This window comes from Alistipes sp. An116 (genome assembly GCF_002161005.1).
GTDB classification, from domain to species: Bacteria; Bacteroidota; Bacteroidia; order Bacteroidales; family Rikenellaceae; genus Alistipes; species Alistipes megaguti.
In genome coordinates this window covers 1-42,158 of record NZ_NFLR01000022.1, presented here as the reverse complement: position 1 = coordinate 42,158, position 42,158 = coordinate 1, and the positions used below count along the sequence as shown (strand labels likewise).

The 42,158-nt window shown below is 58.9% G+C and carries 30 protein-coding genes and 2 pseudogenes; 14 read left to right on the top strand and 18 right to left on the bottom strand.

Annotated elements, in window-relative coordinates:
• The 6 genes from B5E60_RS11815 to B5E60_RS11795 all read right to left on the bottom strand — a co-directional run.
• The coding region (locus tag B5E60_RS11815; protein ID WP_143260750.1) for a ParB/RepB/Spo0J family partition protein at positions 1–731 on the bottom strand (731 nt) is incomplete at its 3' end.
• Positions 732–1,165: 434 nt separating this feature from the next.
• Positions 1,166–1,765 carry a hypothetical protein gene (locus B5E60_RS13815; protein ID WP_143260749.1) on the bottom strand — a complete coding sequence of 200 codons (600 nt, stop codon included), beginning with the start codon at positions 1,763–1,765 and terminating at the stop codon, positions 1,166–1,168.
• Positions 1,766–1,780: 15 nt separating this feature from the next.
• Positions 1,781–4,282, bottom strand: coding sequence for an HD domain-containing protein (locus B5E60_RS11810; protein WP_143260748.1), 2,502 nt, complete (start codon positions 4,280–4,282; stop codon positions 1,781–1,783).
• A gap of 496 nt (positions 4,283–4,778) precedes the next feature.
• Entirely contained in the window at positions 4,779–5,000 is a 222-nt protein-coding gene (locus tag B5E60_RS11805; RefSeq protein ID WP_087311868.1) for a hypothetical protein, read from the bottom strand.
• Positions 5,001–5,224: 224 nt separating this feature from the next.
• A complete protein-coding gene (locus B5E60_RS11800; protein ID WP_087311866.1) occupies positions 5,225–5,587 on the bottom strand; it encodes a hypothetical protein in 363 nt (120 codons plus the stop codon).
• An 11-nt stretch (positions 5,588–5,598) separates the two neighbouring features.
• Positions 5,599–5,895, bottom strand: coding sequence for a helix-turn-helix domain-containing protein (locus tag B5E60_RS11795; RefSeq protein WP_239403329.1), 297 nt, complete (start codon positions 5,893–5,895; stop codon positions 5,599–5,601).
• Between the two features lie 179 nt (positions 5,896–6,074).
• On the opposite strand from B5E60_RS11795, the gene B5E60_RS11790 reads away from it, so the two are divergent.
• Together B5E60_RS11790 and B5E60_RS14360 are read left to right on the top strand one after the other, a co-directional pair.
• Positions 6,075–7,007 carry a Fic family protein gene (locus B5E60_RS11790; protein WP_342394926.1) on the top strand — a complete coding sequence of 311 codons (933 nt, stop codon included), beginning with the start codon at positions 6,075–6,077 and terminating at the stop codon, positions 7,005–7,007.
• A 365-nt stretch (positions 7,008–7,372) separates the two neighbouring features.
• Positions 7,373–7,495: a hypothetical protein gene (locus B5E60_RS14360; RefSeq protein ID WP_262481286.1), complete on the top strand. Its 123-nt coding sequence runs from the start codon at positions 7,373–7,375 to the stop codon at positions 7,493–7,495.
• A 147-nt stretch (positions 7,496–7,642) separates the two neighbouring features.
• Here B5E60_RS14360 and B5E60_RS11785 read toward each other — a convergent pair whose 3' ends face one another.
• The 9 genes and pseudogenes from B5E60_RS11785 to B5E60_RS11745 all read right to left on the bottom strand — a co-directional run bounded on the left by B5E60_RS11785 (position 7,643) and on the right by B5E60_RS11745 (position 22,798).
• Positions 7,643–8,953 carry a Na+/H+ antiporter NhaC family protein gene (locus B5E60_RS11785; RefSeq protein WP_087311862.1) on the bottom strand — a complete coding sequence of 437 codons (1,311 nt, stop codon included), beginning with the start codon at positions 8,951–8,953 and terminating at the stop codon, positions 7,643–7,645.
• A gap of 415 nt (positions 8,954–9,368) precedes the next feature.
• On the bottom strand, positions 9,369–11,321 hold the full coding sequence (locus B5E60_RS11780) for a BACON domain-containing protein (RefSeq protein WP_087311860.1): 1,953 nt from the start codon (positions 11,319–11,321) through the stop codon (positions 9,369–9,371).
• A gap of 111 nt (positions 11,322–11,432) precedes the next feature.
• A complete protein-coding gene (locus tag B5E60_RS11775; protein ID WP_087311858.1) occupies positions 11,433–13,397 on the bottom strand; it encodes a BT_3987 domain-containing protein in 1,965 nt (654 codons plus the stop codon).
• A gap of 83 nt (positions 13,398–13,480) precedes the next feature.
• Positions 13,481–14,773, bottom strand: a complete 1,293-nt coding sequence (locus B5E60_RS11770) for a DUF1735 and LamG domain-containing protein (protein ID WP_087311876.1) — start codon at positions 14,771–14,773, stop codon at positions 13,481–13,483.
• A gap of 8 nt (positions 14,774–14,781) precedes the next feature.
• Complete coding sequence (locus B5E60_RS11765; protein ID WP_162611635.1) at positions 14,782–15,786, bottom strand: glycoside hydrolase family 18; 1,005 nt, start codon at positions 15,784–15,786, stop codon at positions 14,782–14,784.
• 39 nt (positions 15,787–15,825) lie between these two features.
• On the bottom strand, positions 15,826–17,469 hold the full coding sequence (locus B5E60_RS11760) for a SusD/RagB family nutrient-binding outer membrane lipoprotein (protein WP_087311854.1): 1,644 nt from the start codon (positions 17,467–17,469) through the stop codon (positions 15,826–15,828).
• A gap of 13 nt (positions 17,470–17,482) precedes the next feature.
• Positions 17,483–20,858 (bottom strand): annotated as a pseudogene (locus B5E60_RS11755) (SusC/RagA family TonB-linked outer membrane protein).
• Positions 20,859–20,978: 120 nt separating this feature from the next.
• Positions 20,979–21,953, bottom strand: coding sequence for a FecR domain-containing protein (locus B5E60_RS11750; RefSeq protein WP_087311850.1), 975 nt, complete (start codon positions 21,951–21,953; stop codon positions 20,979–20,981).
• Between the two features lie 248 nt (positions 21,954–22,201).
• Positions 22,202–22,798, bottom strand: coding sequence for an RNA polymerase sigma-70 factor (locus tag B5E60_RS11745; RefSeq protein WP_232009179.1), 597 nt, complete (start codon positions 22,796–22,798; stop codon positions 22,202–22,204).
• Positions 22,799–23,060: 262 nt separating this feature from the next.
• Here B5E60_RS11745 and B5E60_RS11740 point away from each other — a divergent pair, with 262 nt between their 5' ends.
• The 6 genes from B5E60_RS11740 (at position 23,061) to B5E60_RS11715 (ending at position 29,511) form a co-directional block, all read left to right on the top strand.
• Positions 23,061–23,648: an FUSC family protein gene (locus tag B5E60_RS11740; RefSeq protein ID WP_162608281.1), complete on the top strand. Its 588-nt coding sequence runs from the start codon at positions 23,061–23,063 to the stop codon at positions 23,646–23,648.
• A gap of 428 nt (positions 23,649–24,076) precedes the next feature.
• A complete protein-coding gene (gene cysK, locus B5E60_RS11735; RefSeq protein ID WP_087311846.1) occupies positions 24,077–25,036 on the top strand; it encodes a cysteine synthase A in 960 nt (319 codons plus the stop codon).
• The gene (locus tag B5E60_RS11730) at positions 25,033–26,049 is read left to right on the top strand and encodes a serine O-acetyltransferase (protein WP_143260747.1); all 1,017 of its coding nucleotides are present in this window, start codon (positions 25,033–25,035) and stop codon (positions 26,047–26,049) included. Before cysK ends, B5E60_RS11730 begins: the two co-directional genes overlap by 4 nt.
• A 278-nt stretch (positions 26,050–26,327) precedes the next feature.
• A complete protein-coding gene (locus tag B5E60_RS11725) occupies positions 26,328–27,530 on the top strand; it encodes an MFS transporter (RefSeq protein ID WP_087311844.1) in 1,203 nt (400 codons plus the stop codon).
• A 506-nt stretch (positions 27,531–28,036) separates the two neighbouring features.
• Entirely contained in the window at positions 28,037–28,801 is a 765-nt protein-coding gene (locus B5E60_RS11720) for a hypothetical protein (RefSeq protein WP_087311842.1), read from the top strand.
• A gap of 197 nt (positions 28,802–28,998) precedes the next feature.
• Positions 28,999–29,511, top strand: a complete 513-nt coding sequence (locus B5E60_RS11715) for a PaaI family thioesterase (RefSeq protein ID WP_087311840.1) — start codon at positions 28,999–29,001, stop codon at positions 29,509–29,511.
• A gap of 302 nt (positions 29,512–29,813) precedes the next feature.
• On the opposite strand, the gene B5E60_RS11710 is transcribed toward B5E60_RS11715, so the two are convergent.
• Together B5E60_RS11710 and B5E60_RS11705 are read right to left on the bottom strand one after the other, a co-directional pair.
• Positions 29,814–31,316: a potassium/proton antiporter gene (locus B5E60_RS11710; protein ID WP_087311838.1), complete on the bottom strand. Its 1,503-nt coding sequence runs from the start codon at positions 31,314–31,316 to the stop codon at positions 29,814–29,816.
• Positions 31,317–31,497: 181 nt separating this feature from the next.
• Positions 31,498–32,307, bottom strand: coding sequence for an energy transducer TonB family protein (locus tag B5E60_RS11705; protein ID WP_087311836.1), 810 nt, complete (start codon positions 32,305–32,307; stop codon positions 31,498–31,500).
• Positions 32,308–32,417: 110 nt separating this feature from the next.
• Here B5E60_RS11705 and B5E60_RS11700 point away from each other — a divergent pair, with 110 nt between their 5' ends.
• From B5E60_RS11700 to B5E60_RS11675, 6 genes are all read left to right on the top strand, one after another.
• Entirely contained in the window at positions 32,418–33,809 is a 1,392-nt protein-coding gene (locus B5E60_RS11700) for a bifunctional UDP-3-O-[3-hydroxymyristoyl] N-acetylglucosamine deacetylase/3-hydroxyacyl-ACP dehydratase (protein ID WP_087311834.1), read from the top strand.
• A 10-nt stretch (positions 33,810–33,819) separates the two neighbouring features.
• Positions 33,820–34,611, top strand: coding sequence for an acyl-ACP--UDP-N-acetylglucosamine O-acyltransferase (gene lpxA, locus B5E60_RS11695; protein ID WP_087311832.1), 792 nt, complete (start codon positions 33,820–33,822; stop codon positions 34,609–34,611).
• Positions 34,612–34,745: 134 nt separating this feature from the next.
• The gene (rimP, locus tag B5E60_RS11690) at positions 34,746–35,213 is read left to right on the top strand and encodes a ribosome assembly cofactor RimP (protein WP_087311830.1); all 468 of its coding nucleotides are present in this window, start codon (positions 34,746–34,748) and stop codon (positions 35,211–35,213) included.
• Positions 35,214–35,617: 404 nt separating this feature from the next.
• A complete protein-coding gene (nusA, locus tag B5E60_RS11685) occupies positions 35,618–36,847 on the top strand; it encodes a transcription termination factor NusA (RefSeq protein WP_087311828.1) in 1,230 nt (409 codons plus the stop codon).
• 31 nt (positions 36,848–36,878) lie between these two features.
• Complete coding sequence (gene infB, locus B5E60_RS11680; RefSeq protein ID WP_087311826.1) at positions 36,879–39,866, top strand: translation initiation factor IF-2; 2,988 nt, start codon at positions 36,879–36,881, stop codon at positions 39,864–39,866.
• 99 nt (positions 39,867–39,965) lie between these two features.
• Complete coding sequence (locus B5E60_RS11675; protein ID WP_087311824.1) at positions 39,966–41,285, top strand: acetyl-CoA hydrolase/transferase family protein; 1,320 nt, start codon at positions 39,966–39,968, stop codon at positions 41,283–41,285.
• Between the two features lie 292 nt (positions 41,286–41,577).
• Here the strand turns inward: B5E60_RS11675 and B5E60_RS13965 are convergent.
• Positions 41,578–42,158, bottom strand: a pseudogene (locus B5E60_RS13965) (M23 family peptidase); the annotation flags it as partial.

Below are 42,158 nucleotides of genomic sequence, written 5' to 3'. Positions count from 1 at the left end.
CGCCGGGCAATCTCCCGGATCCGGGCATTCTTCCACGACAGGCGGCAGCCGTCCGAGAAATGCTCCTCGTAGACCTCCTGCTGGACCGCCGCATCGTATTTCGCAATCTCGGTGGCGACACCAACCGAAATCTCCTCCCGGTCGAGCTGCTCGGCAAGGGCTTCGATCAGATCACAGAGTTTCAATCGGGAGCGGATGTAGGCCTCGGATTTCCCGAACTTCCCGACCAGGCTTTCGATCGTATGACGTCCCGATTCCAGTGCCCGTTTGTAGGCCGCAGCCTCCTCGCGAGGTGTAACGTCCTCACGCTGGAGGTTCTCCGTAATGGCGGCATCCTCGGCTTCGGCATCCGTCAACTCCCGAACAAGGGCCGGAATGAATTGCAGTCCCGCCATCGCTGCGGCCCAATAGCGCCGTTCGCCATAGACAATCTCAAAACCGCCCTCTTTGGGCCGGACGCAAATCGGTTGCAGAACCCCGACCTGGCGGATGCTGTCGGCAAGTTCCTGCAAGATCTCCGAGCGGAAATCCTTGCGGGGATTGTAGGTGCTGCTGACAATCTTGTTCAAATCCAGCAACTGAATGGCCGGAGCGGGTTGCTGTTCCGCAGTCCCGGAATTGGAGGCAGCCTGCGACGATTCCTGCACGTCGGGATTCGGATTCGAAGGGGCGGCTTTCGATGCTTTGGCCCGGCCTTTCTTCGTTTTCGGTTCTTGCTTGGAAGTCTGCATAACATCAAACAGTTTTTACCGTGTGTCTCACGTTTCTGGGACCATGCAATCCCAGCAGACTGCATAGCCAATGAAATAATTATGTTATGAGGACTTATTCCCGACGCGGTCGGTTGCCTCGGGAAGAGACGCAGTCATGCGGCGACGTCGGAGCGGCGAAAAATACCGCAGCCCCGGCAAGGATGATTTTTCGTCCGAGGACGGCGGGCCGCTCGCGGCCTTCCGCATGACTATTTTCCCCGACGGCAACCGGGAAGAAAGAATCATTGATAGAAATTTGACAAATATGATGGAATCAAACAAGATGCGATATGACAGCAGTAATGGATGATTATAAGTATTTCGGACTAATAAAAGAGGGGAGACTAATTAGCCCCCCCCTATTCTATAAAAATTAGTTATTGCTTGACCAGATTTCAACAAACTAAAGCTCTTCAACTACGGAATGCTTTATCTCCTTCTTTTTCCTTTTTCTGAGAGACAAAATCGTATATCAATGATACATAATCGTCTACTATTTGCTCATCCGTTACTTTTTCATTTATATTATACTCTTTAATAATTTGCATCATAAATGGAGTAAGATAGGTATGTATATTTTGACGAATATCTTTTTTCGCATCCTCTTCTGACTTACCTTTTAATTTGTCAACCAAATCTTTGGACTCTTTCCTATTAGAGAAAGGAGAATATATGCAGGTTTGACTATAACGAGGGTATTGCTCAAATCCTGAAATAAAATTACGCTTCACAATTATATTGGGATATTTTTGCCAACCATAGATTGTACTACGAGAACATCCAAATGATTGATTTGCCTCCAGAGCTAATACATATTCATCTATCGCGTCAATACTTGTTTTGTCAATGCTTGTTTTCTCTGGGTTCTTTCTCTTCTCCAATTTATAAATTTGACATTCCTTATCGTATTTAATAACACTAGAACAAATATACGTAGATACTAATGATTCATAGAGATACGAATCCCCCCATAAAACTATGTGGCCATCAAGTTTCTCAGAGCATTTCTTCATGATCTCATTTTTTGTCTACTCCTGAATAATATTTGCCCCATCTGTTTTAAACCCCGTTACCCACAATAAAGAATCAGCTGTTAATAAACAATCTGCTGTGATGGCGAATCCATTATACGAAGCCATAACAGCAGGAAGTTTATACTCGGACAACTTACTAACACATTGATTAACACATAATTCGTAAGCAAACCGCGATAATACATAATTAAAATATTGAGTCAATAAATTCTTCTTATCTTTAGCTAGCTCTTCAATAAAAACAGGTTCTATGAGTTTTAAGAATTCCGGTAGTAAATCAGATAATAAAGTTTTTGTAATCCATTTTCTACCACTATAAGTAAGATTATCTCGCGATAAATCTACCACTTTATCCGTAGACTGACTACATAGATTCCATTCAAAACCCAAATATGCGGTTTTATAAAAATTAAATTTTGCATTTGAAACTAATACATCTCGTAATAGTAATCTCTGTGATAACTCATACGTTTTTAATCTGTCATTAAACCAGAATTCAAACTTAGAACCATACATTCTTTCATAGATGGTAAAGACAAGAATATTATCCTGATAATTAAAAGAGTACCTATAGTCATCCTTATCATCATAATACTTATCCTTCTCTTCATTTACTTTGTAATTCTCAAAACCCCGATCCATATTGGGCGTACTATATTTAAAGTACGAACTTTCCACGGAGCTAAATGTGTCTCTTACAAATTTATCTATTTTAGCCAGATACAAGCTATCACCATCACCCTTGAAGACATCCGTTGTTTCTAGAATATCAAAACTAAATGATGAGCCAAACAATTCTGCAAATTTCTCTTTCGGAATGTCAACCTTAATTGTAGTACCTCGCTTCCTTCCTATATTTTCTTTTACAATTGAACTATATTGACCGTCTGCCGCAGATCTAAAGATTATCCTTTTTGAGGTTTCTCCTACATAATAATAATAGGTTTCAACCTCAAACGTAGGTGCCACAAAAAATATTGATTGCATGCCAATTCCAAAAACGGCGGTTGGCTTTAAGAAATATCGCATATCACGATATGTGGTCTGATAATTCAGATCATTATTATGACTGTCTCCAACAAAATTTGTCATCCTTAACAAAGAGGCTTCCGATATGCCGGTTCCATAATCAATACACTCAAACCGAAGCACTTTCTTTTGCTCATCCTTCCACTTGATCTGCAATTCTACTGGATATCGTTTATATATAAAAGCATCTATATCATTAGGAAACTTAATTGAGTCAACATCCAAATCATAAGATCCAGACTGAATATCATTCCACAACTGCATCTTACTTGCATCAAATGCATTTTGAACGATTTCTCGAATGAAAACAAAACCTGGTTCTTTATATATCCCTCCACCTTTAAGAATACTAAAGATTTTTTCTTGAGACATAGAGAACCTTAAATTCAGTAGATCCGGATTACATTGTATTCCATTATACAGTATTTTTATACTACCTTTACTGATTATTGGAGGCAGGCCTCCTAAATCGCCAGGTGCAATATTGGTCCATTCTCTACTCTGGTTGCTTACTTCCTCTTCCAGCCAATCGAACCAATTTCTTGAAATACGATAGACCTCTTCATTTGGGCAGTCTAACTCCGCTTCAATAGCATTAGGCGATATCAACATATGCTTCACAGAGAGGTGCTTCTGCTCATGCGCTTTTGATTGTTCGGGAATGGCCTTCAGCATGACCTTTGAGTAGGCATTAAAACGATTATTGTCAAAATCCAATAAATCACCAAGCCTAATCATATAGGCGATAAAACGAGGATGAATATAATCGCCTCTATAGCCATTAGCCTCATAATATAATCTCGTCATGACTTCCCCAAAACTCTCGCCATGCAAGAATGCTATATTAGACAGCAGATCCACAAACCTTTTAGGCAATTGTTCTGCATGGAAATTATTCGCTAACTGCTTAAAGGTCCCATTGGTTAATAGATAATCCGCACTTTGCTTTGCATGCTTCGATCTAAAGATCTCAGCTGTTATAATAATTACCGCATTTTTTACCTCCAGAGCCCACTTAAAGTTTTTCAAATCCTGTTCAGTCTCTTTATGATGTATCCGGATAAGCAAACTAGCGGCTCTTGCAATTACAGGATCTGCATTACCCGCAAACTTTTCCAATACTGCTTTAAAGTTCTCCTTCTCCCACTCTGTCTCAACAATATTATACATCAGGATCATACCTATATCGTGAGTTAATCCTGCCATCAAAATAAGAAAAGTATCAGAGGCACTTAATCTTTTAATACGATCCTCACCCAAAAAACATTGAATGTTATCAATTATAGTCATAGAATGACTAATATCATGGACGCTATAGTGCGGAAAAGACATTGATATCAGGTTTAACCCGTTGGTAAGATTTCTTTTATTTAAATCCCATATCGAGTATAACACCTCATAATCTTGATCTTGAGAGGCTAAACATTTAAGATGGTATTCTAATGTATATTTTTTATTATCTTCCATTTTCTAATATCTAATTTAATGATTGAAATTTAGACTACTCAATACCTCTTATCAGAATATAAGCTCTATTAGACCACCAGCCAATTTAGAGTTTTATCTGACCGTATCCAACAAATGTAATAAATTCGGCCCTAAGAATCAAGATATCTGTTTAAATCCTACTCAAACAAATAACAAAAGATGGGTTGCTGTATTTAATTTATCGCCACTTTCCATAGACATAGATATTCCGCTCAAGATAGAGCGTGCGCAGGTCATAAGAGATGACCCACAGACATAACGAGCGGTCGCCTCGAAGACTGAATGTCAAATCACGGAAAGCTGCTTTCGGGAAGCGGACGTCCTGCGTGTAGAATCGCCCCTTGTAACCCGTAGGCGTCGCTTCACACAAGTAGACGCTAAAAGTACGAAACAACCAGCGGAGAATCCTCCGCCGGTTCTCGGGGTACAGGCTCTCGACATAAAAGCGATGGTAGCAAATCATCTCCTGCTGCTGTCAACGTAAACGATACCTCCGGGCAAAATAGGCGACAACTCCCGGAATGTGCTTTTTGTAGTAGGGCTGATTTTCCCGGCACCACGCGGCAAGTTCCTGCTTCGTGGTAAAGGGACGGCGCCAGCTGCGCCCCGACATAATACGATCCAACTCGGGAGCCAAACGCTCGACAAAATCTCCAACGGTCCAGCCTTCCCAGATGTGCTTCTGAAGGTCAATCATACCAAATCCATTTTGAAGTTTGACATACGGTTTTAGAACCGGCCCATCCAGAAATGGAAGGTGCCGGCCACGGGCCGATACACAGCGGCGGGACCAACCGGAGGTCCTTTTCGGACGATACAACCCCGATGGGTGGAGATCGTGCGAAAAGGGACTTCGAGGTGCAGGCACGACGCTATCTTGGCCCGAGGTCGGCACTTGTGGAATAACCTTCTACCCCACTGTCAAACTCTTTGCTCATCCGGTCCGACCACAATCCGGGGTGTACGCCGCAGCGCATTTTGCAGGTTGCGCTGGTTAATCCGGTAAACGAGCATCAGCAGATCATAGGCGCTGTACAGGAATTGCCGCCGATAGATCTTGGGGCGAATCAGCCGTTTTTGGCGGTAACGGGTCAGCGTTTCAGGGCGAATGTCGAGGACTTCGCAGGCCGCATCGGCCGTCAGGAAGAGCGGCTCGTCGCTTTGACTGCACAGGTATTCAAAAAGCAGCAAGCCCTTGCTCAAAAGAAAGTTCGTCTTGATGAGACGTTCGAGCTGTTCGGAGGGCACAAGCCGATAGATGCGGGGATTTTGTTTGGTTTCCATAGGTAACAGATTTATTGATTCAACGATTCGAGTTTTCCGCGGCGGCGCATCTTGCGGATGAACTCCTGCACCTCGGAGAGTAGGTACATGCGTCGGGTTCCGATGTTGAAGCCGACGAGCAGCCCCTGTTCGCGGAAGCGGCGCACCTGGCGTTCGCTCTGGCGGAGCAACTGGCAGACCTCCGCAAAATCGAGGATCGGATCGCCTTCGAGCTGGCTCCGGTGATCCTTCATGAAGTGTACGATCTCGAGGACCTCTTCGACCGTCCGCAGAATGCGGGACAGGTCATCCGTGTGTTGATTTTCCACCTTTGTCGGGTTTGGTTTCCACGGCAAAAATGGAACAACCCCAGCACTCGTTTATCAGTGTTTGAATCAATTATATGTTTTTCCAGATCCGAAACCCGGACAACACTTGCCTTCGGCAGTCCATCAGAGAGCAGAACAAAATCCCCACAACTTGCCGGTATCGGCAAAAATCATTATATTTGGGTCGGAAATCGGCCGTTTCACTTGCCGATACGACGTTTGGTTATGGAGTCATTTCAGTCGCGGCATTCGCCGCAAAGCACGGCATCGCGGAGCGCACGGCCCGCAACTACTGCGCCTCGGGAAAGATCGAGGGAGCCTTCTTGACGGGCAAGACCTGGAACATTCCGGCGGATGCCGCATTGCCCAGTCGCAAGCCGCGAGCCGGGCATATCATGCCGCTGTTGAAGGTGTTGCGCGAGCAGAAGACGATGCGTCACAAGGGTGGCATCTACCACCGCACGCAGATAGACCTTACCTATAACTCAAACCACATCGAGGGCAGCCGGCTGACCCACGACCAGACCCGCCACATCTTCGAGACCGACACGGTGGGCGTCGAAGGCGAGACGCTGCGCGTGGACGATATCCTCGAAACCACGAACCACTTCCGCTGCATCGACACGATCATCGACCGGGCCACGGAGCCGCTCACCGAAGCCTTCATCAAGGAACTGCACGCACAACTCAAGTCCGGCACGTCGGACAGCCGCAAGGAGTGGTTCGCCGTGGGCGACTATAAACGTCTGCCCAACGAGGTCGGCGGCATGGAGACCACGCCTCCCGAAAAGGTACACCGCGAAATGAAGCAACTCTTGGCGGAGTACAACGCCCGGCGGCACAAAATACTCGACGACATTCTCGACCTGCACCAGCGTTTCGAATGCATCCACCCGTTTCAGGACGGCAACGGCCGTGTCGGACGACTCGTGCTATTCAAAGAGTGTCTGGCGGCCGGCATCGTTCCCTTCATCATCACCGACGACCTCAAGATGTTCTACTATCGTGGTCTGCAACAGTGGCCAGCCATACGCGAATATCTGCGTGACACCTGCCTCACAGCGCAAGACAACTACAAGGCGTTGCTCGACTACTTCCGAATCCCCTACTGAACCGCCAGAACAATCTCCAGGCAAATTACACAATCAGAGGGACACAAACGACTACCCGTTGAACTAAATCTTTGATTTATTTATATTTACACGCAGTATACTACTTACAAAAATCGGCAAAAAAATCCGCAGGTTCGTTTCCAATTCGGTTGCAAAATCAGGAAATTTTTCGTAACTTTGTAACAACCAAGTGAATACAAGGGAAAACAGCGAAAATAGGTTGTGGCCGATTCGGTGTATCTAAAAATTTTTACAATCTTAACACGTTGACATATTGGCAATTACGATATGGGGTCAGCTGTCGTATTGCTCAGGTTCACTTCCATTTCGAGCCGGTCGAACGGGAATTTCTCGAGAAACAGGAGTTGAAAACCATGCTCAACAAGGAGATCACCATCACCCGACTGGCGCAGGCCCGCGGCATCTTCTGTTTCTGCTGCCTGACCGGCTTACCGCCGGGGAGAACGGGGCGTCCCGTCATCGAATAGACTTCGGAAAACCCGGAGAGAGGCGCGCCTCTCTTCCAAAACAGACGGGCTGGAGAAGCGGTTGCTTTCCCGGCCCGTCCATTTTCACTGCGCCGTTCCGGAGCCTGTTTTGCTCCGTTCCCCGGCCTCCGCTTCGGCACCGGCCCGTCAGATGCGCCGCGGATAGTGCCAGAGGATGGCCAGCAGGGTCACCACGCCGAGCACAACCGGATAGTAGAGATAGCGCATGATGGCCAGCGGCGAGAGGCCGGTCAGCCCCGCGGCCATGAGCATCTGCGCCCCGTAGGGCAGCAGCCCCTGCGTGAAGCAGGAGAAGGTGTCCAGCAGACTGGCGCTGCGCCGGCGGCTGACACCGAAACGGTCGGCAATCCGGCGCGCAATGGGACCGACGGTCAGGATGGCGATGGTATTGTTGGCCGTGCAGAGGTTGGCCAGCGAGACCAGCCCCGCGATGGTCCCTTCGGCGCCGCGGCGCCCCGAGATGCGGCGCGTCATGACCGAAATGATCCAGTCGATGCCGCCGTTCAGACGGATCATCTCCAGCAGGCCTCCGGCCAGCAGCGTGATGATGATCAGTTCGCCCATGCCGGTGATTCCACGCCCCATGCCGCCGCACCACTCCATCAACGAGAAGCTGCCCGTCGCCAGCCCGATCACCCCCGACGAAACGATGCCCAGCAACAGAACCTTCATGACGTTCATACCGGCCACGGCCGTCACCAACACCAACAGATAGGGCACGACACGCATCCAGACCACAGGTTCGGGATCGGTCGGGACATGGGCGACGCTTCCCGTGACGAGGTAGATGCCCAAGGTGACAAGGGCCGCCGGGGCGACGATCCGCACGTTGACACGGAACTTGTCGCGCAGGTCGCACTCCTGGGTGCGCGTGGCGGCGATCGTTGTGTCGGAGATGAACGAGAGGTTGTCGCCGAAGAAGGCACCGCCGACGACGATGGCCGTCAGCCAGGCCTCGTTCATGCCGGTCTCACCGGCCAGACCCGCGGCCACGGGGACCAGCGCCACGACCGTTCCGACCGAGGTTCCGATCGAGAACGAGACGAAGCACGAAGCCAGAAACAGCCCCGCGGGAAGGAGACTTCCGGGCAGCAGATGGAGCGTCAGCGCCACGGTGGCATCGACGGCGCCCATGCTGCGGGCCGATTCGGCGAAGGCCCCGGCCAGCACGAAGATCCAGATCATCAGCATGATGTTCGGGTCGGAGGCGCCGCGCGAGAAGTGGCCGATGCGTTCGGCAAAGGGCATGCGGCGCATCACGGCCACGGCGTAGACCGAGGCGGCGATGAAGGCCACCGAGATAGGCATTTTGTAGAAATCGCCGGCCAGCAGCGACACCACAAGGTAACAACCCAGAAAGACCAGCAGCGGGGTCAGGGCAAAGAATCCGCCGCGACGTACGGGCGCCGGATTTATCGGAGAGTTTGTCGTATCCATATTACACGGGCATTGATCGATCGGCCGTACGGCCGATCGGCTGCAAAAATAGGGCAAAAAATCGGGAAGGCCAATTTTCTCCCCGCCCGGCATCGATATCGGCACCGGTACCAGACCACGCCTACTCTACCCTTCCGACCCGCAACCGGCGGTCCGCAGCCGACAGGCCGCAACAGGCAGTCCGCAACAGGCAGTCCGCAACCGGCGGTCCGCAACCGACAGTCCGCAACCGACGGCCCGCAGCCGGCAGTCCGCAACCGGCGGTCCGCAGTCAGCAGTCCGCAGCCGGCAGCCCGCAACCGGCAGTCCGCAACCGGCAGCGGAGCGAAAGCCCTTCCCGACAACAAGACGGCCGGGTCCCGAAAGACCCGGCCGTTCTGCATAGAAACAGGAGAAGACAATACGAATTTCCGTATCAGGGCAGACTCATCTCCACGTAGTTCAGGCCTTTGGTTCCGACCTGGTTGTTGCCCTGCGTGCGGACATCGTGCTCACCCACCATGTTGTTGCCCGAGGGTGAGGAGTCGATCACCGTGTTGCCCGAACCTTCGTTGAGTTTCCAGTAGCCCACCAGACCTTCGGAGTCAACCGGAACCGAATAGAAGTGATTCTCGGAGTTGATCTCCTCCTTCGAGAGGGCGCGATTCCAGATGCGGACCTCGGACATGTATCCAGGGAAGTAACGATCCGCATTGTACGAATATCCGATCCAGAAGGCCCGGCTGTATTCGCTCTCGTAACCGCTATAGGTAACGCCCAGATTCAGCCCGCTGTAGAGCGAGAGGAAGGATTGATAGGCCAGTTCACCGTCGATGTAGAAGTAGACGTTGATGCCGCTCCATACGACGGCGATGTGGTACCAGTGATCCATTTTGTCAAGCGTCAGGGCCGCATCGGTCTTGTTGTCGCTGTAGGTGGCCAGCTGCAGCTGGTTCCAGGCCACGCCGACGTCGCCCATACGCAGCAGGAACTTGCCCTCGATACCCATGATGGTGGAGAGGCTTCCGGACTTGCGCTCCTCCTGGATGTTGACCAATGCCTCCATCGTACCCGCATCCTTGAGGTTGTTCAGCGCCGAGGAGTTCTTCAGCGTCGAGAAATAGGTACGCGACTTGCGCATGTCGGCCACGCACTCGATCAGACCCTTGGGCTTTTGGGTCACCTTGACCGTCACCACCTGCGGTTTGGCATTGTCCGGCGCATTCTTTTCGGTCAGCGTCACCTCGCACTCGCGGGCAGCGCCTTCGGTGAGGGCCGCAACCGAGAAGTGCAGCGCACCCTCCGTATAGCCGTCGAAGGTCAGCCAGCCGTTGCCCGACTCATTGAGTGCGACATCGAACTCGAGGTTCGTCGTCACGGGGATGTCCAGCTTCTGGGCATCGACACTCAGGAAGTAGGCCGGTTTTTCGGTTGCCAGCTGCGGTTTGACCGTCTGGGTAATCTTCAGGGTGGCCTCACCGCTCTTCAGCCCCTTGATCTTGACGGTAGCCTCACGCGGGGCATCGCCGTCGTTCTGGAGCACGGCAAAATAGGCCGTCACCTTGTTTTCCGAGCCATCCTCTGCCGGACGGGCGATCGACCAGGTCAGCCATCCGTCGTCGGCGCCCGTGATTTCGGCCTTCAGGTCGCGGCTGTCAACATTGGTCTTCAGCTCCACGGCTACCCGGTCATCGGCCGTATAGGCCAGCTTCATCTCGCTTTTCGACGTGATCTCGATCAGCTCGGGCTCGACGCCCTGCACCGTAATACGGAAAGCCACCGTCTTGCCACCCATCTTGAAGGTGTAGTCGGCCACCTTCTCCTGTTCGGTCTCGTTGGCCTTGACGTCGAAGATCACCTCGGCGCCATCCTCACCGCTCGTGGCCGAAGGAGTCACGAAGTCCGACTCACCCTCCAGCGTCCAGTTTCCGGAGCTGGTGACCAGCACCGTCACCTTGCCGCCCTCGTGAGAGAGCAGGTTCGAGCCTTCGGGATAGAAGATCTCGAGCTGCTCCTCGCTCTGCGAGGCCATCTTCTTGAGGGTAATCTGCAGGGGGGCGCTCTTCGTACCGCAGGTGAAGGTATAGCTGAAGATCTGATCCACCTCCTTCTCGTTGGCCTTCACGGTGAAGGTCACCACGTCGCCGTCCTTGCCTTCGGTGGCCGAGGGGGTCACATAGTCGTTCGCCTCCCCCTTGAGGGTCCAGGCGCCCGAGCTGGTCACCAGGACGGGGACCTCACCGCCCTTGCTGCCGACGGTGGTTTTCTGGGGATTGATCGAGATGGCATCCTCAACGGGTTGAGGGGTCACCTCCTTGTCGCTGTTGCTGCAGGCTCCGCAGAAGAGGAGTGCCGAAGCTGCGAAAACAAACAATTGGTTCAGTTTCATTTCAGTAGTTTTTGACAAAGTTTGCCTGAATTGGTTTTTGGACCGGTCGGCACCCGTCGCGGGCGGCAATCCGGACCGGGCCGGAAAGCCCCCGGACGGAGACCGTTCCTATCAGTTGATCGGGTGCGGGTTGGGGTCGTAGCTGCCCTCGCCCAGCTTGTTGTAGACGTTCTTGGGATCGAGCACGTTCTGGCCGTAGCAGCCTTGGGCCATGTTGCGGAACTGCTGCAGCGAGTGGGTGCGGTTGTTGCCGACGGTTCCCGTTCCCGAAGGATCGAAGGCGAACCACATGATCCAGCCGTAACCGCGTTCCATGAGCTGTTTTGCACGATCGGCACTCATCGTCTGACTGTAGTTGAGCTGGACGGAGTATCCGGCGCAACCGCTCAGATCCATCCCCTTGACGGGGCTTGCGGCGCCGCCGTAATCGGCGCAGACGTTGTCGACGAACTCACCGGGCTGGTGCTCGACGCCGTCGATGGTCACCGAAGGCAGGCCCGGGCCGATATAGCCCAGATAGTAGAGGTGGATCCAGGTCTCCCAGGGGCAGAGCTCCTTCATGGCCTTTTTCGTCTCATAGAGCAGGCGTGCGGCCTGCTTCGAACTGGGGGCGGTAAACCACTGGGTGGTCGAATAGCCGTAATTCGAATACTCGTCGTCGAAGCCGATACCGTCGAGTTTGTAGTCGTAGCAGATCTGTGCCAGCTCCCTGCCGAACTGTTCGCAACCGTAGTCGCTCAGACCGGCCACACCGGCCTGGTCGTGGTTGCCCAGAATGTCGAGCAGCACCTTGATACCCTTCTTGCGCAGAGGCTGGAGCAGTGTTTCGGAGTTGTCGAGCAGGGCCTGAATGTTGGGGTTGGCCGACATGTAGACCTTCTGCTTCGAGGCATCCCAGTTGATGTTGCCGGCGAAGAGCACCACGGCATCGAAGAAGGGCTGACCGTCCTCGAGCACATACTCCAGGGCATTGAGCGGGTTGCAGTCGTTGACCTCGAAATAGCAGATGTTGCGGATCTTCTTCGAGTTGGCCTTCGAAACGAACAGGTCGACATACGCGGCATCGCTCTTGATGGTCAGGCCTTCGGTCTTGGCCACGGCCTGCAGCGGAATCATGTAGGTGGTCACGTAGGCCAGCTCGTCGCTCGGGCTGACCGTCACCTCGATCGAGGCGGAGGTTTCGCCCTTCTCGATCGTCATGAGGCCGTCGTTGGCCACCGACAGCGCCTCGGCCGGGAAGACCTCATACTCCGTACCGTTGTCGAAGTTGTACTCCTCGACCCGGCGTTCGTCGAAACTGATCATCACCTGAACGTCGTTCGAAACGGCCTTTTCGAGGGTGAAGGTCAGCGTCTTGACCACGGCCTGCGGATTCTCGGCCGGGAATTCGATCTTCAGCTCGTCGGCCGACGAGAGCGAGCCCGTCACGGCCTCGACATCGCCCGAATCGCCGTCACCGGCCTTCTGCGTCACGGCGATCTTCACGCTCTTCTCCCCCTCGGAAGTCGAGACGACGATCTGTCCCACACGGGCGTCGCCCTCGTTATCGAGCGCATTGACCGTCAGCGTATTGCCCTCCCTCGAGGCGGTCATCCAGGCCTCGGGATAGGTGAAGGACCAGTCGGGAGCGTTGGTCGTAACCGTAAGTTTCACGGCCTGATTGCCGGTAGCCTCGAAGGCCAGCGGGTCGGACGGCGCCACACCCAGCACGATCTCACCCTCCTCGACGGCATCCTGCGTCACATTGATGCGTACGGGCTGTGCATTGCCGGCCGAGATGGTGATACGCCCCGGGCGCAGCGACTCGGAGGTATTGGCCTGAGCATTGACCTTGAGGGTGTTACCCTCCTTCACGGTCGTGATCCAGTCGCTCTTCTCGACGCTCCACGACTCGGCGTCGGTTTCGACCGTCAGGACCACGTCCTCGTTGCCGTCAGCCTTGAACGAGATGTCGGACATCGGCTTCACACTAAGCGTGTTCTGCTTGTCGACCTCCTCGGAATCCTTACACGAGACGAATCCCGTCGATGCAATGGCGAACAGAGCCGCCAAAAGCATCCATCCTGTTTTTTTCATCTTTGATTTGGTTGATTAAAGGTTAGTAAACATGATTTTATGAGTTGTCATTGATATTGCGGGCGACCTCATCGGAGACAGGGCTACTCTTCGGGCAGCGCGACGCTCTGCCAGTCGACCTCGCGTTCGGTCTTGAGGTCGAAACCGTTCGAGGTGTAGTCGCGGACGGTTTTTCCCGAGGTGTTGTCGTCGAACTTCCAATAGGCGACCAGCCCTTCGGAGGCGGGGTCGATCTTGTAGAAGTGGTTCGGGGCATTGATCTCGTCGGCCGGGAGGGCGCGGTTCCAGAGACGGACTTCGCTCATGCGGCCGTCGAAGCGGCGCTCGTAGAAGAGGTCGCCGTCGGTCTGCAGCCGGTACGAATGGCCGATCCAGAAGCAGCGGGGCTTGCCGTCGGTTTCATCCGAGTGCGGGATGGCGAAGTTGACCTTGTCGATGAGAGCCGTACGGCCGTCCGCCGCCGAGACCTCGGCACGCTGCGAAACCTTGAGGCGGCCGTCGATGTAGACGGCGACGGTTCCGTGATCGAACGTCACGGCGATGTGGTACCAGCGGAAGGGCTTCAGATCGAACTGGCTGTCGGGCGAGTTGGGGATCCGGTTGCGGGCGGGCGAGGTGTCCTCCTCGGAGATCTTCCGGGCGAAGGCCACCTGCAGCTGGTTGGCGGGGCCGTTGTCGCCCAGACGGATCATGAAGAGATCCTCGACACCCATAATCGTCGAGATCTCGCGATTGAACGAGTTGGCATAGATGAGCGCCTCCATCGTGAAGCTCTCCATATCCTTCACGGCCTGGGTGTCGGCCGTCCATTCGGGCCATGCGCAGTTGTTCTGCATGTCGGCCACGACGTTGATCAGCGCCGCCTTCGAGAAGACGAAATAGAGCGTGCGGGCACTCTCGAGTACGGCCATGCCGTCGGCCGAGGAGATCGTCACCGGCAGCACGTAGCGCTCACGACTGTCGATGGGCAGCCGGTCGAGGTTCTCGAACGAAAAGGCGACGGGGGCACTCTCGACCGCACCGGCCTCGATCGTGGCCGTCACCTCCGAGAAGGTGTAGTAGCCGCCGTCGGCGGGCAGCAGCCGGGCCGAGTCGTCCTCGTAGAACCTCCGGTAACGGTCAACCAGCTCGGGGGCCACGGTGAAGGCCACCCGGATATCCCGCGCCTCAGGCTGCGCCATGGCTACGGTGAGGTTACAGGTTTCGTTTTTGGTGACATCGAGGTTGTCGCGCTTGACGAAGATCTGATCCGCATAGGAGTTTGCGGAGATGAAGACCTTGTTGTCGAAGTGGTATTTGGCCTCCTCGTCGCCCTTGCAGGCGGACAGCGCCAGGGCGGCCATCAGGCATCCTGCGAATGCAAGTCTCTTTTTCATGGTCACAGTCAGTTTTCGGGGTTGGCATTGCCGGCGGCGGGATTCAAAATGGCCATCGCCTCACGGATCCGCTTGTAGGTCGGTTTGTTGAAATAGTCCTCCTGGGCGTTCGAGACGCAGAGTCCGAGTTTGGTGCACTTGACGGTGCTGGACGTCGAGGGGTCCATGACCCACTCGGCGGCCGTCTGCACCGTGGCGCCCACCTGGGCATCCTCGCCGCCGTCGGCCAGCGCCGGCACCGAAGCCTCGAGGATGATGCGGTCACCCGGCACCTCGCCGGTGAGCTGATCGCGCACCTTGCGCGAGATGGAGACCGTAGCCTTGGCATCCTCGGTAAGGATGATCAGGTAGTTGCAGCGCGAGACGAGCGTCTGCCCCTCGATGCGGGCCACATAGGCCGGATAGCCGCGCAGGCAGATCAGCTTGTCGGGGTGCTGTCCGGCCCAGGCGTCGACCGCCAGGATGAAGGGCGTAGCCGGCGAGGCATCGTAACCGCCCAGATAGGAGGCCACGACGCCGTCCAGACCGTATGCCTCGCAGAGGGCCAGCTGACGTTCGGTCTCGGCCTTGCAGTACGAGGCGAAGTGCTCTTCGGTATACTCCTCGCCGGCACCGGCGTCGAGGGCCTCGTCGCGCAGCGTCTCCCAGGCTTCGCGGATGGCGTCGTAGGAGATGACGTTGAGCGTGCGCGTGCCCTTTTCGGCCCGCACCCGGGCCACCTCGCCGACAATCGTCGCATGGAGACCGTCGGCGTGGTTCATGAGCAGGAAGTCCACGCTGTCGGGCATCGACATCGGATGTTGGTTCTGGCGGTTGGGAGCGCCCGGCGTCCCCTCGATGTGCATCATCATCAGGGGGTGTTCCGAGGCCTTGAAGTCACGCAGCGCAGCCAGCGTGGCGGGATCGCTCTGCGACATCTGAGGCAGGAAATCCTTGTTTTCGGGATCCGTCCACTCGCTGCACGAGACCGTCAGGGCCGCGGCAGCCAGGATCGGAAGAAATAGCTGTTTCATGTTACGAAGTTTCATTGGGTTGTTCGACACTTCGGCGGCCTATTTGATCGCCGGGTTGCAGTCCCACCACATGCGGGTGGCCATGTTGTCCGAGCCGCCGAGCAGCTCCACGGCACGGGCGTAGTTTTCGGGGTTGTTGGTCGCCTCGTCGGCCGGATAGGGCATGCGGCGGGCGCCGAGCTCCAGATTGCGGACTCCCTGGGTGTTGTTGCCCACAACGGACTCCACGGCCGGAATCAGATGGGGGAATCCCGTGCGGCGGATGTCGGCCCAGGCCTCGTTGCCCAGGTGGAAGTTGGCGATCCACTTCTGGATGAGGATGCGCTCCTGCATCTCCTCCTTCGAGGCGGCGTCGTTCCAGGCCACGCCCAGCGTCGAGAGCTGCCCGTCATAGGAGGACAATCCGTCGTTGGGGTCGACATAGGGCTGGGGCAGGGTTGTACCGGCCAGGTACTCGTCGACGCCGCCCACACCCCACTGTTCGAACGAGAGGCGCACCCCCTGCTCGTAGAATTCGCGGGCCGTGCCGCCCATCTGCCAGCCGAAGACACCGGCCCCCTCGGCACGCAGGAAGGCCACCTCGGCAGCGTTCATCCACTGCACGGGGGTCGACATGCCGTCGACGAAGTTGACGCCCGAGTAGAGCAGGCCGATGGTGCTCAGGGCCGGAATGACGCCTCCGCGCCGCATGCCGACATACTCCGGAGCATTCTCGCCCGTAAACTGCGCGCGGCTGAAGTACTTCTCGCGCCGGGGATCGTTGTAGCCGTTCATGTAGCAGATGATGTCAGCCGCGGCGTGCGAATCGCCGCCGGTGAGCGAACCGACCGGCGTGTTGTACATGCAGGCCGTGTAGAGCGGATTGCCGTCCTTGCCGAAGGCCAGCGGCGAGAGGGCCGCGTTGTCGTCGTTCGACTGCAGGACGCCGACGGGATGGGCCACGGCCTCCTCGGCAAGCTGCTGCGGGGTGAGCCCCTCCGAGCTGCGGAAATCGGTGTAGACCACACGCATGGCCAGACGCAGCTTCATCGAGTTGGCGAAGCGGCACCATTTGCGGGCCGTACCGTCGAAGACCTGGTCGGTCGTCGAGGTGATGCTGTGGTCGAGGTTTTCGTCGAGCAGGGCGATGGCCTCGTCCAGCTCGTCGAACATCTGCGAGTAGACCTCCGACTGCGAGTCATAGGCCACCTGGATCTTGCCCGTGCTGCCGATCTCGGAGTAGGGAATCGGGCCGTAGGTGTCGGTCACGCGGTTCAGGACGCAGACCTTGACGATCTTCATGATGGCGTGCACCATCGGATCGTCCGAGATGCCCTCGATGTTGGACATGTTGCTGTAGAGCTGCGGGATGACCTTGTCGCTGTAGAGGAAGACGCGGGTCCAGTCGTCCGTAGGGTTGTATTTGGAGATGGTCGACGTCCAGCCGTTGTTGGCGTCGGCGTAGTAGCCGCCCTGCGTGCCGCCCAGCAGGCAGTCGGTGAACTGCGCCGTGTTGACGTCGGTGGAGACCACCGTGCCGAACATGGCCGAGAGTCCCGAAGCGATGGCATAGTCCCTGGCCTCCATCTGCTCCTTGGTGACCTCGTAGGGGTTGCTGTTGATTTCGAGGTAGTTTTTCGTGCAGGCTCCCAGGCAGCACACGGCCGCCAGGGCAAGCGAAGCCTTGATCATATCGTATTTCATCGTGCGACGAGTTTTAGAATTTGAGACGCAGGTTGAATCCGACGCTGCGCAGCGAGGGCATCATGAAGTAGTCGATACCCTGATAGTAGTTGCCCGTAGAGGCGATCGATTCGGGGTCGAACGGCGCCTTGTTGTAGATCATCCACAAGTTGCGGCCCACGAGCGAAAGGGTGATTTCGCAGACGTTGCCCAGCTTCTTCTTCGGGATGGTGTAGCCGATCGAGGCCTCCTGCAGGCGGACGTTCGTGGCCGAATAGGTGTAGAACTGCGGGATGGAGTTACCGCCGGCGATGGCCGAGTACCAGGTGTAGGGGTCGACCACGTCGCCGCCGTTGATCCACACGCCGCCGGCGTCACGCGCCGCGGCCGTCGCCTCCGAAACGCCGTAGAGATCCAGCATGGCCTGCGTGCGCGAGTAGACGATGCCGCCCAGACGCGCCGTCACCATGCAGCCGAACGTGAGGTTCTTCCAGCGGAAGTCGTTGCGCCACGAGAGGTTGGCATCGGGCAGCACCGAGCCGAGCTTGACATACTTGTTGACGTCCTGGATCGTCTCGGTCGAGACGGCGCCCGTCTCGTCGATGTAGATGGCATGGTTCTCGTCGTAGCGCAGGTCGCGGCGCGAGTAGAGGTCGCCCAGCGTACCGCCCTCCTGCAGCAGGAACTGCGCATCGCCCAGACCGCCCATGTTGAGCCGCTCGATCGAGAAGCGCTCGCCCGTGGCGTAGTTGATGACGTTGTTGGCCAGCGAGAGGATGCGGTTGCGGTTGGTCGAGAAGGTGAAGTTCGTCTCCCAGGTGAAGTCACGCCACGTATTCCGGTAGCCGAGCGCCAGTTCGACACCGCGGTTGAGCACGTTTCCCGACTGGATGATGATCGACGAGAAGCCCGTACCGCCCGACAGCTGCGGGTCGAAGGTCTGATTCGAGGTGTGGGAGTTGTAGTAGGTGACGTCGAGGTTGAAGTGGCGCAGGAAGCGCATCGTCAGACCCACCTCGAACGACTTGGTCCGTTCGGGCTTGAGGTGGAAGGCCGGATACTGCGTCTGGGTGTTCCACGACAGACCGCTCTCGTTCCACGAATAGAGCGGGTTGGCGATGTAGCGCTCGAAGGCCACACCCACCGAGGCGTACGATCCGCGGACCTTGACATAGGAGAGGTTCTCGGGCATGTTCGGGATGATCTGCGACAGCACCACCGAAAGGCCCACCGACGGATAGAAGAACGACGAGGCGTTCGAGTGGGGACCGGCCAGCTGCGAGGGCCAGTCGTTGCGGCCCGTGAGCGTGAGGTAGTAGGTGCCCTTGTAACCCACCTCGGCCGAGGCGAAGAGCGACTGCGTCTGCTCGCGCCACCCCTCATCCAGACGCGTCGTCTTGGTCGAATTGCTCAGATTCTGGAGGTTGAAGACGTTGGCCAGCCCCTGCTTCTCGCCCGACGTGCCGTCCGAGATCGGACCGCGGATCTTCATGGCGTCGTTCTTCATGTCGGAGAACGAGGCGCCGATGTTGGCCTGCAGCGACCAGTCGTCGCCGAACGTCTTGTTGATGTTGACCAGCGCATCGCCGTAGACCTGGCGGTCCATCGTCTTCGTCACGCCGTACAGACCGTTCGACGACTGCTCGGTGAGCTGCACGTTCGACGAGGCGTACATCTTCTCGGTGTAGGTGTTGTGCGAGTTGTCGATGCGGATGCGGCCCGAGAGGTTCAGCCAGTCCAACACGTCGTACGACAGCTGGGCGCTGAGCATGTAGCGGTCCTTGCGGTTGCCGCGCAGGTTGCGGTAGTTGGCCCAGTAGGGGTTCTGCATCGTGATGCTGCCGTCGCCCATGGGCCAGTACTGCTTCGAGATCTTGTCCACGGGGTCGTAACGCTCGTACATCTTGATATCCTCCCAGTCGTCGCCGCGCGGGAAGAGGTAGGCGCCCGTCAGCGGGTTGTTATACGTACCCTGGTTGATCATGTTCAGGTCCTTCTGCAGCACGTAGCTGGCGCCGACGTCGAGCTTCATGCGGTCGTTGAGAAACGACGTCGTGTTGCGGAACGTGAAGTTGTAGCGGTCGTAGCTGTTGTTGGGAACAATGCCCTCTGAGTTGACCGCCGCAGCCGACAGATAGGTCTGGTTCTTCTCCGTACCGGTCGAGAGCGAGACGCTCTCGGTGTTGTTGACTCCCGTGCGGAAGTAGTCCGAGCGGGGATCATACCCCATGCGGTTGACCTCGTTGAGGCGTTTGCCCCAGCTGTAGCTGTTGACGTTGATCGGCGTGGTGAGGTTGCCCGTGCCGTAGCGGTTCTGGAACTGCGGCAGCACGAAGGGCGACATCACCTCGACACCGGCCGTGGCGGTGACCGACAGCTGGCCGGCCTGACCGCGTTTGGTCGTCACGACGATGGCGCCGTTGGCCGCATCCGAGCCGTAGAGGGCCGCCGCCGCGGCACCCGTCAGCACCGAGATCGACTCGATGTCCTCGGGGTTGATGTCGGCAATGGGGTCGGTCGTACCCTGCGAGGCGAACTCCGTGCCGCCGTCCTGCGCCTTGGTGAACATCGGCACGCCGTCGATCACGTAGAGCGCATTGGACGACTGCGAGATGGACTTCGTACCGCGCATGACCACCTTCGAGGCGCCGCCCACACCCGACGACGAGGCGTTGATCGTCACACCGGCCACCTTGCCGTTCAGCGAGTTGATGAAGTTGGCATCCTTGTTGGCCACGATCGACTCGGAGTTGACCTGCTGCACGTTATAGGAAAGGGCCTTTTCGGCGCGCTTGATGCCGAGGGCCGTCACCACGACCGACTCCACCTCAACGGCCTCGGGCTTCAGCACGATGTCGAACGTCGAGCGGTTGCCGACGGCCAGCGTCACGGTCTGATAGCCGATAAAACTGACCGACAGCGCGGGTTGTTCGACCGTCGAGGGGATCGTCAGCGTAAACGAGCCGTCGATACCGGTGGTCGTTCCGACGGTCGTGCCGTCGATGAGAACCGTGGCACCGATGACCCCCATACCGTCAGCGTCCTTCACCACACCCGAAACCGTCGAGGGGGGGGGGTACAGCGGCGGGACGCTTCGCCAGAACGATGTTCGGCACGGAGACCCGGTACGTGATGTCCGTATTGCGGAAGAGTTGTGCGAGGGCCTCGTCCAGCGGACGCGCATCAATCCGCAGCGTGACCGTACGCTCCGTATCGATGTCATCGGTATAAAGGAAGAGGAATCCGGTCTGTTTTTCGATTTCGTTCATGACGGTTTTCATCGGGACATTCGTCATGTCGAGCTTCACCGTCACGCTCCGATTCTGGGCCCGGGCGACCGAAAAACCCAAAAATACGGCCAAAACAAGAGTAATCAGGCATTTGACTTGCCTAATACTTGATTTTTTCATAAATTTGTTAAAAGGATAAATAGGTTAGCGATCAAGGTCTGTTTGTCCTTCGATCCGCGGGTGCTGCCACATCCGCGGATTTTTCATGACGTACAGTGGCTTAGAACAAGGGAAAGGGGTTCAATTCATAGGCATTCGGCTTCGTCGGTGAATATAAATGGTATTGGTTTCGTTGTCGTGCGCATAGGTGAAGTCCGAGGTCATCATCTGCAGCAGATCCAGGGCGTGGTCAATGCCATACGAAACGCGGATCTTGCCGTGATAGCGGCGGTCGGTCAGGTTGCCGGGGCCCTCGACGACGATCTGCACGCCGTAGTAGCGTTTGAGTTTGTCGATCACCTCGCCGAAGGTCAGTCCGTTGAGGTTCATCAGACCGTCGACCCAGCGGAAATCGTCCGGATCGGAGATCTTCTCGAGCTGCAGATGGCTGTCGACGAGATTCGCCTCCTCGTTGGGCGAGAGGATCAGGCTCTCGTCGGCATGCTCCCGGTTGCGGATCTTGAGCCGGCCCTCGAGCAGGGCGGCCGAGAAGCTGTGGTTGTCGGCATCGGCCAGAATATTGAACTTCGTGCCGAGCACCTCGGCCTCGCAGGCGAAGGTCTCGACCACGAAGGGCCACGAGGCATCGTGTTCGACCTCGAACATCGCCTCTCCGGAGACTCGGACCTGGCGCCGGCGGGAGGAAAACAGGGTCGGATATTCGAGTGTCGAGCCGGCGTTGAGCCAGACGTGCGAACCGTCGTTGAGGGTCACGGAGATGCTCTGCCCGTTCGGGGCGGTGATGGTCATGAACTCCTGCGAACGCAGATCCATCGCCCGGTGGCTCAGCAACTGCCCGATACCCAGCCCCACCAGCAGTCCGGCGGCGATGCCGGCGCTCCAGCGCAGGGTCCGCCGCCAGCGGGACATCGGACGGCGAAGGGTCGCGGCAGGCTGTTCCGCAGGGCCGAGGAGGATTGCCACGTTCGAGAGGTAATCCAGACGGTCGAGGCGGCGCTGATTTTCGGGCGACGCGTCCAGCCAGTCGAGCACCTCGACGAGCTCCTTTTCCGAGAGCTCGTTGCGCAAATATTTCTGAAGTGTGAGATCGTCCATCTTTTCGGCGTTGTATAAGGATAACAAACAACCGAAGGGGATGAGTAGTAAAAAAAACGATTTTTTTCATTTTCCGGAAAAATCGGCCCTCAGAGCCATTCCGGGGCGGGTTTCGACGGCGAAAAATTTCGGGCCCGGAGATCCGCTTCCCCCCCCTCCGGAGCGAAGAGTCCGGGAGGGACGTTCGGAAAGGGACGATAAAAAAGGAAAGCGGGGACTGTCCGCACCGAAGGGGAGGTCCCGGGCGGTCAGAAGCGGTTCGAAAACAGCCAGAAGATGAGTGTGGCCGGCAAATAGTCCTTCAGCGCCTCGCGCAGAAGATCCAGCGCCCGCCGCATCTCGAAATTGACCCGGCTGACCGTAATGCCCAGCCGGTCGGCGATCTCCTTGTAGGTCAGCCCCTCCTGGCGGCTCAGCAGAAAGACGCGGCGGGTCATCTCGCCCATGCGGGCAATGGCGCCGCCGGACAGCAGGCGGATCTCCTTCGAAAAGATGCGGTCCGGATCGCAGGCCGAGAGCGAGCGCACGTCGGCCATGAGCAGCCGCTGGCGGGTCGAATGGAGATCCTGTTCGGCCAGACGATGACGGAGTTGGGCGTTGAGATGGTTCAGACAGCGGTTCTTGACCGAAGTAAGGATATAGGCCGGAATGTTGATATCGGCGGGCAGACTCTCACGAATCTCCCAAAAGGCCATGAAACTGTCCGAAACGATATCCTCGGCCACGGCGGCATTGCGGACATAACGACACGCTACGGCGACAAAACGGGGTTTGAATTCGGAGAAGAATTGCCCGAATTCGGCAGGAGTAAGCAAGAGTTGCAACCGTCCGTTTTCCATCACCATATGTTTCGTCCGACAAATGAGGTCCCGACTACGTTGTACAGATCCGGCCGCCGAAACCGGGAGGGTCCGAACAGGCCTTCCCATGCGCTTCGACCGGATCTCCAGCAAAGGTAATCTTTTTTTACCAAATGCAACCACTTTTTTACGGCACATACGGGCTGTCATGCCGCTTCATGCAGTTCTCCACTCACAATCAGCAACATATAGACACAACGCGCAGTCCGACGGATTTCCGGCCCGTTTCTTGCAGGGCCATGCGTCGATGACCACCAACCGCCCCACCACCGATACGCCCGCCGCGCGGGAAGCGCTGCTGCGGCGCCTTGCCGGGAGAATCCAGCCCGTCAATGCCGCCGCCACGTGCGTCGGCGTACTGCTGGCCTATCTGGTGGGGACCTACGTCACCGGTCCCTTTCACGCCGCCTCGCACTGGATGGGGGCCATGCTGGCCTGCACGTCGGTGGTGGTCGTGCTGCAGAAGCCCGGACTCAAACAGTCGCTTCCGGTCGGCTGGATGCGCGTGCTGGGGACCTTCATCGGCGCCCTGATCGCCTTCTGCTACCTGAGCATCTGGCACTTCTCCGTCGCCGGAATGCTCCTGACGATCTTCCTGCTCGAGATCGTCAGCATGCTGCTCGGCATCTACGTCAACGGACACATCGCCACCATCACGCTGATCGTCATCCTGCTCATCTCGCAGGAGAACCCCCGCCTGCCACCGGCCATCAACTGCCTGCTGCGTTTTCTGGAGTCGGTCGTCGGCGTGGGGATCGGACTGGGAGTGATGTGGGTCTCGGAGTGGTGGCAGCAACACCGGCAGGCGAAAAACGCCCCGCCGACGGGCGGATAACCCGGTCCGGGCCAGGGAGCGGATAACCGGGCCGGAGCCGGCGACAGAGCCCCCCCAATACGGAACCGCTTCGTCCGCCGCTGCAATCCGGCACGTCCATTTCGCGCGCCGATTTGCATTTTCCGATCCGATTCCCTATATTTGTCCCCGACGGGTCGGCGAACACGCGCGGAATCTGCCGCAGCCCCCCCGTTTGAAAAGAGGTTACGAAATGCCCCGAAGATGATGGCAGCCATGAATCAGATGATGTGTTGTTGTGCAGCGATTGCCAATCGTTGCCGCCGCATCGTGCCTGCTGCCGCGCGGAGGCCGGGACCTCAAAGCGTCTGAAAACCGCATTTCCCAAACAAACATTCAATTCACCCATACGAACGGGGGCAGCAGGAGTTGACTGCAGCCCCCGTTTTCGTATCCAAACCCGAAAAAAGATGGAAACAATCGCAAACTCCGTACTGGAACTCATCGGCCGCACACCGCTGGTCGAACTGCAGCGCCTCGGCCGCCGGACAGACGCCGCGGCCCGCATCGTGGCCAAAGTCGAATCGCGCAACCCCGCAGGGAGCGTCAAGGACCGCGTGGCGCTGGCCATGGTCGAGGAGGCCGAGGCGCGCGGCGAACTGCATCCCGGCGCCACGATCATCGAACCCACGAGCGGAAATACCGGCGTCGGGCTGGCGTTGGTGTGCGCCCTGAAGGGCTACCGGCTCATCCTGACCATGCCCGAGACAATGAGCATCGAACGGCGGCGCCTCGTGGCGGCCTACGGCGCACGCGTGGAGCTGACGCCCGGTGCCGAAGGGATGGCCGGGGCCATTGCCCGGGCCCGGGCGCTACAGGCCGGGATCCCGGGGTCGGTGATCCTCCAGCAGTTCGAGAATCCGGCCAACCCCGAACGCCACTACCGCACGACGGGCGACGAAATCTGGCGCGACACCGACGGACGGGTCGATCTCTTCGTGGCAGGGGTCGGGACCGGCGGCACGGTGAGCGGCACGGGCCGCCGCCTCAAGGAGCTGAATTCGGCGGTGGAGATCGTCGGCGTGGAGCCCGCCGCGTCGCCCGTGCTGTCGGGCGGGCAGCCGGGGCCCCACCGCATTCAGGGCATCGGGGCGGGATTCGTCCCGGCGAACTTCGACCCGACGGTCGTCGACCGCATCCTCCGCGTCGACGATGCACAGGCCATCGCCGCGGCACGGATGCTGGCCCGATGCGAGGGGCTGCTGGCCGGCATTTCGTCGGGGGCCGCCCTCTGGGCCGCGCTGCATCTGGCCCGTCAGGAGGCGCTGCGCGGCAAGACGATCGTCGTCCTGCTACCCGACACCGGCGAACGCTACCTCTCGACCGCCCTCTACGATTTCGACAACTTCAAGGCCGACCTCCAGTTATGAGAATCACCCCCGCTACCCCACAGCCGCAGCGTCCCGCGGGCGCTGCGGCCCCGGCCGGGCTCTCCGACCGGCAGCTGCGGCAACTGGCCGCACGCCTCACGGCGCACGATCCGCACATTCCCGTCCTGGCGGCCGCCGGGATCGACCCCACGGCGCTGGAGCGCATCGTCGAAGGGTTCCGCTCGGTGGTCTTCACCGGGTATTTCGACCGGCGGCCCCCCGAGGTGCAGCTCACCGAGCTGGCCGGGCACCTCACCCGGCAGTGCGCCCGGGCCTTCGCCGTCTTCCACGGCCGCACCCCGGGCAACGACATCCCCGACGCCTCCGCCCCATTCGAATCCACCCCGGGAGAAGGTGCGGATGCGATGCCGCGCGCGAGCGACGCCGCCACGTCCGACACAGCGGCCGAACGGTTCGGCGCGGAGACGGCCCGCCGGCTGCTCGAAATGCTGCCCGAACTGCGCCACCGGCTGGGGACCGACGTGCGGGCGGTCTGCGACGGCGATCCGGCGGCGTCGGGCTGCGAAGAGGTGATTCTCTGCTACCCGGCGCTGGTGGCCATGACCCACTACCGGCTGGCCCATGCGCTGTGGGAGTCCGGGGTTCCGATCCTGCCGCGGATGATCACCGAACGGGCCCACTCGATGACGGGAATCGACATCCACCCCGGAGCCGTGATCGGCGATTCGTTCAGCATCGACCACGGCACGGGCGTCGTCATCGGCGAAACCTGCATCATCGGCAGCCACGTACGACTCTACCAGGGGGTGACGCTCGGCGCCAAGAGTTTCAAGTTCGACGACGAGGGGCACATCCTGCGCGAGGCACGCCACCCGATTCTCGAGGACCGTGTGGTGGTCTACTCCAACTCGTCGATTCTCGGGCGCGTGCGCATCGGCCACGACTCAGTCATCGGCGGCAACGTCTGGCAAACCACCGATCTGGCCCCTCACTCGCGGGTCATCCAGGGACGGGCCACGATCTCGACCTTCGAGAACGGCGGCGGGATCTGACGACGGGCGGCAACGGACAGCGACAGGAGAACGGCAGGAGAACGGCAGCAACGGCAAAATCCGGCCTCCGCGGAAGCCCCGACCGACCCGAAAATGCGTTTTTCTCCCCGGCGGCGGATCAACCTGCGCTCAAAATCACTACCTTTGCGGCCCGGACCGATCCGTCGCCGACGGGTAAGGCCGCGGCATACCGGCATCCGTCCCTTCTTCGCCCGGCATGCCCTTACGCCGCCCCGCTACCCGCAACGATGCACCCGCCCCGCAAAATCTGACAAGCGATGAACGAAAGTGAGAATCGAACGGCACGCCCCGTTCTCTGGAACAGCAACTACGTGAAGGTATGGATCGCCAACTTCATGCTCTTCTTCGCATTCTATCTGCTGGCGCCGCTGCTGCCGCTCTACCTGCGCGACACCTTCTCGGCCGGCAAGGCCATGATCGGCATCGTACTGAGCGGATACACCCTCACGGCCCTATGTGTCAGACCATTCAGCGGCTTCGTGGTTGACACCTTCCCCCGCAAGAAGGTACTTCTGATCTGCTACTTCTGCTTTGCGCTCTTCTTCGCCGGGTACTTCATCACCGGATCGCTCGTCCTGTTCGCCGCCATCCGCACGCTGCACGGCGCACCGTTCGGCGCCACAACCGTCGCCAGCAGCACCATGGCCGTCGACGTGCTCCACCCCGAACGCCGCTCCGAAGGTATCGGCTACTACGGCCTGAGCAACAACATCGCCATGGCCATCGGACCCTCGATGGGCCTCTACATCTACCACACGATCCACAACTTCGAACTGCTCTTCACCCTCTCGCTGGTGATCGCCTTCGCGGGACTCGCCATCGACTCGACGATCCACTGCCGCGAACGACAGCCGATCCGCCGCGAAAGCAAGGTCTCGCTCGACCGTTTCGTCCTGCTCAAGGGGTGGAGCGAAGGGATCTGCATCACCGCCTTCGCCTTCTCGTTCGGCGTCATCTCGACCTATATCGCCATCTACAGCCAGGAGGTGCTGCACATCACCTCGGGATCGGGCACCTTCTTCATGCTGCTGGCCGTGGGACTGATCCTCTCACGGCTGGTCGGAAGCCGCTCGCTGCGCGAGGGGAAGATCGTCCAGAATGCCTCGGCCGGCATGCTGATGTCGATGTGCGGCTATCTGGTCTTCACGGCCGTGCCGAACCTCTACGGCTACTACGCCGCCGCCCTGATGATCGGCCTCGGAAACGGCCACATGTATCCGGCCATGCAGACCATGTTCATCAACCTGGCCCCGCACGAACGCCGCGGTACGGCCAATTCGACGATCCTCACCTCGTGGGACCTCGGCGTCGGGATCGGCATCATCGGCGGCGGCAGCGTCGCCGAACACCTGGGCGGCTACGGGGCGGCCTTCTGGCTGGCCTTTGCCGTCAATGTCGTGGGCGTACTCTTCTTCTTCGCCTACGCCCGCCGCAGCTTCCTGCGCAACCGCCTCCGCTGACCCTCCGCTGACCCTCCGCTGACCCTCCCCCGGACCGGACAGAGACCGGACAGAGACCGGACAGCCCCGCCACAAAAGGTCATTTTGATAAATTATCGCACCTTTTGAACCCTTTCCCCGCTGTTGGTGGTGCCGTCGTTCCCGGTCTTTGCCGGTCTACCGAACGGATTGAACGACGGTTGGCACCTTACCGATGCGGACTCGCTCTGCGGAATCGGTATCACGCAGGTAGACAAAATCCAAGGGGGGGGGAAGGAAAATTTTCCGACACCCCGCACCCCGTCCGGTAATCCGGTCGTAGTTGCCGTCATCGACGGCGGATTCGACTTCTCGCACCCCGATCTGCGCGACCGCGTGTGGACCCACCCCGGCGAGATCCCCGACAACGGGCGTTACCGCCGCCCTGCACATCGTGGCCACACGCCCCTCGATGGCCCGTCGCGAGGCGCCGTGGACAACGGCGCCTGGGTCATCAACATGAGCTTCGGCAAATACCTCTCCGCGAAGTGGCACGCGCCATCCGCTACGCCGCCCGGCGGGACGTGCTGGGCGAACACTTCGAATTTGTCGGTGAGCCCGAATTTGTCTACGGCAAGGGCAAGCTGACGTCCCCCCCCGTCCAGCTGAAGTTCCTCAAGAAGGAGGAGGGCAAGGACAAGATCGTACTGAAGGTCGATCCGTCGGCCGTCCAGTATGTAGCGGGCGATCCGGACGAGTGCACCATCACGATCGTCGGTTCGGACTACTTCAAGATCGAAGGTACGTGGTATGTCGACCAGCAGCCGACCGACAAGGAGGCGATGAAAGGTTACCGGTACTTCAGCGACGATGCCTTCACGGGATTCCCGGCAGCCACTGAGGCCGACACCTTCACCTTCGATACGGAGAAGAACGTGCTGACCACCTCGCTGCAGTCCGATCTGAAGAACTTCTTCGGTGAGACCTGTAACAGGGTCCCTGCGGACAAGGAGTGCTCTGACAGAGACATCTCTGATCGAACGATCGAATACCAACTTCTGCTGATCGATCCGGACAACTGCAACCGCGACTTCTCGGCCACGTCGACCGGCGCCGACAAGAATGCCTACATCGGCATACGCCTGGGCAAGGAGCAGGACACCAATGAAGACATACTGGAGCTCTACCTGTTGGACTACCAGTCGACCTCGTTCCTCGCCTTCCTCACAGCGTATTACAGGTACAACGATACACGCCCCGTGGTCACTACGTCCGGCGTTTACAGGCTCTTCTATCCGAAGAAACAGAAGTAGCCGAAAGCCAGGGACAAAATCCGACGAGGGGCGGTGATCAGCGGATCGCCGTCCCTTTGTTTGTGCCCCGAAAGGTCTTCCGAAAAGGTGTTCCGAAAGGGGACAATCTGCTCCAATCTGGCCACAACAGACCGTCGCAATGTCCCGCGAACCGAATTTATGCGTATCTTTGTCGGAAGAGAAAAATCTGCTGAGACATGAAACGCATCATCAATCCCTGGCGCGGCATGGAGGGGTACCGCTGCTACGGTTGCGACCCTCACAGCCCCGAGGGGCTTCGCATGGAGTTCTACGAAGACGGCGAGGAGATCGTCAGCCTCTGGCACCCGCGCCCCGAATTCCAGGGGTGGGTCGACACGCTGCACGGCGGAATCCAGGCCACGCTGGCCGACGAGATCAGCAGCTGGGTGGTCTTCCGCAAGTTCCAGACCAGCGGCGTAACCACCCGCATGGAGGTGCGCTACCACCGCCCGATCCACACCTCGGATGACCACATTGTGCTGCGGGCCCGCGTCGAGGAGCAGCGCCGCAATCTGGTGCGCATCGCCGTGCGCATCACCGACAGCGAGGGGCGTCTCTGCACCGAGGCCACGTGCGTCTACTTCCTCTTCCCGAAGGAGAAGGCCCGCGAGGAGTTCCACTTCTGCGACTGCGGGGTCGAGGAGGGCGATTTCGACCCCCTGAACGCCCACTCCGAGGCCGGGAAATAGGCGTTACGGCAAGTTCCCGGGCCGGTGCAGCCAGAGGTCCCGGAACCGGGCGAAATACGCTCCGAAACAGCTCAGAACACCTCCGGCCGGCACAAACCGACTTCCGACGACAAGCAAACACGACGGAAAAGGCCGGATCTCCCGATTGACGGGGGATCCGGCCTTTTCATGTGCCGAACGGAGCGGAAGCCACGGGAAGCCGTGGGAAGCCGTGGGGGCGTATGGGGAACCCGGAGAGCCTCGAACATCCCGAAGCCTCGGGAACATCCCGAAACCCTCGGGAGCCCGGCCCCGGAAGGGCGTCAACCGACTTTCATCACGTTGTCGATACCCAGATTCTTGTAGGTGTCGGCCAACTCCTCCTCGCTACGGTCGGAGATCACCAGCAGCTTGTCGCCCACCATCAGTTCGGTATTCCCGCGCGGGACGAAATATTCGCCGTTGCGGCAGACCATCATCACCAGCGTATTCTCGGGCAGCGAGATATCCTTGAGCGTATGGCCCGCTTCGAGCATGCCGGCGTTGACCTCCACTTCGGTCAGCGCCGACTTCATGTCGTCGTGGTGCATCTCGACGTTGAAGGCCGATTCACGCTCATCGAAGGCCAGCCCCAGCAGGTTGGCCATGCCGCTGACGGTCGTGCCCTGGATGACGAGCGAAAGGATCGTCGAGAGGAAGACGACGTTGAAGAGCAACTCGGCATGCTCGATGCCGGCCATCATCGGATAGGTGGCGAAGAGAATCGGCACCGCACCGCGCAGCCCGACCCACGAGATGTACCACCGGGCCCGGGTCGAGAAGTTGCGGAAGGGCAGCAGGCAGGCGAAGACCGACACCGGACGCGCCACCACGATCATGAACAGACCGACGGCGCCGCCCAGCATCAGCACCTCGGGACGCAGCAGTTCGTCGCTGTTGACGAAGAGGCCGAGGGTGAGGAACATGACGATCTGCATGAGCCACGTGAAACCGTCGAAGAAGACCGTAAGCGGCCGTTTCTGGGCGATCTTGTGGTTGCCGACGACCAAACCCGCCAGGTAGACGGCCAGATAGCCGTTGCCCTTGATCAGGTCGGTAAAGGCAAAGGCGAAGAAGATAAAGGCCAGCAGCAGCACCGAATAGAGCGAATGGTTGACCAGATTGATCTTGTTGAGGGTCCAGACCGCCAGCCGTCCGATCAGATAGCCCGACAGGGCGCCCACAACCAGCTGCACAACCAGATAGACAAGCCCCATGCCGAAGCCGACGTTGCCATCCGAGGAGTTGCTCAGCACGCTGATCAGCAGCACCGTCAGCATGTAGGCCATCGGGTCGTTCGAGCCGCTTTCGAGCTCCAACAGCGGGCGCAGGTGCTGTTTGAGGCCCTGTTTCTTGCTTCGCAGGATGGAGAAGACCGAGGCCGAGTCGGTCGACGATATCGTGGAGGCCAACAGCAGCGCCATCGGGAACGACATCTCGAATCCCATCCACGGCGCCACGAGCCAGACAAATCCGGCCAGCACCGCAGCCGTCAACACCACGCCGACCGTCGCCAGCACAATACCCGGTCCGAGAACGGGACGTATCTCCTCGAAGGAGGTGTCCATACCGCCGGTGAAGAGGATGATACAGAGCGCGATCATACCGATGAACTGCGTCATCTCGACCGAGCGGAACGAGATGAAGTGCAGTCCGAACAGCATGCCGACCCCCAGAAAGAGCAGCAGAGCCGGAGCTCCGAAACGATAGGCCACCTTGCCGGCCATCACCGCCACGAAAAGCAGCAGGGCACCTACCAATACGAAATTTTCACTTGTTATTACCATAGATATCTGATTATCATACAATTGTCACAAATTCAAGACCAATTCCGGGCAGCATCGCGGGGCTGCATGCCGGAACCGCTGCGGCCGGCCGGGGACCACTCCGCCTGCCGGCCCGGCCCCCTGTCGCAGTCGGCCCGGCCCCCTGTCGCAGTCGGCCCGGCCCCCTGTCGCAGTCGGCCGCTTACTGCGGGATGAAGATGTAGGTGATCGTCCCGCTCTGGCGGGCCGGTGCCGAGGAGTCGATGTTGAAGAGCGACACGCGGGCCGCCTCAATCGCCGCCTGACGCATGCACTCGTCACCCCCCTCGCGAATGCGGGCCGCCGTGACCTCGCCGGCCCGGTTCACCGTAATCTCGACAATCACCTCACCGCCCTCCTCGCAGCGGTAGGCCGGAATCTCCAGCCAGCGCGACGTCCGCACAGGGTTGGTCAGCGAAAACGAAACCGTCACCCGCCCCTTGACGCGCACGTCGCGATGCTCCGACTCGCCACCCTGTCCGCGGCGCTGGCGGATGGCCCGCTCCTCGGCCAACCCCTCCTCATAGGCTTCGCGGTTGGCCCGCATGCGGGCTTCGGCCCCGGCCGCCGCCTCGTTCAACTCGGCGGCATTCGTCCCGCGGTCGTCGCGCAGCTCCTCGTTGAGGGCATTCTCATTCGACGTGCGGTTGCGGATGCTGCGCCAGTCGACGGGATCCTGATCCTGCTCCTGCCGCTCACGCACCTCACGCTCCAGACGGTCGCGCTCCTGCTCCAGTTCGGCCAGCGTCTGCAGGTCGACATACATGCCCTGCTGGCTGGCCCGGCGTCCGATGACGATCTTCGATGACACGAAGACGATCATCAGCACCAGATAGGCGATCAGCGTCACACACAATCCCACCCGATGATCGTAGACCCACGTTCCGGCATCTTCGCGACGGTTGTCGAACGGGAGCTTCAGACGCGGACGCCGCGGCGCCTTCGGGGGTATCACCTGTGGATTTTCACTCATGGTTGCCGCACGGAATTTCGGACAAAGATAAGGCTTTTTTCCAAAAATTTTATACCTTTGGGCGCACAAATATATACGCTACTCCGCTTATGTCAACCAAACAATAAACTATGTCAACCAAACAACAAACCCTGAAAGCTCCGATTTCGTTCTCGGGGAAGGGTCTTCATACGGGTGTCCGCGTGAATATGACCATCAACCCCGCCGAGGCCAACACCGGCATCGTCTTCCGACGGATCGACATCGAGGGCCAACCCATAATCCCGGCACTGTGCGACCATGTGGTCGACACCTCGCGCGGCACGACCATCGAATTCGGCGGGCACCGCGTCCATACCATCGAACACGTCATGTCGGCCCTCTGGACGCTGGGCGTCGACAACGCCATCATCGACATCGACGCCGAAGAGACCCCGATCCTCGACGGCTCGGCCGCAGCCTACGCCAAGGCCATCACCGAAACCGGCCTGGTCGACCAGCAGGCCGAACGTTCGTTCTACCACGTCACCGAAAAGATGGTCTACACCATCCCCGAAAAGGGCGTGGCCATCATCCTCTATCCCGACGATGAGTTCGCCGTCTCGGTGCACGTCGATTACAACTCGAAGGTCATCGGGAACCAGTACGCCACGTTCGTTCCCGGCGACGACTACGCCGAGAAGATCGCACCCTGCCGCACGTTCGTCTTCCTGCACGAGATCGAACCCCTGATGAAGATGAACCTCATCAAGGGCGGCGATCTGGACAACGCCATCGTCGTGGTCGAGAATCCCGTCCCCGACGAACAGCTCGAACACCTCAAGAAGATCTTCAACAAACCCGACATCGAGATCAAGTCGGGCTATCTGAGCAACCTCGAACTGCGCTGCAGCAACGAACTGGCCCGCCACAAGCTGCTCGACCTGCTGGGCGACTTCGCGCTGCTGGGCGTGCGCATCAAGGGCCGCGTATGGGCCACCCGCCCCGGGCACTTCGCCAACACGGAGTTCATGAAGCAGCTCAAACACACCATCCGCAAGGCCGGCGAAAAGCCCCGCTTCACCTACGACTGCCGCAAACCGGCGCTCTACGACATCAACGACATCCGCCGCATGCTGCCCCATCGTCCGCCGTTCCTGCTCGTCGACCGCATCTTCTACTGCGACAAGACCGACGTGGCCGGCATCAAGAACGTCACGATGAACGAACCCTTCTTCGTCGGACACTTCCCCAACGAACCCGTCATGCCGGGCGTGCTGATCGTCGAGGCCATGGCCCAGTGCAGCGGCATTCTGGTCCTCAACTCGGTGCCCGACCCGGAGAACTACTCGACCTACTTCATGAAGATCGACAGCGTGAAGTTCAAGCACAAGGTCGTGCCGGGCGATACGCTCCAATTCGAAATCCACCTGCTGGAACCCATCCGCCGCGGCGTGGCCGTCGTCGAGGGCAAGGCCTTCGTCGGCGAGAAACTTGCCTGCGAAGCCGTGATGATGGCCCAGGTCGTCAAGAACAAGAAGTAATCGCAATGTTATGATAAGCAATCTGGCCTACATTCACCCCGATGCCAAAATCGGGAACAACGTTACGGTGGAACCCTTCGCCTGCATCGCCGGCGACGTCGTCATCGGCGACGACTGCTGGATCGGTCCCGGCGCCGTGATCCACGACGGAGCCCGCATCGGCAAGGGCTGCCGAATCCACACCGCCGCCTCGATCTCGTGCCTGCCCCAGGACCTCAAGTTCAAGGGCGAGGCCACGACGGCCGAAATCGGCGACTACAACGATATCCGCGAGTGTGTCACCATCAGCCGCGGAACCGCCTCGACGGGAACCACGCGCGTGGGTTCGCACAACCTGCTGATGGCCTACGTCCACGTGGCCCACGACTGCGTGGTGGGTGACCACTGCGTCATCGCCAACCGCGTCTCGCTGGCCGGCGAGGTCCATATCGGCGACTGGGTGGTCATCGGCGGCCATGCCGCCATCCACCAGTGGGTGCACATCGGCGCCCACTCGATGGTCCAGGGCGGCGCGCTGTTGGGTCAGGACCTGCCCCCCTACATCATCGTACGCAACGACACGCTGCGTTTCGCCGGCATCAACAAGGTGGGACTCTCGCGCCGCGGATTCACGCCCGAGCGCATCGGCGAGATCCACGACGCCTGCCGCATCCTCTTCCAAAGCGGGCTGAACTACATGGCCGGTTGCGAGGAGGTCGAGCGGCAGATTCCGCAGAGCCCCGAACGCGACCATCTGCTGCAATTCATCCGCGAATCGAAGCGAGGCATCATCAAACCCTACGCTTCGAAGATTGACAACTGATTTTTCACGCTTTTCGCCAACAAAATATTGGTATATCGGAAATATATTACTATATTTGCCGTGTCGAAAGACCGAGAACGCAGCGATAAGGGGACTATATGTCCCCTTATTTCGTGGTTGAACTTACCCGAAACATGATGGATATTCAGAAAATCACGGCCATAGCCGAACGCAAACTCGAAGGTACGGACCTCTTTGTCGTCGACTGTACCTGCAATCCCGCCAACGAGGTCGAACTGACCATCGACAGCGACACGTCGGTCGGAATCGACGCCTGTGCCGAACTGAGCCGCGCTATCGAGGCCGAGCTCGACCGCGACGCCGAAGACTTCTCGCTGACGGTCATGTCGGCCGGTATCGGCTCCGAACTGCGCTCGCTGCGCCAGTACCGCAAGCTGGTGGGCAGTTCGGTGGAGGTGCTGCTGACAAGCGGCATCAAGCTGCTGGCCCGGCTGGACGAGGTCACAGACGAGGGCATCACCCTCTCCTATGAGGAGAAGCAGGCCGTCGAGGGCAAGAAACGCAAGCATCTCGTCAAGGTAAGCCGCACCTACCCCTTCTCCGAAATCAAGTACACGAAGGAGTGGCTTGACTTCAAATAGCGGGGGGGGGTAAGAGCCGAGCGAGCGAGAGAGCGAGAGAAGAGAAAGAGAAGAAGAGGGAGGGAAGAAGAGAGGAGGAGGAGGAAGAAGAGAAGCAAGCGAGAAGGGGCATAGCAAGTGCCGGGGCCGCGTAACGAAAAAGGACCGGGGCCGCACAACATAAAAAGACCGGGGCCGCATAACGAAAAAGGGGCCGGGGCCGCGTAACGAAAAAGAGCCGGGCCACGTAACGAAAAAGGAGCCGGGGCCGCATAACAAGATAAAAGGGACCGGGGTCGCATAATATAAGGTTTGGGCAGGCGCCGGGCCGTACAACAAACAAGCAATGAGGCTCCGGAAACGTGCCGGGCTGCAAAACAATAGAGACGAAAAAAATCAAAATCGAAAAACAAGATAAACAACCCATGGACAATCTCAATCTTATCAGCAACTTTGCCGAATTCAAGGAGCTGAAGAACATCGACAAGTCGACGATGATCGGCGTGTTGGAGGACGTCTTCCGCCACGCGTTGCAGAAACAGTACGAGACGGATGAGAACTTCGACGTGATCATCAACCCCGAAAAGGGCGACCTGGAGATCTGGCGTAACCGGACCGTCGTCGAGGATGGAGCCGTCGAAAACCCCAATACGCAGATCGCCGTCTCGGAGGTCAAGGCCATCGACCCCACCTACGAAATCGGTGACGAATATGCCGACGAGATCAAACTCTCGTCGTTCGGCCGCCGCACGGTGCTCTCGCTGCGCCAAAACCTCGCCTCGCGCATCCTCGAACTCGAAAAGGCCAGCCTCTATGAAAAATATTCGGAGAAGGTCGGCGAGATCATCACCGGCGAGGTCTACCAGGTCTGGAAGAAGGAGGTGCTGATCCTCGACGACGAGGAGAACGAACTCATCCTGCCGAAAGCCGAGCAGATCCCCAACGACTTCTACCGCAAGGGCGATACGATCAAGGCCATCGTCAAGTCGGTGGAGATGAACAACAACCAGCCGCGGATCATCCTTTCGCGTACGGCCAACCAGTTCCTCGAGCGGCTGTTCGAGCAGGAGGTGCCCGAAATCTACGACGGTCTGATCACCATCAAGAAGATCGCCCGCATCCCGGGCGAACGCGCCAAGGTGGCCGTCGAATCCTACGACGAACGCATCGACCCGGTAGGCGCCTGCGTCGGCATGAAGGGTTCGCGCATCTACTCGATCGTCAAGGAGCTGCGCAACGAGAACATCGACGTGGTCAACTACACGGCTAACCCGCAGCTGATGATCCAGCGTTCGCTCAACCCCGCCAAGATCTCCTCGATCACCGTCGACGAGGAGAAGAAGACCGCTTCGGTCTACCTGAAGCCCGACCAGGTGTCGCTGGCCATCGGCAAGGGAGGTCTGAATATCCGTCTGTCGAAGATGCTCACGGGCTACGACATCGACGTCTACCGCGAAGTCGAGGAGGAGGATGTGGCCCTGACGGAGTTCGCCGACGAGATCGACGGCTGGATCATCGACGCCCTGAAGGCCGCCGGCTGCGATACGGCCAAGAGCGTACTGGAACTCCCCGTGGAGGAGATCGCCGCACGTGCCGACCTCGAACTGGAACAGGCACAGAAGGTCGTCGAGATTCTGAAGGCCGAATTCGAATAAATCATCAAGGAAGAAAGGAGAACAGGACAATATGGGTAATGAAAGAAAATTAAGACTCATTCAGGTTGCCAAGGAGTTCAAGGTCGGACTGAACACCATCACGGACTTCCTGCAAAAGAAGGGCATCAAGAGCGACGGGTCGCCCAACACGCTGGTCGACGCCGAGACCTATGCCGTTCTGGAGAAGGAGTTCGGCTCGAACCGCAGCGCCGTGAATGCCCGGGAATCGGTTCGTGAACGCATCGCGCAGAAGCAGACGACCATCACCCTCGAGGAGGCCCGCAAACAGGAGCGTGAAGAGGAGAAGGAGGTGGTCATCAAGAGCCACATGATCCACGTCAAGGACGAGATCCAGCAGCCGAAGTTCCTCGGCAAGATTGATCTCTCGGCCAAGCGTCCCACCGTGCAGACGCTGAACCAGACGGCCAAGGCCGCCGAGAGTGCCGTGGCCGAACAGCCCGAGACGCCGAAGGCCGAAACGCGTCCGACGACTCCGGCTCCCGAAAAGCCGGTCCAGCCGGCCGCACAGCCCGCTGCCGAGGCACCGAAACCCGCAGCACAGCCCGCACCCGCTCCGGCCGTAAAGAGCGAGCCGAAGAGCGAGCAGACGCCGAAGGCCGAAGCACATCCGACGACGCCGGCTGCCGAGAAGCCGGCACAACCCGCCGCACAACCCGCCGCCGAAGCGCCGACCCCCACGGTACAGCCCGCATCGGCATCGGCCGCACAACCGGCCAAAAGCGAGGAGGCTCCGAAACCCGAAGCTCCGAAGGACAATATCTTCCGTCCGGCCACGGTGACGCTGACCGGTCCGCAGGTGCTGGGGACGATGGACGTCTCGGGCTTCGTTCCGGGCGGCAAGCACAAGCGCAAACGCCTGCAGAAGGAGAAGGTCGACGTGAACCGTGCCCAGAAGAGCGGCGGTCAGGGCGGCCAGAACAACCGCGGCGGCCAGGGCGGTCAGAACAACCGCGGCGGTCAGGGCGGACAGAACAACCGCGGCGGCCAGGGCGGTCAGAACAATCGCGGCGGTCAGGGCGGCCAGAACAACCAGCCGCGTCCGGGCGAGGGACGTCGCAACAAGAACAAGAATACGCCGAAACCCGTCCTGCGTCCGGAAGTGAGCGACGAGGAGGTTTCGAAGCAGGTCAAGGATACGCTGGCCCGTCTGACGGCCAAGGGCGCCAAGAGCAAGAGCGCCAAATACCGTCGTGACAAGCGCGAAGCCGTGGCCGAGCGCATGAATGAGGAGGTACAGCGCGAAGAGAAGGAACGTTCGACGCTTAAGGTCACGGAATTCGTGACCGTGAACGAGCTGGCGACAATGATGAACGTCTCGCCCACGGAGGTCATCACGGCCTGCATGAACCTCGGACTGATGGTGTCGATCAACCAGCGTCTGGATGCCGAGGCACTGGTGGTTGTGGCCGAGGAGTTCGGCTTCAAGATCGAGTTCGTCTCGGCCGACATCCAGGAGGCCATCGCCGACGAGGAGGACAAGGAGGAGGATCTCGTTCCGCGTCCGCCCATCGTGACGGTCATGGGCCACGTCGACCACGGCAAGACGTCGCTGCTGGACAACATCCGCAAGACAAACGTCATCGAGGGCGAGGCCGGCGGTATCACGCAGCACATCGGTGCCTACAGCGTCGAACTCAACGGGCAGAAGATCACCTTCCTCGACACGCCGGGTCACGAGGCCTTCACGGCCATGCGTGCACGCGGTGCGGCCGTTACGGACGTGGCCATCATCATCGTGGCCGCCGACGACAACGTCATGCCGCAGACCATCGAGGCCATCAACCACGCCCAGGCGGCCGGAGTGCCGATGGTCTTCGCCATCAACAAGATCGACAAGCCCAACGCCAACCCCGACCACATCAAGGAGCAGCTGGCACAGATGAACTACCTCGTGGAATCGTGGGGCGGCAAATACCAGGATCAGGAGATTTCGGCCAAGAAGGGCATCAATCTGGACAAGCTGCTGGAGAAGGTGCTGCTCGAGGCCGAGATGCTCAACCTGCGTGCCAACCCCAACAAGAAGGCCGTCGGCACGGTGATCGAATCGACGCTGGACAAGGGCCGCGGCTATGTCTCGACGGTGCTGGTGCAGAACGGTACGCTGCACGTCGGCGACGTGATCCTCTCGGGAACCTACACGGGCCGTGTCAAGGCGATGTTCAACGAGAACGGCAAGAAGGTGCAGGAGGCCGGACCGTCGACCCCGGTACAGGTGCTGGGTCTGAACGGCGCCCCGCAGGCCGGTGACCTGTTCAACGTGATGGACGACGACCGCTCGGCCCGCGAAATCGCCAACAAGCGCGAACAGCTGCAGCGCATGCAGGGCATCATGACCCAGAAGCACGTCACGCTGGACGAGATCGGCCGCCGCATCGCCATCGGCTCGTTCAAGGAGCTGAACATCATCGTCAAGGGCGATGTGGACGGTTCGGTGGAGGCCATGTCGGGCTCGCTGATCAAGCTCTCGAAGGAGAGCGTGCAGGTGAACGTGATCCACGCCGCCGTGGGTCAGATCTCGGAGTCGGACGTCCTGCTGGCCGCCGCCTCGAACGCCATCATCGTGGGCTTCCAGGTGCGTCCTTCGGCCTCGGCCCGCAAACTGGCCGAAAAGGAGGAGATCGAAATCCGCCTCTACTCGATCATCTACGACGCGATCAACGATATCAAGGATGCCATCGAGGGCATGCTGGAACCGGTGATGAAGGAGGAGATCGTCGCCTCGGCCGAGGTGATGGAGATCTTCAAGATCTCGAAGGTCGGCACCGTTGCGGGCTGCGTAATCCGCGAAGGCAAGCTGCAGCGTACGACACCGATCCGCGTGATCCGCGACGGTATCGTCATCTACACCGGCAAACTGGGTTCGCTCAAACGCTTCAAGGACGACGTCAAGGAGGTCGGCGTAGGTCAGGACTGCGGTCTGAACATCGAATCCTACAACGACATCAAGGTCGGCGATATCGTCGAGGGATACGAGCAGGTCGAGGTAAAACGCAAATAACACGGCGGAGCTCCCGAGAGGCGTATTCCGGCCTGTCACAACAAGAAAAATACGACACACTAACTGTAAGTCAAACCACTTAGAAATTTTTTGGCAGAAATGACTAACCCTATCCATTTCACGACTCCCGAGGAGGCCGTCAAGGTCATCAAATCGGGCGATCACGTGCATCTGAGCTCGGTAGCTTCGGCCCCTCAGTGTCTGATCAACGCCATGTGCCGCCGCGGTGAGGCCGGCGAACTGAAAGACGTGCACATCCATCACCTGCACACCGAAGGTCCGGCACCCTATGCCGATCCGAAATTCGAGGGTATCTTCCAGCTCGATTCGTTCTTCGTGGGCTCGAACGTGCGCAAGGTGACCCAGAGCGGATATGCCGACTACATTCCGGTCTTCCTGAGCGAGACGCAGAAACTCTACCGCTGCGGCGCCGTACCGTGCAACGTGGCCATGATCCAGGTCTGCCCGCCGGACAAGCACGGGTATGTATCGCTCGGTACGTCGGTTGATGCAACGCTGGCCGCCGTCGAGTGCGCCGACCACGTCATCGCCGTGGTGAACAAGCACGTGCCGCGCGCCTTCGGCCAGGCCATGATCCCGATGTCGAAGATCGACACCTTCGTCGAGGACGACACGCCGCTGATCGAGGCCAAGTTCACGGAGCCCAACGAGGTCGAAACGGCCATCGGCAAGCACTGCGCCGCACTGATCGAGGACGGCGCCACGCTGCAGATGGGTATCGGGGCCATTCCGAACGCCGTGCTGAGCCAGCTGGGCAACCACAAGAATCTGGGTGTGCACACCGAAATGTTCGCCGACGGCGTACTGCCGCTGGTCAAGAAGGGCGTCATCAACGGTGAGGCCAAGAAGACCGATCCGGGCAAGATGGTTTCGACGTTCCTGATGGGTTCGCAGGCCGTCTACGACTTCATCGACGACAACCCGGGCGTGCTGATGATGGACGTCGGCTACACGAACGACCCCTACATCATCTCGCAGAACGACAACTTCGTGGCCATCAACTCGGCCCTGCAGATCGACCTCACGGGTCAGGTCAGCGCCGACTCGCTGGGTACGAAGTTCTGGTCGGGAGCGGGCGGTCAGATCGACTTCGTCTACGGCGCATCGCTGTCGAAGGGCGGAAAGGCCATCATCGCCATGCCTTCGATCACGAACAAGGGCGTCTCGAAGATCTGCCCGACGCTGCTCGACGGTGCCGGTGTCGTGACGTCGCGTTTCCACGTACACTGGGTCGTTACGGAGTACGGAGCCGTCGATCTCTACGGCAAGTCGATGCAGGAGCGTGCGCGTCTGCTGATCTCGATTGCCCACCCGTCGGCCCGCGAGGAGCTCGACCGTGCAGCCTTCGAGCGCTGGGGATCGCACCACCACTACATCAAGAGCTACATGGGCAAATAACCGGCCCACGGCCCTTTGCGAAAAAAAGCCTCTCCGGAATCGGAGAGGCTTTTTTTGCATGCAGAGATGCGCGGCAAGGGGGGGCTCATGGAACGCTCCTGAGCAGATCGGTCAGAACTGCGGGGAAAGGAGTCTGCCTTGGCGGCGAACCGGCCGGCCGCCACCCCACCGGAGGATGCCGGCCACCACCCCTGTCGGGCACTGACAGATGCCGACCCACCCAACGTTCCGGCCACTACCCGGGAATGCCAGCTATCAGCCGCTCGCCGCCCTACCGAACATGCGCGCCGCCCTACCGGACAAATGAACCGGAATGGCGGGCGGAATTTCCGCAGGCATCGCGGACCGTCAGTTCGTAGGTATGGCGACGATGGGCTGCAGGACGATCGAAGCGATGAACGAGGGTTCCCTTCATTGGGAAACGGTCGCAGGGGACCCAGTCGCCGTCGATAAGGAGCGTCCAGGAGGCGATGCCCGAGAAGTTGTCCGACGTGCGGAAACGCAGTTCGGCGGCCGAGGAGAGCGACGCGCCGTCGGTAAAGAGCGGACGGATGGTCGGGGGCAGCGTGTCGGCCACGACGAGCAGATCGCCTGTCGTGCGCGTGACGGCCGTCACGGCCCCATTCGAATAGGTTCCGCCAACGTGATAAAGACCACCCTTGCTGCCACGACCGGCCAGGACGGCATGCAGCCGCAGACGGGGCGGCACCTGGGTCCGGATGGTCACCAACGCCGGGCTGTAAAGGGGCGTCGAGGCCTCAAGAAAACGGTAGACGGGCGACAGGACGACGACTCCGGCGCGACTCTGCGGCTGATCGAGACGCCGGGGATGGACGAACAACGGTTCGTAGAGCGAACCCTTCTGGATACGGG

Bases quoted from the DNA above. Each gene is read 5' to 3' on its own strand.
- B5E60_RS13815 (WP_143260749.1), bottom strand. From the start codon at position 1,765: ATGAAGAAATGCTCTGAGAAACTTGATGGCCACATAGTTTTATGGGGG.
- B5E60_RS11810 (WP_143260748.1), bottom strand. From the start codon at position 4,282: ATGGAAGATAATAAAAAATATACATTAGAATACCATCTTAAATGTTTA.
- B5E60_RS11805 (WP_087311868.1), bottom strand. From the start codon at position 5,000: ATGATTGACCTTCAGAAGCACATCTGGGAAGGCTGGACCGTTGGAGAT.
- B5E60_RS11800 (WP_087311866.1), bottom strand. From the start codon at position 5,587: ATGGAAACCAAACAAAATCCCCGCATCTATCGGCTTGTGCCCTCCGAA.
- B5E60_RS11785 (WP_087311862.1), bottom strand. From the start codon at position 8,953: ATGGATACGACAAACTCTCCGATAAATCCGGCGCCCGTACGTCGCGGC.
- B5E60_RS11780 (WP_087311860.1), bottom strand. From the start codon at position 11,321: ATGAAACTGAACCAATTGTTTGTTTTCGCAGCTTCGGCACTCCTCTTC.
- B5E60_RS11775 (WP_087311858.1), bottom strand. From the start codon at position 13,397: ATGAAAAAAACAGGATGGATGCTTTTGGCGGCTCTGTTCGCCATTGCA.
- B5E60_RS11770 (WP_087311876.1), bottom strand. From the start codon at position 14,773: ATGAAAAAGAGACTTGCATTCGCAGGATGCCTGATGGCCGCCCTGGCG.
- B5E60_RS11765 (WP_162611635.1), bottom strand. From the start codon at position 15,786: ATGAAACAGCTATTTCTTCCGATCCTGGCTGCCGCGGCCCTGACGGTC.
- B5E60_RS11760 (WP_087311854.1), bottom strand. From the start codon at position 17,469: ATGAAATACGATATGATCAAGGCTTCGCTTGCCCTGGCGGCCGTGTGC.
- B5E60_RS11750 (WP_087311850.1), bottom strand. From the start codon at position 21,953: ATGGACGATCTCACACTTCAGAAATATTTGCGCAACGAGCTCTCGGAA.
- B5E60_RS11745 (WP_232009179.1), bottom strand. From the start codon at position 22,798: ATGGTGATGGAAAACGGACGGTTGCAACTCTTGCTTACTCCTGCCGAA.
- B5E60_RS11740 (WP_162608281.1), top strand. From the start codon at position 23,061: ATGACCACCAACCGCCCCACCACCGATACGCCCGCCGCGCGGGAAGCG.
- cysK (WP_087311846.1), top strand. From the start codon at position 24,077: ATGGAAACAATCGCAAACTCCGTACTGGAACTCATCGGCCGCACACCG.
- B5E60_RS11730 (WP_143260747.1), top strand. From the start codon at position 25,033: ATGAGAATCACCCCCGCTACCCCACAGCCGCAGCGTCCCGCGGGCGCT.
- B5E60_RS11725 (WP_087311844.1), top strand. From the start codon at position 26,328: ATGAACGAAAGTGAGAATCGAACGGCACGCCCCGTTCTCTGGAACAGC.
- B5E60_RS11715 (WP_087311840.1), top strand. From the start codon at position 28,999: ATGAAACGCATCATCAATCCCTGGCGCGGCATGGAGGGGTACCGCTGC.
- B5E60_RS11710 (WP_087311838.1), bottom strand. From the start codon at position 31,316: ATGGTAATAACAAGTGAAAATTTCGTATTGGTAGGTGCCCTGCTGCTT.
- B5E60_RS11705 (WP_087311836.1), bottom strand. From the start codon at position 32,307: ATGAGTGAAAATCCACAGGTGATACCCCCGAAGGCGCCGCGGCGTCCG.
- B5E60_RS11700 (WP_087311834.1), top strand. From the start codon at position 32,418: ATGTCAACCAAACAACAAACCCTGAAAGCTCCGATTTCGTTCTCGGGG.
- lpxA (WP_087311832.1), top strand. From the start codon at position 33,820: ATGATAAGCAATCTGGCCTACATTCACCCCGATGCCAAAATCGGGAAC.
- rimP (WP_087311830.1), top strand. From the start codon at position 34,746: ATGATGGATATTCAGAAAATCACGGCCATAGCCGAACGCAAACTCGAA.
- nusA (WP_087311828.1), top strand. From the start codon at position 35,618: ATGGACAATCTCAATCTTATCAGCAACTTTGCCGAATTCAAGGAGCTG.
- infB (WP_087311826.1), top strand. From the start codon at position 36,879: ATGGGTAATGAAAGAAAATTAAGACTCATTCAGGTTGCCAAGGAGTTC.
- B5E60_RS11675 (WP_087311824.1), top strand. From the start codon at position 39,966: ATGACTAACCCTATCCATTTCACGACTCCCGAGGAGGCCGTCAAGGTC.